Origin of the sequence: Streptomyces sp. NPDC005402 (assembly GCF_040606575.1) — a bacterium.
In the GTDB taxonomy this organism is placed as follows: domain Bacteria; phylum Actinomycetota; class Actinomycetes; order Streptomycetales; family Streptomycetaceae; genus Streptomyces.
Genome location: NZ_JBEXFB010000015.1, coordinates 153421 through 207717, shown reverse-complemented (window position 1 = coordinate 207717; position 54297 = coordinate 153421). Strand labels below are relative to the sequence as shown.

Annotated in this window: 55 protein-coding genes and 1 tRNA gene (1 of these 56 only partly in view); 22 read left to right on the top strand and 34 right to left on the bottom strand. The window is 68.8% G+C overall.

The features are described 5' to 3' along the window. The 5 genes from ABZT02_RS28060 to ABZT02_RS28040 form a co-directional block, all read right to left on the bottom strand. Positions 1-257, bottom strand: partial view of an AMP-binding protein gene (locus tag ABZT02_RS28060; RefSeq protein WP_356022001.1) — the start only. The gene continues 1390 nt to the left of window position 1, outside the view; 257 of the gene's 1647 nt are visible here — the first part of the coding sequence; its start codon is at positions 255-257; the stop codon falls past the left edge of the window. 40 nt (positions 258-297) lie between these two features. Beyond that, positions 298-732: a hypothetical protein gene (locus ABZT02_RS28055; RefSeq protein WP_356021999.1), complete on the bottom strand. Its 435-nt coding sequence runs from the start codon at positions 730-732 to the stop codon at positions 298-300. Positions 733-818: 86 nt separating this feature from the next. Then, positions 819-1424, bottom strand: coding sequence for a lytic polysaccharide monooxygenase (locus ABZT02_RS28050; protein WP_356021997.1), 606 nt, complete (start codon positions 1422-1424; stop codon positions 819-821). 95 nt (positions 1425-1519) lie between these two features. After that, positions 1520-2629 (bottom strand): SPFH domain-containing protein, encoded by a 1110-nt coding sequence (locus ABZT02_RS28045; RefSeq protein WP_356021995.1) that lies wholly within the window; start codon positions 2627-2629, stop codon positions 1520-1522. Between the two features lie 37 nt (positions 2630-2666). Further along, positions 2667-3989, bottom strand: coding sequence for a peptidoglycan-binding protein (locus ABZT02_RS28040; RefSeq protein WP_356021993.1), 1323 nt, complete (start codon positions 3987-3989; stop codon positions 2667-2669). Between the two features lie 153 nt (positions 3990-4142). Between ABZT02_RS28040 and ABZT02_RS28035 the strand changes: the two genes are divergently transcribed. The 3 genes from ABZT02_RS28035 (at position 4143) to ABZT02_RS28025 (ending at position 8637) form a co-directional block, all read left to right on the top strand. After that, positions 4143-4216 (top strand) — tRNA-Lys (locus ABZT02_RS28035). A gap of 504 nt (positions 4217-4720) precedes the next feature. Continuing rightward, positions 4721-6703, top strand: coding sequence for a glycosyltransferase family 2 protein (locus ABZT02_RS28030; RefSeq protein ID WP_356021991.1), 1983 nt, complete (start codon positions 4721-4723; stop codon positions 6701-6703). After that, positions 6700-8637: a kelch motif-containing protein gene (locus tag ABZT02_RS28025; RefSeq protein WP_356021989.1), complete on the top strand. Its 1938-nt coding sequence runs from the start codon at positions 6700-6702 to the stop codon at positions 8635-8637. Before ABZT02_RS28030 ends, ABZT02_RS28025 begins: the two co-directional genes overlap by 4 nt. 62 nt (positions 8638-8699) lie before the next feature. Here ABZT02_RS28025 and ABZT02_RS28020 read toward each other — a convergent pair whose 3' ends face one another. Then, positions 8700-9740, bottom strand: coding sequence for a glycoside hydrolase family 6 protein (locus tag ABZT02_RS28020; protein ID WP_356021987.1), 1041 nt, complete (start codon positions 9738-9740; stop codon positions 8700-8702). Between the two features lie 163 nt (positions 9741-9903). Between ABZT02_RS28020 and ABZT02_RS28015 the strand changes: the two genes are divergently transcribed. Beyond that, the gene (locus tag ABZT02_RS28015) at positions 9904-10683 is read left to right on the top strand and encodes a GAF and ANTAR domain-containing protein (protein ID WP_356021985.1); all 780 of its coding nucleotides are present in this window, start codon (positions 9904-9906) and stop codon (positions 10681-10683) included. Between the two features lie 284 nt (positions 10684-10967). Here the strand turns inward: ABZT02_RS28015 and ABZT02_RS28010 are convergent, their stop codons facing one another. The 6 genes from ABZT02_RS28010 to ABZT02_RS27985 form a co-directional block, all read right to left on the bottom strand. Further along, complete coding sequence (locus tag ABZT02_RS28010; RefSeq protein ID WP_356021983.1) at positions 10968-12527, bottom strand: LPXTG cell wall anchor domain-containing protein; 1560 nt, start codon at positions 12525-12527, stop codon at positions 10968-10970. Between the two features lie 81 nt (positions 12528-12608). Further along, positions 12609-13298 carry a class F sortase gene (locus ABZT02_RS28005; protein ID WP_356021981.1) on the bottom strand — a complete coding sequence of 230 codons (690 nt, stop codon included), beginning with the start codon at positions 13296-13298 and terminating at the stop codon, positions 12609-12611. 6 nt (positions 13299-13304) lie between these two features. Continuing rightward, a complete protein-coding gene (locus ABZT02_RS28000) occupies positions 13305-13832 on the bottom strand; it encodes a hypothetical protein (RefSeq protein WP_356021979.1) in 528 nt (175 codons plus the stop codon). A gap of 98 nt (positions 13833-13930) precedes the next feature. Continuing rightward, complete coding sequence (locus ABZT02_RS27995; protein ID WP_007382293.1) at positions 13931-14710, bottom strand: HAD-IIA family hydrolase; 780 nt, start codon at positions 14708-14710, stop codon at positions 13931-13933. Positions 14711-14822: 112 nt separating this feature from the next. Beyond that, positions 14823-15623, bottom strand: coding sequence for a hypothetical protein (locus ABZT02_RS27990; protein WP_356021977.1), 801 nt, complete (start codon positions 15621-15623; stop codon positions 14823-14825). 83 nt (positions 15624-15706) lie between these two features. Beyond that, complete coding sequence (locus ABZT02_RS27985) at positions 15707-17011, bottom strand: ROK family transcriptional regulator (protein ID WP_356021976.1); 1305 nt, start codon at positions 17009-17011, stop codon at positions 15707-15709. 48 nt (positions 17012-17059) lie between these two features. Between ABZT02_RS27985 and ABZT02_RS27980 the strand changes: the two genes are divergently transcribed. Genes ABZT02_RS27980 through ABZT02_RS27970 form a run of 3 tightly spaced genes read left to right on the top strand, consistent with a single transcriptional unit; the run spans position 17060 to position 19541 of the window. Further along, entirely contained in the window at positions 17060-18133 is a 1074-nt protein-coding gene (locus ABZT02_RS27980; protein ID WP_356021975.1) for a Gfo/Idh/MocA family oxidoreductase, read from the top strand. After that, positions 18130-18639 (top strand): heme-degrading domain-containing protein, encoded by a 510-nt coding sequence (locus ABZT02_RS27975; RefSeq protein ID WP_356021974.1) that lies wholly within the window; start codon positions 18130-18132, stop codon positions 18637-18639. The genes ABZT02_RS27980 and ABZT02_RS27975 overlap by 4 nt, the downstream gene beginning before the upstream one ends. 44 nt (positions 18640-18683) lie before the next feature. After that, a complete protein-coding gene (locus ABZT02_RS27970; RefSeq protein ID WP_356021973.1) occupies positions 18684-19541 on the top strand; it encodes an LLM class F420-dependent oxidoreductase in 858 nt (285 codons plus the stop codon). A gap of 124 nt (positions 19542-19665) precedes the next feature. Here ABZT02_RS27970 and ABZT02_RS27965 read toward each other — a convergent pair whose 3' ends face one another. The 4 genes from ABZT02_RS27965 to ABZT02_RS27950 form a co-directional block, all read right to left on the bottom strand. Continuing rightward, on the bottom strand, positions 19666-20523 hold the full coding sequence (locus tag ABZT02_RS27965) for a fumarylacetoacetate hydrolase family protein (protein WP_356021971.1): 858 nt from the start codon (positions 20521-20523) through the stop codon (positions 19666-19668). A gap of 116 nt (positions 20524-20639) precedes the next feature. Next, the gene (locus ABZT02_RS27960) at positions 20640-21353 is read right to left on the bottom strand and encodes a YidC/Oxa1 family membrane protein insertase (RefSeq protein ID WP_356021969.1); all 714 of its coding nucleotides are present in this window, start codon (positions 21351-21353) and stop codon (positions 20640-20642) included. Between the two features lie 129 nt (positions 21354-21482). Next, positions 21483-21794: a DUF6412 domain-containing protein gene (locus ABZT02_RS27955; protein WP_356021967.1), complete on the bottom strand. Its 312-nt coding sequence runs from the start codon at positions 21792-21794 to the stop codon at positions 21483-21485. A gap of 35 nt (positions 21795-21829) precedes the next feature. Continuing rightward, complete coding sequence (locus ABZT02_RS27950) at positions 21830-22357, bottom strand: helix-turn-helix domain-containing protein (protein WP_356021965.1); 528 nt, start codon at positions 22355-22357, stop codon at positions 21830-21832. 68 nt (positions 22358-22425) lie between these two features. Here ABZT02_RS27950 and ABZT02_RS27945 point away from each other — a divergent pair, with 68 nt between their 5' ends. Then, positions 22426-23817 (top strand): MFS transporter, encoded by a 1392-nt coding sequence (locus ABZT02_RS27945; protein WP_356021963.1) that lies wholly within the window; start codon positions 22426-22428, stop codon positions 23815-23817. A gap of 5 nt (positions 23818-23822) precedes the next feature. Here ABZT02_RS27945 and ABZT02_RS27940 read toward each other — a convergent pair whose 3' ends face one another. Then, entirely contained in the window at positions 23823-24611 is a 789-nt protein-coding gene (locus tag ABZT02_RS27940) for a class E sortase (protein WP_356021961.1), read from the bottom strand. Positions 24612-24897: 286 nt separating this feature from the next. Between ABZT02_RS27940 and ABZT02_RS27935 the strand changes: the two genes are divergently transcribed. Together ABZT02_RS27935 and ABZT02_RS27930 are read left to right on the top strand one after the other, a co-directional pair. Next, positions 24898-26370, top strand: a complete 1473-nt coding sequence (locus ABZT02_RS27935; RefSeq protein ID WP_356021959.1) for a beta-1,6-galactanase — start codon at positions 24898-24900, stop codon at positions 26368-26370. An 85-nt stretch (positions 26371-26455) separates the two neighbouring features. Then, the gene (locus tag ABZT02_RS27930) at positions 26456-27466 is read left to right on the top strand and encodes an SEC-C domain-containing protein (protein ID WP_356021957.1); all 1011 of its coding nucleotides are present in this window, start codon (positions 26456-26458) and stop codon (positions 27464-27466) included. A 62-nt stretch (positions 27467-27528) separates the two neighbouring features. Here the strand turns inward: ABZT02_RS27930 and ABZT02_RS27925 are convergent, their stop codons facing one another. Both ABZT02_RS27925 and ABZT02_RS27920 read right to left on the bottom strand, forming a co-directional pair. Beyond that, entirely contained in the window at positions 27529-27885 is a 357-nt protein-coding gene (locus ABZT02_RS27925; RefSeq protein WP_356021955.1) for a hypothetical protein, read from the bottom strand. Positions 27886-28237: 352 nt separating this feature from the next. Continuing rightward, positions 28238-28717, bottom strand: coding sequence for a hypothetical protein (locus tag ABZT02_RS27920; protein WP_356021953.1), 480 nt, complete (start codon positions 28715-28717; stop codon positions 28238-28240). A gap of 225 nt (positions 28718-28942) precedes the next feature. Here ABZT02_RS27920 and ABZT02_RS27915 point away from each other — a divergent pair, with 225 nt between their 5' ends. Both ABZT02_RS27915 and ABZT02_RS27910 read left to right on the top strand, forming a co-directional pair. Continuing rightward, complete coding sequence (locus tag ABZT02_RS27915; RefSeq protein ID WP_356021951.1) at positions 28943-29410, top strand: very short patch repair endonuclease; 468 nt, start codon at positions 28943-28945, stop codon at positions 29408-29410. A gap of 222 nt (positions 29411-29632) precedes the next feature. Beyond that, positions 29633-31639 (top strand): DUF262 domain-containing protein, encoded by a 2007-nt coding sequence (locus tag ABZT02_RS27910; RefSeq protein ID WP_356021949.1) that lies wholly within the window; start codon positions 29633-29635, stop codon positions 31637-31639. Here the strand turns inward: ABZT02_RS27910 and ABZT02_RS27905 are convergent. From ABZT02_RS27905 to ABZT02_RS27895, 3 genes are all read right to left on the bottom strand, one after another. Further along, positions 31613-32305, bottom strand: a complete 693-nt coding sequence (locus ABZT02_RS27905; RefSeq protein WP_356022105.1) for a DUF3883 domain-containing protein — start codon at positions 32303-32305, stop codon at positions 31613-31615. The genes ABZT02_RS27910 and ABZT02_RS27905 overlap by 27 nt on opposite strands. Before the next feature lie 208 nt (positions 32306-32513). Next, complete coding sequence (locus tag ABZT02_RS27900; RefSeq protein ID WP_356021947.1) at positions 32514-34358, bottom strand: DEAD/DEAH box helicase; 1845 nt, start codon at positions 34356-34358, stop codon at positions 32514-32516. Further along, the gene (locus tag ABZT02_RS27895; protein ID WP_356021945.1) at positions 34358-35767 is read right to left on the bottom strand and encodes a transcriptional regulator; all 1410 of its coding nucleotides are present in this window, start codon (positions 35765-35767) and stop codon (positions 34358-34360) included. The genes ABZT02_RS27900 and ABZT02_RS27895 overlap by 1 nt, the downstream gene beginning before the upstream one ends. A 119-nt stretch (positions 35768-35886) precedes the next feature. Between ABZT02_RS27895 and ABZT02_RS27890 the strand changes: the two genes are divergently transcribed. Further along, positions 35887-36576, top strand: coding sequence for a hypothetical protein (locus tag ABZT02_RS27890; protein WP_356021943.1), 690 nt, complete (start codon positions 35887-35889; stop codon positions 36574-36576). A gap of 237 nt (positions 36577-36813) precedes the next feature. After that, a complete protein-coding gene (gene dcm / locus ABZT02_RS27885; protein ID WP_356021941.1) occupies positions 36814-38181 on the top strand; it encodes a DNA (cytosine-5-)-methyltransferase in 1368 nt (455 codons plus the stop codon). Positions 38182-38229: 48 nt separating this feature from the next. Here the strand turns inward: dcm and ABZT02_RS27880 are convergent, their stop codons facing one another. The 3 genes from ABZT02_RS27880 to ABZT02_RS27870 all read right to left on the bottom strand — a co-directional run bounded on the left by ABZT02_RS27880 (position 38230) and on the right by ABZT02_RS27870 (position 41120). Next, on the bottom strand, positions 38230-38826 hold the full coding sequence (locus ABZT02_RS27880; RefSeq protein ID WP_356021939.1) for a hypothetical protein: 597 nt from the start codon (positions 38824-38826) through the stop codon (positions 38230-38232). Between the two features lie 100 nt (positions 38827-38926). After that, entirely contained in the window at positions 38927-40345 is a 1419-nt protein-coding gene (locus tag ABZT02_RS27875) for a PIN-like domain-containing protein (RefSeq protein ID WP_356021937.1), read from the bottom strand. Between the two features lie 142 nt (positions 40346-40487). Further along, positions 40488-41120 carry an ATP-binding protein gene (locus ABZT02_RS27870; protein WP_356021935.1) on the bottom strand — a complete coding sequence of 211 codons (633 nt, stop codon included), beginning with the start codon at positions 41118-41120 and terminating at the stop codon, positions 40488-40490. Positions 41121-41339: 219 nt separating this feature from the next. On the opposite strand from ABZT02_RS27870, the gene ABZT02_RS27865 reads away from it, so the two are divergent. Both ABZT02_RS27865 and ABZT02_RS27860 read left to right on the top strand, forming a co-directional pair. After that, positions 41340-42185 (top strand): helix-turn-helix transcriptional regulator, encoded by an 846-nt coding sequence (locus tag ABZT02_RS27865; protein WP_356021933.1) that lies wholly within the window; start codon positions 41340-41342, stop codon positions 42183-42185. Continuing rightward, complete coding sequence (locus tag ABZT02_RS27860) at positions 42186-42416, top strand: DUF397 domain-containing protein (protein ID WP_356021931.1); 231 nt, start codon at positions 42186-42188, stop codon at positions 42414-42416. Here ABZT02_RS27860 and ABZT02_RS27855 read toward each other — a convergent pair. Beyond that, a complete protein-coding gene (locus ABZT02_RS27855) occupies positions 42388-43041 on the bottom strand; it encodes a class I SAM-dependent methyltransferase (RefSeq protein WP_356021929.1) in 654 nt (217 codons plus the stop codon). The genes ABZT02_RS27860 and ABZT02_RS27855 overlap by 29 nt on opposite strands. Positions 43042-43130: 89 nt before the next feature. Between ABZT02_RS27855 and ABZT02_RS27850 the strand changes: the two genes are divergently transcribed. Beyond that, positions 43131-44120 carry a BtrH N-terminal domain-containing protein gene (locus ABZT02_RS27850; protein WP_356021927.1) on the top strand — a complete coding sequence of 330 codons (990 nt, stop codon included), beginning with the start codon at positions 43131-43133 and terminating at the stop codon, positions 44118-44120. Between the two features lie 22 nt (positions 44121-44142). On the opposite strand, the gene ABZT02_RS27845 is transcribed toward ABZT02_RS27850, so the two are convergent. Next, positions 44143-44751 (bottom strand): dihydrofolate reductase family protein, encoded by a 609-nt coding sequence (locus tag ABZT02_RS27845; protein ID WP_356021925.1) that lies wholly within the window; start codon positions 44749-44751, stop codon positions 44143-44145. 178 nt (positions 44752-44929) lie between these two features. On the opposite strand from ABZT02_RS27845, the gene ABZT02_RS27840 reads away from it, so the two are divergent. Further along, entirely contained in the window at positions 44930-45229 is a 300-nt protein-coding gene (locus ABZT02_RS27840) for a zinc-ribbon domain-containing protein (protein WP_356021923.1), read from the top strand. Between the two features lie 4 nt (positions 45230-45233). On the opposite strand, the gene ABZT02_RS27835 is transcribed toward ABZT02_RS27840, so the two are convergent. Further along, a complete protein-coding gene (locus tag ABZT02_RS27835) occupies positions 45234-47153 on the bottom strand; it encodes a sigma-70 family RNA polymerase sigma factor (protein ID WP_356021921.1) in 1920 nt (639 codons plus the stop codon). A gap of 195 nt (positions 47154-47348) precedes the next feature. Between ABZT02_RS27835 and ABZT02_RS27830 the strand changes: the two genes are divergently transcribed. After that, entirely contained in the window at positions 47349-47765 is a 417-nt protein-coding gene (locus ABZT02_RS27830) for an SsgA family sporulation/cell division regulator (protein ID WP_356021919.1), read from the top strand. A 173-nt stretch (positions 47766-47938) separates the two neighbouring features. On the opposite strand, the gene ABZT02_RS27825 is transcribed toward ABZT02_RS27830, so the two are convergent. The 3 genes from ABZT02_RS27825 to ABZT02_RS27815 are packed head-to-tail and all read right to left on the bottom strand — an operon-like array spanning position 47939 to position 49931. Next, on the bottom strand, positions 47939-48481 hold the full coding sequence (locus ABZT02_RS27825) for an HAD domain-containing protein (protein WP_356021917.1): 543 nt from the start codon (positions 48479-48481) through the stop codon (positions 47939-47941). After that, positions 48478-49053: a GNAT family N-acetyltransferase gene (locus ABZT02_RS27820; RefSeq protein WP_356021915.1), complete on the bottom strand. Its 576-nt coding sequence runs from the start codon at positions 49051-49053 to the stop codon at positions 48478-48480. The genes ABZT02_RS27825 and ABZT02_RS27820 overlap by 4 nt, the downstream gene beginning before the upstream one ends. A 44-nt stretch (positions 49054-49097) precedes the next feature. Further along, on the bottom strand, positions 49098-49931 hold the full coding sequence (locus ABZT02_RS27815; protein ID WP_356021913.1) for an alpha/beta hydrolase: 834 nt from the start codon (positions 49929-49931) through the stop codon (positions 49098-49100). 223 nt (positions 49932-50154) lie between these two features. Between ABZT02_RS27815 and ABZT02_RS27810 the strand changes: the two genes are divergently transcribed. Further along, positions 50155-50487 carry a hypothetical protein gene (locus ABZT02_RS27810; RefSeq protein ID WP_356021911.1) on the top strand — a complete coding sequence of 111 codons (333 nt, stop codon included), beginning with the start codon at positions 50155-50157 and terminating at the stop codon, positions 50485-50487. 78 nt (positions 50488-50565) lie between these two features. On the opposite strand, the gene ABZT02_RS27805 is transcribed toward ABZT02_RS27810, so the two are convergent. Further along, positions 50566-51000: a DUF2267 domain-containing protein gene (locus ABZT02_RS27805; RefSeq protein ID WP_356021909.1), complete on the bottom strand. Its 435-nt coding sequence runs from the start codon at positions 50998-51000 to the stop codon at positions 50566-50568. Positions 51001-51120: 120 nt separating this feature from the next. After that, positions 51121-51546 carry an Hsp20/alpha crystallin family protein gene (locus tag ABZT02_RS27800; RefSeq protein WP_356021908.1) on the bottom strand — a complete coding sequence of 142 codons (426 nt, stop codon included), beginning with the start codon at positions 51544-51546 and terminating at the stop codon, positions 51121-51123. A gap of 183 nt (positions 51547-51729) precedes the next feature. Between ABZT02_RS27800 and ABZT02_RS27795 the strand changes: the two genes are divergently transcribed. Then, entirely contained in the window at positions 51730-52032 is a 303-nt protein-coding gene (locus tag ABZT02_RS27795; protein WP_356021906.1) for a hypothetical protein, read from the top strand. 4 nt (positions 52033-52036) lie between these two features. Here the strand turns inward: ABZT02_RS27795 and ABZT02_RS27790 are convergent, their stop codons facing one another. Next, positions 52037-52414, bottom strand: coding sequence for a VOC family protein (locus ABZT02_RS27790; protein ID WP_356021904.1), 378 nt, complete (start codon positions 52412-52414; stop codon positions 52037-52039). A 143-nt stretch (positions 52415-52557) separates the two neighbouring features. Between ABZT02_RS27790 and ABZT02_RS27785 the strand changes: the two genes are divergently transcribed. Then, entirely contained in the window at positions 52558-53985 is a 1428-nt protein-coding gene (locus tag ABZT02_RS27785; protein ID WP_356022102.1) for an alginate lyase family protein, read from the top strand. The last annotated feature ends 312 nt before the right edge of the window (positions 53986-54297 follow it).

Below are 54297 nucleotides of genomic sequence, written 5' to 3'. Positions count from 1 at the left end.
GGGTTGACCCCGGCGACCGCCGCGCGGGCGAGGGCGGCGGCGCCCAGCCACAGCGGGTACTCGGGGGTGTTGTCGAGCAGCACACCGATGTGGGCCCCGGCACCCGGCAGCAGGTCGGTGAGCAGTGCCGCGCGTGCGGCGGCGCCCGCGGCGACCTCGTGGTGGGTGAGCGCCCGCCCCTCGAACCACAGCCCGGGCCGGTGGTCACCCCACCGCCCGGCGACGAGCTCCGCGACCGTACGCCTCTTGGAGTCCATGGAGGCGCACGGTAGTTGACGGGCCGTCAGATGTGGAGGCCTAGGACGTCGCGGTCAGGGCGATCATGACGACCGCGCAGACGAGCACGACCACGCCGGCCATGGCGAGCACCGCGCAGGCGGCACACCCGTGCCCGCCACGGCCGGGGCGGGCCGTCGCCACGACGTCCGGGCCGTCGGCGTAGTGGACGGTGACGATGTCGCCCTCGAGTATCGTCCCCGGACCGCCCTCCTCCTCGAAACGGACGACCCGGCCGTCACGGGCCCTGAACTCGTACACATGACGCAGCGCGGTGCGCACCCGTGTGTCGCCGCCCCCGTGGGCCATCGCATACACCCGCAGGCACCGCCCCTCGGCGGTCAGACCACTCCGCCAGGCGCTGCGCATCCGCAGCCAGCGCCGCACCACCACGTACGCGGCCAGAAGGACCACGGCCATGATCTGGACGGGAATGACGTAGAAGAAGGCGTCCATGGCAGATCCCCCGAGGTCAGGCACCGATCGCGTGATCGTGTGGGGGAACCTACCCCGGGGGACGCCTGGACTGCCTCAAGCGATGCTCAGAACGTGACGTCCGAGCAGGCGTAGAACGCGTTCGCCGTGTCGGCGATCGTCCACACCGCGACGATCACGTGCCGTCCGCTGAGCCCGGACGGCAGGGTGCCGCTGTGCGAGAGGGTGGAGGGGGGTCGCTGACCGTTGTAGGGGACGGTCAGGAACGGGGTGAGGTTGAGGTCGGAGCGGGTCAGGTTGTGGTTCTGGTTCCAGCCCGCCTTGGTGACGTAGTACTTGAAGTCGGTCGTGGCGTGCATGGCGGTGAACTGCCAGCGGAAGGTGTAGCTCTGGCCTCCCGTCACCCTGGTCGCCGGCCAGGCGGTGCCCGACGGAGTCCGCGGCGCGCTGAGCTGGCTGAAGCGGCTCACGCCGCCGTTGCATATCTGGCCGTCGGCGGGTCCGCCGGCCGGGAAGCCCTTGGGGCCCTCGACGCTCTGCGGCTCCCACTGGATGTCGCCGCAGTTCGTCACGGTGCCGTTCTGGCAGAGCTTCTGCCTGCTGATGGGGAGGTCGGTGTAGCCGTGACCGCTGGCGCCCCCGGTGGAGAGGACGAGGGTGCCGGCGGTGGTGAGTCCGAGTGCGGTGGCGTACCACTTGGCCTTTCTGCGCATGCTGCTGCTCCTGGGAACGTGGGGGAAGTTCAGTGAGCTTGCAGGTCTAGACCAAGTACCAGGCTATTACCGCTACTTGAACATGTCCATCCCCATCACGAGCCCGCTTCCTGCCGTCCCGCGCAGAACGCCACCGTCAAGTCCTTCACCAGCGCCTTGCGTTCGTAGTCGTCCAGTTCCACCAGGCCCCGCATGGTCAGCCGGGTCACCGTGTCCTCCACCGAGTCCACGACCGAGGTCAGCACGGTGGCCCGGTGCTGGGCGTCCAGCGCGGCGATCCGGCGGCGGTGCATCGCGGCGGCCACCTCGGGGGCGTACTCGACGCGCAGCGGCTGGACCGAGAACACCTCGACGCCGACGGGCGCGGTCTCCGCGGCCACCAGCCGGGTCAGCGCCTCCCCCGCCGCGTCGACCGCCCCGCGGCCGGAGCCCGGCGCCTCCACCGGGACCCGGGCGAGCGCGGCCTCCACGCACTCGCGCAGGTACGTCTCGTGGTCGTCGACGCCGAGCGTGGCCCGCGCGGTGTCCCGCACCCGCCACACCACCAGGACGACGACCCGGAGCGCCACCCCGCTCGCGTCGGCGGCCGGCATCGGCTCGCCGCGCCAGTGCCGCAGCCGTACGTCGACCCGGCGGCGCAGCAGCAGCGGGTTGACCCACATCAGCCCGGTGCGCCGGACGGTCCCCCGGTAGCGGCCGAACAGCCCGAGCACCCAGGCGCCGCCGGTGCGGCCGCGGGCCAGTCCGCCGAAGCCGAACAGGCCGAGGGCACCGGCTCCGGCGTACGCCGCCCACTGCGCCGGACCGAGGCCCGCGCCCGCGAAGGCCGGGATCCTGAGGGCCGCCAGGGCGAGCGGCGGCAGCAGCCCTGCCCACCACGAGGTGGCCGCGCACCCGGCCAGTCCGCAGGTGCCGGCGAGGACGCCCGCCGAGCCCGGCAGCACCCGCGCGGGGCGCTCGGCCAGCTCGGGGTCGACGTCGGGGGCGGGACGCGGGGTGACCTGGGCGGGCCTGCGCAGGCGGGGTTGTTCCCCGGTGCCCTGCCGACGTGCCACCACCGCGGGCTTCAGCGGTACCGAGACCGGGTCCGGGTCGTCACGGAAGAGCAGATGGATCGGGATCTCGGTGGTCGCCTCGTTCTGGATGAGCCGGGCGGACCGGGACGGCCCCTCGGACTCGGGGGTGTGTGAAGTGGTCGTGCTCATGTGTGTCTCCAGCCTCCGCGCCAGATGTCACAGGTGGTCATGAGAAGAGTCGCCGCCAGGTCTCCGGTCCCGGATAGCCGTCCGCCGCGCCGCCCCGCCAGCCCTGGGCGCGCTGGAAGGCCTCGACGCCCCGCCGGTCCGGCTCGCCCCAGCGCGGCCCCGGCCCAGTCGTGTAGTACTTGCCGAACCCTTTCTTCACCAGCTGCCTGCCGAGCCGGGTGACGTACTCGTTGGTCGCGCCGGGCCGGAACATCGCGCGCCCCGGGTAGCCGGGGACGCCGTGCGAGGAGGGCGCCGGCGGGCCCGCTGCCCTCGTCCGACCGCCTGCCTCCTCGATGTCCCTGCCCTTGCCGGTCACCAGCAGCGTCCAGGTCTGCGCCCCGGGCAGCCCTTTCGCGTCCTCGCCGTGCCGGCCCTGCGCCTGCTGGAACGCCCGGGTGGCCCTGCGGTCCGCGTCCGTCCAGCGGGGGCCGGGACCGGAGGGGTAGTAGCGCCCGGCACCGCGCTTCACGAGCATGCGGCCGAGCTGGGTGACGTACTTGTTGTTGGCCCCGGGACCGAAGTAGGCGGCCCCCGGGTAGGACGTCGCCTCGGGCGCCTCCGGCTTGCCGTTGTCCGGCTCGGCGGTGTCCGGCTCCGCGCCCGCCGCGGGGCCCGCGAGCCCCTTGTACCGGTAGGCGACGTACCGGTCCGAGTTGCTCCAGTAGGCGTACGGGGTGACCTGCTCGCGGGCGTACGGGCGGGTCTCCTCGTAGGCGAGGTAGTAGGTGTGCGTGTAGTCCGTCCAGCCACCGAAGATGACGACGTGGGAGCCCTGCTCGGGGTTGTCCGGGTTGTGGAAGAGCAGGATGTCACCGGGCTGGAGGTCGTCCTTGGCGATTTTGATCCCGTACTGGCCCAGGCTGCCGGTCCACTCGTTGCCCGGCAGGCTCCAGGCCATGGACACGAAGCCCGAGCAGTCCTGCCGGTAGCCGTCGCCCCAGTACGCGGACATGCTGTACGGCACCCTCGCGGTGACCCACTGCTTGGCCCGCCGGATGATCTCGGCGCGGGTGGTGGTCGGCGCCTTGGCGACCGCCGGTCTGCCGCCGGGGCCGTGCAGCGGGGCCCTGTGGCCCTGTGGGGTGCCGGGTTCGTCACCCACGGGGGCACCCGGACGGGCCGGGGCGTGGGAGGCGGCGAAGGCGGGGGCCGCGTGGAAGGCGCCGAAGGCGGTGGAGGCCGCGGCGGCGAGGATCACGGCCCGGGTGGCGGCGGGGTGGCCGCCGGTCGATCGGGGGAGGACGCGCCGCCAGTGGACGCAACCGGGGCAGTCGCAGTCGCTGGCGGGATCGACTTCCTCGAATACCGGAGTCTCCATGCGATGCCCCTCACACTCCAGGTGAAAATGTCCGCAACTGTACACATTCGTCAGTTTCTCAACTGTCGCCCGGACGCGCATGCTGACGGTCCGAATGATGTACGGCGGTCCGGAGCACCCTCCCGGTTCGGGTAAAGTTGCCCAGGTCAGCACGCGCCGCTAGCTCAGTTGGTTAGAGCAGCTGACTCTTAATCAGCGGGTCCGGGGTTCGAGTCCCTGGCGGCGCACAGACGATGACGGGCCCCTCGCTCAGGCGGGGGGCCCGCCCTGTTTTGCGGCGCACTCCGACACGAAAGGCCACCTCTCTCAGGCGGGGGCCTCCCTGCGTGAGAGGGGTGTGAACCGGACCGGCCCGGTGGCCGTATGGATGTCCGCAACGACTCCACCAGGCCCCCACAGGAACCACAATGAACGCGTATGACCGGTAAACACCGCGTTTCGCATCTTGCGATCATGATGAGCACCGTAGAACCCTGGTTTTCAAGATGCTGCGTATACGCGGCACTTGGGGGGCAAGGAGCCGGTTGCCGGTGTTGCGGGGAAAGGGGGCCCCGCTTCGGAGGACGCCGAGGGGGGCGTCTGCAACCGGAAGGTCGCTGTTACCTGTCTAGTGTTATGAAGATTGTGGTGACTGCGGCCCACCACTGATACGTCTGTGAAGGTCGAGGGGGACCGGAGCAGCCGTAAGGAAACGACGACACGCGGCTCGTCCGCGTGTGGGGGGATGACTCATGACGTCGACGCCGACGGGCGCCCGGCAGAATTTCGACCCGTCCGACACCACACAGCTCAGGCTGCCTTCGCATCGGACCGGCACACTGGGCCGGATAAAGAAGACCCTTCCGAAGTACGACTACGAGCACTACAGCAGACTGGCCGGTCCCCTCACACAACCCGACCCGGGCCGGCCCTACAAGGTGCAGTACCGCTCGCTGATCTCGCAGGAGCCGCACCGCATCCGGGTCGCCCTGATGCTCGCCGCCGCGCCCCTGCTCTCGCTGGTGCTGCTGGCCTGGCTGCTCCAGCCCGAGCACTGGACCGAGCGGGACTACCCGGCCTTCTCGTGGCTGCCGGCCCTGGACATCGTCATGCTCGTCTCGATCGGTCTGATCGAGTTCTTCCGCTGCATGAACGTCCTGTCCAACGCGCACGCCACCCTGGTCGCCCGGGACCCGGTCCCGGTGGTGCCCGAGACCGGCACCAGAGTGGCCTTCCTCACCTCCTTCGTGCCCGGCAAGGAGCCGCTGGAGATGGTGACGAAGACCCTGGAAGCCGCGGTGCGGATCCGCCACCGCGGCCTCATGCATGTCTGGCTCCTGGACGAGGGCGACGACCCGGCCGTCAAGGAGGTCTGCGCCCGGCTCGGTGTGCACCACTTCTCCCGCAAGGGCATCGAGAAGTGGAACCAGCCCAAGGGCCCGCACCGCGCGAAGACCAAGCACGGCAACTACAACGCCTGGCTGGACGCGCACGGCGACCAGTACGACTTCTTCGCCTCCGTGGACACCGACCATGTGCCGCTGCCCAACTACCTGGAGCGGATGCTCGGCTTCTTCCGCGACCCGGACGTCGGCTTCGTGATCGGCCCGCAGGTCTACGGCAACTACGACAACTTCGTCACCAAGGCCGCCGAGTCCCAGCAGTTCCTCTTCCACGCGCTGATCCAGCGCGCCGGCAACAAGTACGGCGCCCCGATGTTCGTGGGCACCTCCAACGCCGTACGGATCAAGGCGCTGAAGCAGGTCGGCGGCCTGTACGACTCGATCACCGAGGACATGGCCACCGGCTTCGAGATCCACCGCCACAAGAACCCGGCGACGGGCCGCAAGTGGCGCTCGGTCTACACCCCGGACGTGCTCGCGGTCGGCGAGGGCCCGAGCGCCTGGACGGACTTCTTCACCCAGCAGATGCGCTGGTCGCGCGGGACGTACGAGACGATCCTCAAGCAGTACTGGAAGGGCTGGTACTCGCTGCCGCCGAGCAAGCTCTTCAACTACACGATGATGATCATCTTCTACCCGATGTCCGCCCTCAACTGGATTCTCGCGGCCATGAGTTGCGCCCTGTTCCTGGGCCTGGGCGCCTCGGGTGTCAACATCGACCCGACCGTGTGGCTGATGCTCTACGGCAACGCCTCCGCGCTCCAGATCGGCCTGTACATCTGGAACCGCCGGCACAACGTCTCCCCGCACGAGCCGGAGGGGTCCGGCGGGGTCGCGGGCATGGTGATGTCGGCGCTGTCCGCCCCGCTGTACGCGAAGGCGCTGGTCGACTCGCTGCTGCGGCGCAAGAGCAAGTTCGTGGTCACGCCCAAGGGTGACTCCGCGAGCCCCGACCGGTGGTTCGCCACCTTCCGCTACCACTGGTACTTCATCGCGATCTTCGGTGGCTCGATCGGTGCCGGTATCGCCCTCGGGCACTCGCACCCCGCGATGATCACCTGGGCGACCTTCGCCATGCTGATCACCGCGACACCGATCCTCACCTGGCGGCACATGCTGCGACAGGCGAGGAAGAAGCCCGCCGCGGCCGCCGAAGCGCCCCACGGGCCGGCGATCCCGGCTCAGGCCCCGGCGCGGTACCAGCCGCAGCCGCTGCCCGCCCAGCACGCCCCGGCCCACAAGCCGACCTGGGCCGACTCGAACACGCATGACGAGGGCAACGACCAGACCATGCAGATCGCCCTCGGTGGACTTGGGGGACGTAAGGAATGAACGACCGTGCAGGCCGCCGCCGCGCCCGTCGACTCGCGATCGGCACGGCGGTGGTGCTCGCGCTGGCCGGGATGAACGGCCCGTGGCTGTACCGCTTCGGGACGGAGAAATACCACCAGTACCAGATCGACAAGCCCGAGTACAAAGCCGAGAACGGCAAGTGGGAGATCGTCCAGTTCCCCGAGAAGTACCGGCAGAACACCATCCACGCGGCGCTGCTGCGCACCGGGAAGGTACTGCTGGTGGCGGGTTCGGGCAACAACCAGGACAACTTCGACGCGAAGAGGTTCGACACCCGGATCTGGGACCCGGTCAAGGGCACGATCAAGAAGGTGCCGACACCCAAGGACCTGTTCTGCACGGGCCACACGCAGTTGGCGAACGGCAATCTGCTGATCGCCGGTGGCACCAAGCGGTACGAGAAGCTCAAGGGTGACGTCACCAAGGCCGGTGGCCTGATGATCGTCCACAACGAGAACCCGGACCGGCCGATCACCCTGCCCGCGGGCACCAAGTTCACCGGCAAGGAGAACGGCAGGACCTTCGTGTCCAGGGACCCGGTCGTCGTCGAGCGGGCCAGGAAGGTCTTCGACAAGGCGACGGGGAAGTTCCTGCGGAACGACCCCGGGCTCGGGCGCATCTACGTCGAGGCGCAGAAGAGCGGCCGGACGTACGAGACCGGCACCCAGGACAACTACCGGATCCAGGGGCTCACCGGGACGGACGCGCGCAACACGTACGGCATCGCGCAGAAGCTCGCGCTCGACAAGAAGGACTTCCAGGGGATCCGGGACGCCTTCGAGTTCGATCCGGTCGCCGAGAAGTACATCAAGGTCGACCCGATGAAGGAGGCCCGCTGGTATCCGACGCTCACGACCCTGAGCGACGGAAAGATCCTCAGTGTCTCCGGGCTCGACGACATCGGTCAGCTGGTGCCGGGCAAGAACGAGGTCTTCGACCCGAAGACCAAGAAGTGGACGTACCTCTCGAAGGTCCGTCAGTTCCCGACCTACCCCGCGCTGTTCCTGATGCAGAACGGCAAGATCTTCTACTCGGGGTCCAACGCGGGCTACGGGCCGGACAACGTGGGCCGGGTGCCGGGCATCTGGGACGTGGACAGCAACAAGTTCACGAAGATCCCGGGGCTCAGCGACGCGAACGAGATGGAGACCTCCGGGACGGTGCTGCTGCCTCCGGCACAGGACGAGAAGTTCATGGTGATCGGGGGTGGCGGGGTCGGCGAGTCGGCGCGGTCCAGCAACCGGACGCGGATCGTGGACATGAAGGCGTCCGACCCGAAGTTCGTGGACGGGCCGACACTGGAGAAGGGCACGCGGTATCCGCAGGCGTCGATCCTTCCCGACGACTCGGTGCTGGTGTCCGGGGGGTCGGAGGACTATCGCGGGCGCGGTGACTCCAACATCCTTCAGGCCCGGCTGTATCACCCGGACACGAACACGTTCGAGTCGGTGGCCGATCCGTTGGTGGGGCGCAACTACCACTCCGGGTCGCTGCTGCTGCCGGACGGGCGGGTGATGTTCTTCGGTTCGGACTCGCTGTACGGCGACAAGGCGAACACGAAGCCGGGGGTCTTCGAGCAGCGGATCGAGATCTACACGCCGCCCTATCTGTACCGGGACTCTCGGCCTTCGCTGTCCGGGGGGCCACAGACGATCGCCCGCGGGGCTTCGGGGACGTTCACTTCTCCGCAGGCCTCTGTGATCAAGAAGGTGCGGCTGATCCGGCCCAGCGCGTCCACTCATGTGACCGATGTGGATCAGCGGTCCATCGAGCTGAAGTTCACGGTCTCCGGGGACAAGGTGAAGGTGACGGTGCCGGAGAACAAGAACCTGGTGCAGTCGGGGTGGTACATGCTGTTCGTCGATGACGATCAGGGGACGCCGAGCAAGGCTCAGTGGGTTCGGGTGCCGTAGCGCTCCCGCAGGCCGTCCTTCGGGTGCGGGAGCGCTGTGGCTGGTCGCGCAGCCCCGCGCCCCTAGGGCGTTGAAGCCTCTGCCAGCTTCAATGCGTAGGTCGGCCACCACTCGCCCGCCTTCGGCCCTCCCTTGCACTCGCCGTCCGACTCACCCGGGCGCTTGACCCACAGGTAGGCGTCCACCAGCGGGTCCGCCGTCTTTATGGTCGGCGTCTCACCCAGGGCCCTGCTTGGTGGGTTGCACCAGCGCTCGTTCTCGTCGCCGTCCTTGTACGGGCCGTTGCCGTTGCGGCTGGTGTCGATGACGAAGTGTTTGTCGCCGACCTTCGAGGAGAGCTGCTTGCCGTAGGTGATGGAGTCCTTGGTGGAGTAGAAGTTGGAGACGTTCACCGAGAAGCCGTCGGCCTTGGCGATGCCGGCCCACTGGAGGGGTTCGAAGATCTGGTCCGGGTGGCCCCAGCCCGCGTTGCCCGCGTCCAGGTAGACCTTCGTGTTCTTCAGTGACGTGAGCTTCTCGATGGCGCCGGTGAGCAGGTCGTAGCGCTCCTCGTGGAACTCGTCCTTGGTGCAGCCGTCGACCAGGTGCAGGACGGCGTCCGGTTCGAGGATCACCGTCGCCGAGCGGTCGCCGATGCCCGCGGCCACGCCGTCGATCCAGGTCCGGTAGGCGTTGCCGTCGGCGGCGCCGCCCTGGGAGTACTGGCCGCAGTCGCGGTGCGGGATGTTGTAGAGGACGAGAAGGGCCGTACGGCCGGCCTTGTCCGCGGCCTCGGTGAAGCCGCGCGCCTCCTGCTCCGGGTTCTCCGGGCCGATCCACTCGCCGGTCGGCTGCTGGGCGATCTTGCGGATCTGGTCGGCCTCGTCGTCCTTGCCGCTCTTCAGGTACGAGGCGACCTGCTTGGCCGCGTTGCCGTCCGGGTTGACCCAGAACGGGTCTGCCTCCTTGGGCTGCTGGGTGATCCCGGCGTCGGCCTTGTCGCCTTCGCTCTTCTTGTCCCCGTCTCCCGAGGACGAGCACGCGGCGAGCAGCAGTGCCGCCCCCAGCACCGCCGCGGACGCCCGTGCGCGGGCCGCCCTCCTGGCCCCCCTGCTGACGTACATCCAATTCCCCCCTGGGTGCACTGTGGCAAGTCTCAATCGTGACACACCGGGCGCGCCGCCCACGAGGTCACCGGAGCCTTGTCCAAGAGCTGTTACAGCCCCGAAGGTCGGGGTAGGTGCGCGCCGTACGGGGGCGCTCGTCCATGAAGGGGAGTGCTCAGCGATGCGGTACGCCACCAGGGAGATCCGGCTGGCCTCGGCACTGGTGGAGGCGGCGGACACCCTCGTCGAGGGCTTCGAGGCCACCCGGTACTTACAACGGGTGTCCGACCACTGTGTGGAGCTGCTCGACGCCCGGGCGGCCGGGGTGATGCTCATCGACGGCGGCCGGTCGGTGTCGCTGGCCGCGAGCAGCCGGCACGAGCAGGTGGCGCTGGACCTGCTGGAGGCGCAGCACGGCGGCGGGCCCTGTCTGGACAGTTACGGCTCGGGAAAGGCCGTACCGCCCATCTCGATACGGGTCGCCCACGCGGCCGCCCGCTGGCCCGACTTCACCGAACGGGCCCTGCGGCACGACATCGTGACGACGTTCGCGGTGCCGCTGCGCCGCCGCGAGAACCTGCTGGGCGCCCTCAACGTGTTCGCGCCCACGCTGCCCGACACCGGCCCCGCCGACGGCGTCACCTCCGAGCTCCATGTCGCCCAGGCCCTCGCCGACGCCGCCGCGCTCGGTCTGCAGAACCGTCACACCTACGCCCAGTACCGCACCCTGTCCGGTCAGTTGCAGGAAGCCCTGTCCAGCAGGGTCCGCATCGAGCAGGCCAAGGGGATGCTCGCCGAGCGCTGGAGCGTCCCCGCCGACCGGGCGTTCATGGCGCTGCGGCAGTACGCGCGACGGCACCGGCTGCCCCTGGATCAGGTGGCGAGCGCGGTCATCGAGGGCGTCGCGGACGACGCCGGACTGCGCCGGGAGATCGACGCAGGCGCTGACGGACCCGCGTAGAACCCTGGCTCACCAGGGCGTATGACGGAGTGCCACGAGCACGGGCTTGGTGTCCATCAGCCTCTAGGCCGGGGCGCACATCCGTTCTAGAGTCTTCTCCTAGGGATACGGCCCCAGCCCCTGGCCGCAGTCATCACCACCGAGCCTCCAGGCCCTCCAGGCCTCCCGCGCCGTCGCCGGGTTACTCCCGCAGCCCGCGCGCGTGCGGTCGAGGACCAGCCCGGTCGGCGACTTCGGGGGGAGCGGGTCGCCGACCGGGCCAGGTGCCCCGAGTCCTCCTCGCGTCAGGCCTTCCTGCGCCGTACGAAGAACACCAGCGCGCCACCGATCAGCAGCGCGCCCGCGCCCACCGCGCCGGCGACGGGCAGCGCACTGCTGCTGCCCGTGCTGGCGAGCGTGCCGGTCACGGTCGCGTCGGTGACCGTCTGGGTCTTGACGTCGTTGCCGTCGTCCCCCGTGGCGGCGGGGGACGGGGTGGGCGAGGGGGTGGCGCCGTCGGCGTCCTCGACCTCGACGGTGACGGGCGCGGTGTTGTTGGCCTGGTTGTCGTCGAACTCCAGGGTGCTGTCGTACGCCGTGGTCGCCTTGGCCGCACCGGTGGTGGTCCCGGCACCCTCACGGATCTCCAGGCCGAAGCGGAAGGTACGGGTGTCCCCGACCTCGAACCCGGTCTCCTGAGGGTGACAGACGTACTGCGGCTCGCCGGGGGTCTGCTCGCCGCTGCCGGCCTTCACATCGGGGAGCCACACGCTGCACCGCTTGGGGATCTCCACGGCCCTGGTGCCGGTGGGGACGGTGAACAGCAGCGCCGGCTGGTCGTCGCTGACGTTGTTGTCCATGCGGGCCGGGCCCTCGTTGCTCAACGAGACGTCCACGTGCACCAGGTCGCCCGGCGCGCCCTCGGCGGTGTCGCCGCCCGCGGCCATGTCGGCGGAGTTGTCGGCCAGCACGTACTGCCTGCCGACCTCCGTGCCGGAGGTGTCCGCGGCTCCGGCGGCGACCAGGGAGAGCTTCGGACCGCTCCCCGACGGCGCCTTCGCGCCCGACAGGGGCAGGGCCTCGCGGCGGACGAACTCGTAGAGGGCCTGCTGGGTCACCTTCAGGTCCAGCGGCTGGTCCAGCCGGTAGCTCTTGCCGGGCTCGACGACTGTGTCGAAGGTGCACAGCGCCTGCTCGGAGGGGCCGCCGTACGGGTCCGCGGGGACCGTGGAGTAGGCGCAGTTGGAGAACCGGTCGGCATACGCGAGACCGCGGGTGGTGAGCACCTTCAGCTGGACCCCGTCGGCGGCCACGGAACCGGTGTTGCTGATGGTGACCGGCGTCTCGATCGTGGTCCCCGGCTTGTCGCCCTTGCGGTTCGCCAGCTTGTTCACCGTCAACTCGGCGGAGCCCACGGTCAGTTCGACGGGCGTGGAGACCACGGTCCCGTTGGACGACGTGCCCTTCATGATCACCGTGCCGGTGGTGCCGAGCGGGGTGTCGGGCTTGGGGTTGATGTCCACGATGCCGCCGGCGTAGTCGCCTTCGGGAACCTCCGCGATGGGGGACCCGGTGTAGACGTCGTCGGCCGGCTTGCCGTTGACGGTGAGCCAGCTCTTGACGTCGCTCAGGTCAATGCTGATGGTGACGTCCTTCGCGACACCGGGACCGTCGTTGTGGAACAGCCAGCTCAGCTGCGGCGGGTCGAGACTCGGTGGCATGGGCAGAGCGATCTTGTCCTGCTGCATCTCGATGTGCACGACCGGCCCGTCCGCGGCCTGCGCGGATGTCGCGGGCAGCCATGCGGCGACGACGGCCGCGACGGCGGTCAGCACGGCCCCCGCCCTGCGTCGGCGGTTGATCATCCTGGGTCCCTCCCCGCGGAGCGTGTCTCGCCCCGCCGGTCACTCAGACATCCGGCGGCCACCGAGGGTTGCCCCCGAGTTCTACCGGCCGCCCGTCAGATACGCCGAGACGATCACGTTCGCCGAGTAGCTGCGGCTCGCCCGGTCGAAGGTGCCGCCGCAGGTGATCAGGCGCAGTTCGGCGCGGCCCGGAGCGTGTGGGCCGTAGGCCTGGTGGGCGTCGAAGTGCTCGCGGGTGAGGGTCCGCACGTCGTCGACGGTGAACTCGGCGACCCGGCCGTCGTCGCGGATCACCCGGACCGTCTCGCCCGGCCTGAGGGCGCTGATCCGGTGGAAGACGGCGGGCCGCGTCTCGGTGTCGACGTGTCCCACCATCAGCGCGGTCCCGGCGGCCCCGGGTTGCGCGCCGGCCGCGTACCAGCCGACGACGCCGGGCTGGTCGAAGGGCGGTGGGGCGAGGGCGCCCCGGGCGTCCAGGCCGCGGGCCACCACGGGCGCCTGCACCCCGAGGTCCGGGATGTCGAGGCGCTGCGGCCGCGCTCCGGGCAACGGCCGGGCGGCGGCCGGCAGTTCGGCGACCGCCGGCGGGTGCCCGACCGCGGCCACCTCACCGGTGGTCGGCGCGGACAGGCCGTACCGTACGTCGGTGACCTCGCGCCCCCACAGCCACAGCCCGAGCAGCAGCGTCGCCCAGGCCACGCCGGCCAGTAGCCGTCCGGTACCGGAGACGCGGGCGCGGCCGCCCTCCGGGTCGGAGAAACGGTCGGACATCGCCGCTCACTCCGCCCCGCGGCTCCGGCGGCTGCGGCGCAGCACCACGGCCACCGCCGCGACCCCGGCGAGCACCAGACCCGTCACCGCGTGCCCGGCGCCGGGTTCGATGACGTGGGGTTCCATGGCGGAGAGGTGGGTGGCGGTCCAGCCGCCGCCGGCGTCGACGGGGGCGACGGGGGACGCCGGGGCCGCGCCGCCCGTTGTCGCCGCGACGGTGATCCTGCCCTGCACCTCGATGTCGGCGCAGGTGATCTTCACGTCGTAGGGTCCTGGCTCGATCGAGGAGCGGACACGGGTCTCGCCGGCGAGGCTGCCGCCGGCCCCCGTCAGCCGGGCGTCCGCGACGAACGCGGCCGAGGCGGCGGTGGCCGTCTGCCCGGTGCAGCCGGTCACCCGCAGCGTGAGGTCGGCGCCGGCGGCGGTGGTCGACGGGGTCACCGAGACGCCGCGCCCGTCCGCCGCCTGCGCGGCGGGAGCGAAGGCGGCGACGGCCAGGACCGCGGTACAGAGAGTGAGACGTAGCGAACCCATCGTGAACCTCCAGATGTCTGGAGAGTCTCCCGGGGGCCCCGGGCCCGCATCCCGAGGGGGTGCCGCGTTGCTCCGTTCGGGTCAGTCCCGGACGGGTCTCAGATCCGGTCGACGAGGTCCGCGATCGAGTCCACGACCTTCGAGGGCCGGTACGGGAAGTCCTCGACCTGCTCGGGCCGGGTCAGGCCGGTGAGCACCAGGAAGGTCTGCATACCGGCCTCCATGCCGGCCAGGACGTCGGTGTCCATGCGGTCGCCGATCATCGCGCTGGTCTCGGAGTGCGCGCCGATGGTGTTGAGCCCGGTGCGCATCATGAGCGGGTTGGGCTTGCCCGCGAAGTACGGCTGCTTGCCGGTCGCCTTGGTGATCAGGGCGGCGACGGCGCCGGTGGCGGGCAGCGCGCCCTCTGCGGAGGGGCCGGTCTCGTCGGGGTTGGTGCAGATGAAACGGGCACCGTCGTTGATGAGCCGGACCGCCTTGGTCATGGCCTCGAAGGAGTAGGTGCGGGTCTCGCCGAGGACGACGTAGTCCGGCTCGTGGTCGGTGAGGATGTAGCCGATGTCGTGCAGGGCGGTGGTCAGACCCGCCTCGCCGATGACGTACGCCGTCCCCTCGGGCCGCTGGTCGTCCAGGAACTGCGCGGTGGCCAGGGCGGAGGTCCAGATGTTCTCGATCGGGACGTCCAGGCCCATGCGGCGCAGGCGGGCGTGCAGGTCGCGCGGGGTGTAGATGGAGTTGTTGGTCAGCACCAGGAAGGGCTTGCCGGACTCGCGGAGCTTCTTGAGGAAGGCGTCGGCGCCGGGGATCGGTACGCCCTCGTGGATGAGTACACCGTCCATGTCGGTGAGCCACGAATCGATGGGCTTGCGGTCTGCCATGTGCGGGATCTCCTGCCGTACGCGTGTACGCCGTGCTGCGTCGGCCCCAGCCTAGACAGTGGCCCGATCTTGGGGAATGGCCGACCGGGGCCAGGTACCGGAGGCTCTGGGGTCAGCGGCGACCGCGGGCCCGGACGATGGCGCCGGCCGTGACCAGGAGGAGGGCGGCGGTCCCTAGGACGGCGGCGGCCGCGGCGGGGCCGGTGCTGGCGAGTTCCTCGGCCGCATCCGTGAAGGGCAGGCCTTCCGGGGAGGGGGAGGGGGTGGGCGTGGAGGTGGGCGTGGAGGTGGAGGTGGGCGTGGAGGTGGAGGTGGAGGTGGGGGTGGCTTCGGACGGGGTGCCCGGAGCGGAGCCGATGCCGAAGCGGTAGTCGTTGGACTGCCCCACCCAGTCGCCGTCGTCGCCGTGCCGTTGGACGACGGCCGCGTTCACGGTCACCTCGTTCGGTACGGCGTCCGCGGCGACCGCGAGCCGCACCTTCACGGTGAGGGTCTTTCCGGAGCCGACGGTGAGCCCCGCGCCACCGAACGCCCCGACGAGTTCGTCCTGGTCGGTGCTCTCGAACCGGACGGCGCGGGTGCGGGGGCCGTCGTAGAACTCCAGGCGGGGCTGCGAGGGTTTCAGGGCGTGCCGCTGGTCGACGAGGACGACGACGGGGTGGATGCCGTCGCAGGTCTGCCGGGTCGTGTTGATCAGATCCAGGTACCAGGTCCTGAAGCCGCCACCGGCCTCGTACGTGGCGGGGCCGCCGTGGATGCGGGTGGTGAGGGGGAAGGTGCTGCCGGTGGGGGCGCAGGAGTGGCCGGCGGGGGCGGGAGCCGGGCGGGCTGCCGCGGGGGGCGCCGGAATCAGGGCGGCCGCCGCCGCGAGGCCGAGGAGGGCGGGCGTGGAACCGTATACATACCGTCGCATGAACACATGACCATGCCGGGCGGGCGCGGCCGACGGGGGATGCCGCTCCGTACGGCCCGGGAAGTCCCCTCGATCAGCGGACGTCAGGCGTCGGCCCGGCCGAAGAGCGGGGCCAGGACGAGTTGCGCCGCGCCCTCGGCGACCTCGTCGGCCGCGGGGCGGACCGGGACCGTCTCCTCGCCGGTGCGCCGGGCGCGTTCACCGAGGACGGCTTCGACCCCGCGCAGGAACGCGTCGGGGGCGGTGGCGACGGTACGGCCGCCCAGCAGGACCAGGTCGATGTCGAGCAGGGCGACGAGGTTGCCGGCCGCGATGCCGAGGACCCGTGCCGCTTCGGCGAGGTCGCTGCGGGCCACCGCCGCCAGGCACAGCGCCTCGACGCAGCCCCTGTCGCCACAGTCGCAGGGCGGCCCGTCGAGTTGGACGACCTGGTGTCCGAACTCGCCGGCCCCGGTCCGCGCACCCCGGTGCACGGTCCCGCCGATGACGAGTCCGGCGCCGAGGCCCGTACCGAGATGCAGGTACGCGAACGACCCGCGCTCCCCCGCGACCGCGAGCCCCAGCGCGGCCGCGTTGGTGTCCTTGTCGACCACGACGGGCACCCCGAGCCGCCGCGCGAGCGCGTCCCGCAGGGGGAAGCCGTCCCACTCGGGGAAGCCGGTGACGCGGTGCAGCACGCCCCGGGTGTGGTCGAGGGGCCCGGGGAGGGCGACGCCGAGACCGAGGAGGGAGGGGAGGGCGCCGAGGGCGGAAGGCGTATCACCAGGGGGCTGCAGAGCGCGGGCCGGTGGCGCAGCGGCACCCCTGGCGACGGGCCCGGGGGCCACCGCCCCGCGGCTGCCGACAGGGGAACCGGCCCCCGTCCCGCCTCTCTGCCGCGCGGCGCGCGGGAGCCCGTCGCCGCCGGCACCTGAACCGGCGTCCGATCCGGCACCCTGCGCCCCGCCCTCGCCCCGCGCCCCCCTCGCCAGCGCCTCGATCTCCCCCGCGACCGCCGACACGACAGCCTCCGCTCCCGCGCCCAGGTCCAGCGCGGCGTACCGCTCGCCCACCACCGTCCCGGCGAGATCCACCAGTACCGCCCGCAGCGCGTCCCGGTCCAGGTGGACGCCCACCGCGTGCCCCGCCCCGGGCACCAGCCGTAGGACGGTCCGCGGCTTGCCGCCTGTCGAGGCCCGGTGTCCCGCCTCCGCCGCGAGGCCCTCCTCCCGCAGCCGTCCGGTGATCTTGCTGACGGCCTGCGGGGTCAGCCCGGTCCGCTCGGCGAGTTCCAGTCGGCTGATGCCCCCGGCACCCGCACCCCGCAGCAGGTCGAGCACGAGCGCGGTGTTGCGGCTGCGCGGGGCCCGGAGGGCGGCGCCGGTGTTCGTCCTGTTCACGCCTGCCATTGTCCGCCACGCTTGCACTTTGGCAACACCGTTGCGAAAGTGGGAGGCATGACTGCTGCTGACCTCCGCGTGGGCCTCGTCGGCTACGGCCTCGCGGGCTCCGTCTTCCACGCCCCGCTGATCGCCGCCACCGAGGGCCTCACCCTCGACACGGTGGTGACCTCGAACCCCGAGCGGCAGGAACAGGCCCGCGCCGAGTTCCCGGACGTCCGTACGGTCGCGGGCGCCGACGAGCTGTTCGCCCGAGCCGCCGAACTGGACCTGATCGTCATCGCGTCCCCGAACAAGACGCACGTCCCGCTCGCCACCACCGCCCTGGAGGCGGGCCTGCCGGTCGTCGTCGACAAGCCGATCGCCGGCACGGCGGCCGAGGCGCGTGAGCTGGCCGCCCGCGCCGAGGACCGCGGCCTGCTCCTCTCCGTCTTCCAGAACCGCCGCTGGGACAACGACTTCCTGACCCTCCGACGCCTCCTCGACGAGGGCGAACTGGGCGATGTATGGCGCTTCGAGTCCCGTTTCGAGCGGTGGCGGCCGCAGCCCAAGGGCGGCTGGCGCGAGTCCGGCGACCCCGCAGAGATCGGAGGTCTCCTGTACGACCTCGGCAGCCATGTCGTCGACCAGGCCCTGACCCTCTTCGGGCCCGCCGCCTCCGTGTACGCCGAGGCGGACGTGCGCCGCGCGGGCGCCGAGATCGACGACGACACGTTCCTCGCGATCACGCACGCGAGCGGCGTCCGCTCCCACCTCTACGTCTCCGCCACCACCGCCCAACTCGGTCCTCGTTTCCGGGTGCTGGGCTCCAAGGCGGGCTATGTGAAGTACGGCCTGGACCCGCAGGAGGCGGCGCTGCGGGAGGGCGAGCGCCCCGGTACGGCGGCCGGCTGGGGCGAGGAGCCCGAGTCGCTGTGGGGCCGGCTCGGCTCGGGCGAGTCCCCCGTGACGGGTGGCGGCAGCCCCGTCCCCACCCTCCCCGGCGACTACCCGGCTTACTATGCGGCCGTGGCCAGGGCCCTTACCGGCGGCGGCACCAACCCGGTGACCGCGCTGGAGGCGGCCGCCGCCCTCGACGTACTGGAGGCGGCGCGCCGTTCGGCCCACGACGGAGTGGCGGTGCAGCTGTGACGCACAACACCGGGCTGACCCCGAAGTTCCAGCCGGAACTCACCCCGCCCCTGGAGGAGCTGGAGGCGCAGGAACGCCGCCTGGTCTTCCGGCAGTTCACGTACGAGGACGCGTGGGCGCTGGGCTCCCTGCTGGTGGACATGGCCAGGGAGCGGCAGGCGCCGGTGGCGGTCGACATCCGCCGCGGCGGCCAGCAGCTCTTCCACGCGGCCCTGCCGGGCTCCACCCCGGACAACGACGCCTGGATCGACCGCAAGCGCCGGGTCGTGGAGCGCTACGGCTCCGCCTCCTACCTGGTCGGCGCCCGCTTCCGCGCCAAGGGCAGCACCTTCGAGGAGTCCTCGCGTCTGGACCCGGACGAGTACGCGGCCCACGGCGGCTCCTTCCCGATCACGGTGGAGGGCGTGGGCGTAGTCGGCACGGTGACGGTCTCGGGGCTGCCCCAGCTCCAGGACCACCGCTTCGTCGTAGAGGCGCTGGAGGAGTTCCTGAGCAAGGCGCGGTAAAGGGGGCCGGAATGACACCGGGCTCCAGCTCGTTGGCACCTGCCATGAAGCAGAGCATCGGAAAGTACGGCATCTGGAACGGCGGCGGCCTGCGTGCGGAGGACCCGTCCCTGCGGGGCGAACGCGCCGAGGCCGCCGCCGAGTTGGAGGAACTCGGGTTCGGCGCGATCTGGCTGGGTGGCAGCAGCTCCGCAGCCAACGCGGCCCCGCTCCTCGATGCCACCTCGCGGATCGTCGTCGGCACCAGCATCCAGAGCATCTGGGACCACGAACCCGGGGCCGCCGCCGCGAGCTTCACCGACCTGAACGCCGCCCATGCCGGGCGCTTCACCCTGGGCCTGGGTGTCAGCCACGCCAAGCTCGCGGACCAGTACAAGCGGCCGTACTCGGCCCTGGTGGCCTACCTGGACGCCCTGGACGAGGCCGGAGTCCCGGCCGAGGGCCGCGTCCTGGCCGCGCTGGGCCCCAGGACCATCGGCCTGGCCCGGGGCCGCGCGGCCGGCTCGATCCCGTACCTGATCACCGCCGACCAGACGGCACAGTCCCGCGAGCTGCTGGGCGAGGAGCCCCTGTTGGCCCCGGAACTGAAGGTCGTCCTCGCATCCGACCCCGCGAAGGCCCGCTCCCTGGCCCGTGGATCCCTGGCCGTCTACCTGGGCCTGCCCAACTACACCAACAACTTCCTCCGCAACGGCTTCACGGAGGACGACCTGAAGGACGGCGGCAGCGACCGCCTGGTCGACGCGGTCTTCGCCTGGGGCACGGAAGAGAAGATCCGCGCCCGCATCGACGAGTTCATCGAGGCGGGCGCGGACCACGTGGCCCTGCAAGTCGTGGACGGAGGCCCGCGCTACGACCTCCCGAGGGAGGCCTGGCGCAGGCTCGCATCGCTACTTGGGTGAGGTGCGGCTTTCAAGGGGCGCGGGGCGGTGTCTGTCCGCGGCTACGGCCGGGCGGGCGCGACAAGCCGCAGGCTGCCCGCAGGCGCCGGACCACGCGCGGTCCCCGGTTCTCCCAGTGGAGCGTCTACGCATCCTTGAATTCCTGCCGCTGACGCCCGAGCCCCGAGATCTCCAGCTCCACCACATCCCCGGACCGCAGATACGGCTTGGGCTCGGGCTCCCCCATCGCGACCCCGGCCGGAGTACCCGTGTTGATCACGTCACCCGGGTACAGCGTCATGAACTGGCTGACGTACCGCACCACTTCACCGACGGAGAAGATCTGCTCGGCGGTGGTGCCGTCCTGCTTCAACTCGCCGTTGACCCACAGCTTCAGCGACAGGCTCTGCGGATCGGGAACCTCGTCAGCCGTCACCAGCCACGGCCCCAGGGGATTGAACGTCTCGCAGTTCTTCCCCTTGTCCCACGTCCCCCCGCGCTCGATCTGGAACTCCCGCTCGGACACGTCGTGCGCCACCGCGTACCCGGCGACATGGGCGAGCGCCTCCTCGGTGGACGACAGATACCGGGCCGTACGCCCCATCACGACCGCCAGCTCGACCTCCCAGTCGGTCTTCACCGACTTCCGGGGCACCAGGACCGTGTCGTAGGGCCCGACCACGGTGTCCGCGGCCTTGAAGAAGATCACCGGCTCGGCGGGCGGCTCGGCCCCCGTCTCGCGCGCGTGGTCGTGGTAGTTCAGGCCGATGCAGACGATCTTCCCGATCCGCGCGACCGGCGGTCCGACGCGGAGCCCCGTGGCGTCCAGCGCCGGCAGCTCCCCGGCCTCCGCGACCGCGCGGATGCGGCCGAGTGCGGCGTCGTCGGCGAGCAGCGTCCCGTCGATGTCGTCCACGACACCGGACAGGTCCCGCAGGACCCCGTCGGCGTCGAGCAGCGCGGGCGTCTCCGTTCCCGCCGTACCGACTCGCAGCAGCTTCATGATCACAATCTCCCTAGATCGCGGGGCGTCCGCCGACGGGTGCAGCCATCGGATGACTGGTCGATCCTCCAAGCTGGGCGTCCCGTCCGCAATACCCGGTTCACGGACTGGACCGGTCAGCGGTAGAGGGCGGCCCTCTCCAGCGCGGCCCACGTCGAACTGGTCACCACATACAGCGCGGCCGCCAAGGGCACCACCGCCACGGTGAAGAGCGTGAAGAAGGACATGAAGGGCATGGCCTTGCTCATCACGCCCGCGCCGGGCACCGGCTGCCCGTCGGTCACCGGCATGACCGGGTTCGCGGCCATCATCCGCTTCGTGCGGCGGTAGTTGAAGGTCGCCACCACGACCACGAACGCGAACAGGGAGACGTACACGAGCCCCGCTCCCCCGAACACCCCGCCGTCCCCGAGGGCGTCCGCCCAGCGTCCGCCGAGCGGCGCGGCGAACAGCTCGTGGCTGAGCAGTTCGTTCGCCTTCCCGCCGATCGTGGTGTTGGAGAAGAGGTGGTACAGCAGGAAGAACGCGGGCAGCTGGAACAGCCCGGGCAGACAGCCGGACAGCGGTGAGACCTTCTCCTCCGCGTGCAGCGCCATCACGGCCTTCTGGAGCTTCTCGGGGTCGTCCTTGTGCTTCTTCCGCAGCTCGGCGATCTTCGGCTGGAGCTTGGTGCGGGCCTTCTGGCCGCGGGCGGCGGCGCGGGACAGGGGGTGCACGAGCAGTCGTACGAACGCGGTGAACAGGACGATCGCGGCGGCGGCCGCGGTGGCGCCGAAGAGGGGGTGGAGCAGGTCGGCGAGTTGCTGGACCAGATCAGCGAAGACGGACATGGGTTGAGCCCTCCGGGGGTCTCGTCGTGCCGGGAGTGGTGCGAGGCGGCATGACGACCCGCGCGGGGTGTCCTCACAGATCCCTGCAGGTCCTCACAGGTCCTTGCAGGTCCTTACGGAGTGAAACCCCTACGCGGCGGTCGCCGGGAGGGCGTGACCGGGGGCGCGGGGGCGGGGGCGGCCCTTGGCGTCGGGGTCGCGTTGCGGGAGGAAGGCCGTGCGGCGCGCGCGGTCGCGGATGGCCGTACGGACCCGGGTGGGCGGTACGGCGGGCGCGCAGCGCGAGGCGATCAGCGAGCAGGCGGCGAACGCGGAGCCGGCCGCGGCGGTCGCGGCGAGCGCGACGGCGGCGGAGAGGCTGCTGGTGTCCAGCAGGACGACGTCGAGGACGAGGAGCACGAAAACGGCGGCGGGGCGCACGGTCGTCCAGTTGCGGATCACGGCGCTCCCCCTCCTCGTAGTCGTTCCTCCCCCGGTTATACCTGATCGACCGCGACGGGCTGCAAGAGCCTCTTCGGCCTGAGCAGGGCGCGGCTGACCGGATCCGCCGGGTCCGGGTCGAGTCCGGGGCCCGGCAGCATCAGCACCTCGTCGACCGGTACGACGGTCGCGCAGGCGGGGCATTCGCCGTAGGAGCCGAGTTCGGTGCCGCACTCGGCGTGCTGGAAGAGGCGCAGCGCGCTCTCGCCGCGATGCTCGCGGCCCCAGCGGCCGAGGGCGCGCAGGATGGGCCACAGCGCGAGGGCGCGGTCGGTGGTGACGTACTCCTCGCGCGGCGGGGACTCCTGGTACCGGCGCTTCTCGAGAATCCCCTCCTCGGTGAGCATCTGGAGGCGGGCGGCGAGGACCGCGCGCGGGATGCCGAGGTGAACGAGGAAGTCGTTGTAGCGCCGGACGCCGTAGAGGGCGTCGCGGACGACGAGCAGGGTCCAGCGCTCGCCGACGATCTCCAGCGCGCGGGCGATCGAACATTCCTGTGTCGCGTAGTCCTTGCCCAGTGCCATGCCGCCCACTGTAACCATTTTCCTGCCATGGGTTCAATGACCGAACTCACTCTGCTACGGTTTTCGCCATGGCTAGGTTCAATGAACGAACTCTCACTGAGGTGAAGGTCTCCGAGACCCTCGAGGCGTCTCCCGCGCACCCCACCGCCACGCTCACCCTGACCAGCGCCGCCACCGCCGTTGCCCTCATGACGTACACCGCGCCGATGGTCACGCTCCCCGACGTCGCCACCGACCTGCACACCCCGCTGTCCGCCCAGGCCTGGCTCCTGAACGGCACCCCGCTCGGCCTCGCCGCCCTCCTCCTGGTCGCCGGCAGCCTCGCCGACGACTACGGCCGCCGCCGGATCTTCGTCGCGGGCACCCTGGCCCTCGGCCTCACCACGGCCCTCGGCGCGCTGACCTCCTCCACCTGGCTGTTCACGCTGGCCAGGATCGCCCAGGGCGCGGCCAGCGCTGCGCTCCTCGCGAGCAGCCTGGGTCTGATCGTCCACGCGTTCCCCTCACCCAGGGGCCGCCTGCACGCGACCGGCGTGTGGGGCGCGTTCGTGAGCGGCGGCATCGCGGTCGGCCCCCTGCTGAGCGGCGCGATGCCGAACTGGAGAGTGTCGTACGGCGTTCTCGGCGCCGCCGCCGTGCTCGTGGCCGTCCTGTCCGCACGGCTCCTGTCGGAGTCCCGGGCCCCGCGCGGCGGCCGCCCCGACCTCGCCGGGGCCGTGACCTTCGGGCTCGCCCTGGTCGCTCTGGTGGCGGCGCTGACCCTGGGCCGGGACGGCTGGCTGCGGGCCCCTGTCGCGCTGCTGCTACTGGCGTTCGTGGTCCTGCTCGCCCTGTTCACGGCAGTGGAGCGCCGCTCGGCCACCCCGATGATCGACCTGGAGCTGCTGCGTCACCGCCGTTTCCTCGCGTCCTCCTCCAGCGGCCTGTTCACGGGTCTCGCGGTGATCGGCCTGTTCAGCTTCCTGCCGGCCCTGCTCCAGCAGACGGTCGACCTGTCCGCGATGGCCACGGCCTGGCTCTTCCTCCTCTGGTCCGGCCTGTCCTTCGCGGTGGCCCTCCAGGTCCGGCGCCTGGCGGGCCGGGTGCCGCCGCGCTGGCAGCTCGCGATCGGCTTCCTGCTGCACGCGGCGGGCGTGCTGACCATGCTGGGCTCGCTGGAAGCGGGTTCCTGGGTACGGCTGTTGCCGGGCCTGGTGATCGCCGGCGTCGGCAGCGGCCTGCTGAACGCGGCGCTCCCGCTGCTCGCCGTGGAGTCCGTGCCGGCCGCCCGCGCGGCGATGGGCTCGGGTGCCCAGCAGACCTTCCGTTACATCGGTTCCTGCGCCGGAGTCGCCCTGACGATCGCGATCGCCACCTCCTCCGGCGGCGGCCTCGCCCACGGCGCGGACATCGCGATGCTGGTGTCGGCGGGACTGGCGCTGGTGGCGGCCGCGAGCGTGCTGGGACTGCGGGAGCAGTGACGCCGTCAACGCGGCCGCATGGACACGAGCTTGCCCCACACCACCAGCCGGTACCGGGACGTGTACTCCGGGGTGCACGTGGTGAGGGTCAGGTAGTAACCGGGCGCGGTGTAGCCGTGGGCGGGGTGGACGGTGGAGCGCGGGATCGGGCGGATCACCCCCGAGTCGCGGGCCGAGGTCTGGCGCAGCGTCCTGTCCACGGCGTACGTGTAGACCGCGCTGCTCGTCTCCACCCGGACGGTGTCCCCGGCCACCAGCCGGTTGACGTACCGGAAGGGCTCGCCGTGGGTGTTGCGGTGCCCGGCGACCGCGAAGTTCCCGGCGCGGCCCGGCTGCCCGGTGCCGGGGTAGTGGCCGACGTACCCCTTGTTGAGGACGCTCCGCTTGCCGACGCCCTCGGCGACGGGGACGCGGAGGTGGAGCCGGGGGATGCTGAGGACGGCGTACGCCTGGGACGGGTCCGGCGTCGGGACGGTGTCCCGGGCGGTGGCGGGGGCGTCCCGCTCGGCCGGAGACTCCGGGGACTCCGGAGGTCTCGGCGCGGCGGACGGGGACCCGGAGTCGGCGGCCGTACCGGAGTCGGCTCCCCCGCCCTGTCCCCACTCGCGCTCCAGCGCCTCGACCCTGCGCTGAGCACCCTGCCTGGCCTCCCGGTTGGTCCACCACAGCTGGTGCACGACGAGCAGCAGCAGGACGACGCCCACGGTGACCAGCAGTTCGCCGCCGGTCCACACCGCGCGGCGGCGACGCTCGCGCCGACGCCGGACTCCGTGGTGCATGATCCGCTGCCGCATGTCTCGCGCCTCCTCGGACGGGGCCGCCCGCACGATAAGGGGCAGGCGCACAAGTCACCAGGCCGAGGACCTCGCAGAGCCGGAGCGACCGTGGACGCGTCCGATATACCGAACTTCCTCCACCGGTTTTAAGAAGGGCTGTCAGAACTCTCGACAACCCCACTGGCCACACCCGATGCTTCGTCGTGGCATGAACGGGGCAGGCCACGACGCGGGGCAGAAGACCACGTCGATCCATCGAAGTGTCGACCCATCGGAGTGTCGACCATCGGAGTTCGGAGTAGCCATGATCCGACGCAGAACGCTGCTGACAGCCGCAGGAGGCACCCTCCTCGGCAGCGCGCTGGCCACCGGTACCGCCCGTGCGGACGCCACGATCGCCGTCAGCCCGGGCACCTCGTACGGCACCTGGGAGGGCTGGGGCACCTCCCTGGCCTGGTGGGCGAACGTGTTCGGCGCCCGGGACGACTTCGCCGACATCTTCTTCACCACCAAGTCGACCTCCTACAACGGCACTTCGCTCCCCGGCCTCGGCCTCAACATCGCCCGCTACAACCTGGGCGCGTGCAGCTGGAACACCGTGAGCGGCTCGTCGATGGTCGCCTCGCCGAACATCCCCGCCTTCAAGCAGATCGAGGGCTACTGGCAGGACTGGAACAACGAGGACCCGACGTCCTCGGCATGGGACTGGACGGCGGACGCGAACCAGCGGGCCATGCTGGTGAAGGCGACGGCGCGGGGCGCGACCTCGGAGCTCTTCGCGAACTCCCCGATGTGGTGGATGTGCAGCAACCACAACCCCTCCGGCGCCTCGGGCGGCGGCAACAACCTCCAGACCTGGAACTACCGCCAGCACGCCTCCCACCTCGCCGCGACCGCCCTGTACGCCAAGAACAACTGGGGCGTGAACTTCGCGACGGTCGACGCCTTCAACGAGCCCTCCTCGTCCTGGTGGACGGCGACCGGCACGCAGGAGGGCTGCCACATGGACGCGACGGTACAGTCGGCCGTATTGCCGTACCTGCGCAGCGAGTTGAACAACCGCGGCCTGACCGGCGTGAAGATCTCGGCCTCCGACGAGACGAGCTACGACCTCGCCCGCACCACCTGGAACTCCTTCAGCTCCACGACGAAGGGGTACGTGAACCGGGTCAACGTCCACGGCTACCAGGGCTCGAACGGCCGCCGGGACCTCCTCTACACGGACGTGGTGACCACGGCCGGCAAGGCCCTGTGGAACTCCGAGACCGGCGACGGCGACGGCACCGGCTACACCACGGCCTTCAACCTCCTCTACGACTTCCGCTGGCTGCACCCCACGGCCTGGGTCTACTGGCAGGTCATGGACCCGACGGCGGGCTGGGGAGTGATCAAGTACGACGAGAGCACCCTTCAGGCCGGCGCGATCGAGACGAAGTACTACGTGCTGGCCCAGTTCAGCCGTCACATCCGCCCCGGCATGAAGATCATCGACACGGGTGTGAGCAACGCGGTCGCGGCCTACGACTCCTCGGCCAAGCGCCTTGTCATCGTGGCCCTGAACACCTCGACCTCGGCCCAGACCCTGACCTTCGACCTGTCCCGCTTCACGACGGTCACGGGCGGCTCCGGCGGCCTGGTCCCACGCTGGAACACGGTGACGACGGGCGGCGACAAGTACGCGTCGTACTCCAACACCTTCCTGAGCGGGAAGTCGGTGGCCGTGCCGTTCGCGGCGAAGGCGGTGCAGACGCTGCAGATCGACGGCGTGACGATCTGAGGCGTGGGTGCGGGCCGGGGCCCTGTGCGGCCCCTGGCCTGCACCTCTCTCTTCTTTGCCACTGATCGGCAGTACGGTGTCACCCATGCGCCCCGACACGCCTGCCGAGAACGTCGACCACAACGCCGAAGCGGCGCGCCTGGAGCGGACCGCCGACCGGTATCCCGAGGACGCCGAAGCCCTGCTCCTGCAGGCCGCGGCCCATCTGGAACTGGCCGGCGACCGCCCCGCCGCGTCCTCCCTCTACGACCGGTTGCTGTCCTCGTCCCAGGGTTTGGAGAACCCCCATCTGGTACGGGCCCTCAAGGCCGCGAACCTCTGGGAGTACGGCCATGAGGCCGAGGCCCGCGCGATCATCGAGGGCGTCCGCATGGCATCCCCCCGGGACCCGGCCCCGTGGGTGATCGTCGCGGAGGCCCTGGAGTCCCACGACGAGCTGGAGCAGGCGCAGGAGACGTTCACGCAGGGAGCGAAGGTGCTCCTGACGGACGTACCAGAGCCCCCGTACTCCACCCACCCTCTGTTGTTCGGCCGCCACCGCGTCCGCCGCATGCTGGGGCTGGCCCACGACGACTGGGACGTCCTGGCGGACTTCGTCAACTCCTCCCCGGTCTCCCTGGACGAGCTGCACGACCCGAAGCGCGTCTGGTCCCTCGGCTCGGAGAACCCGGCGGAACTGGAGGCGGAGATTTCCCGCCTGCGCGCCGAACTCGGCACGTTCCGGGAGGCGTTGTCCCGCCCCTTCCCGGTGGCGGTCCTGCACTGGCCCGCTTCCGAACTGACGGAACTGGTGAGCGCGTACCCTTCGTTGTCCTCGGAATACCCCTCCCACGAGGAGCACCTGGCGACGATAGAGGCCTCCCTGCGCGAACTGTCCGCCTCCGGCACGGCGAACCTCGGCATCGTGACGGGCACGGTCCCGTCGTACGAGGCCTTCGCGGCGTCGGAGGGCATGTCCCCGGCGGAGACCGCGCTGCTCCCCCAGTACGCGACGACCCTGGCGGCCCGAGGCCGCGCGGTGGAGTGGCCGCCACAGCGGGGGACGGCTTGCTGGTGCGGGTCGGGACGGGTTTATGGGGAGTGCCACGGGGAGTGAGCGAACGCCCGGCGGGGCGGGTCCGAGGCACTGCTGGTCGGCGCCGGGGGCCTGCCCCTCTCCTATAGATCTGCGACCGGGCTGCCCGGCAGGTACGGCGACTCCCCCGTCACCAGCCAGTACTGAAGATCCAGCAACCTCGCGACAGCCGCCTTGTAGTAAGTCGGCGGTTCAGGCCTGGGAAACTGCGGATGATCCGTCTGGCTCGGGAGCCAGTCGGCACACATCCAGAACCCTTCCACCAGCCACCGCGGCAAGTCCTGCTGCCCACGCTCCTCGAACGCCTCACACACACCCCGCATCGCCCGCTCCAGCCGGGAAAAGGCCCCCTTGTCCCACCGGTGATCCCTAATCAAGATCACCATGAACGCGTCCTCGTCCCCCGAGAACTCCTGCCGCAACACAGCGAGATCATCCACTGGGCCATCATGCCGAGGCCCACTGACAATCCACCCGTGGGCGGAAAGCCGCAGAACCAACCCGGCGTGCATGCGAGACGCGATTGCGTACTCCCCGACCCCGGCCCACCTGGCAGCCGACCCCGCTCCCAACCCACCTGGGCCACCCGTTTCCCCGGGCCGCCCGCTCGCTTCTCCGCCGTGCCGGAGCGGACTGGGTCAAGGGTCGGCCGCAGGCCGATCGTCGCATGCGACACGACCTCAGGGAGCGCCCTTGAGGCGGTCCGCGGAGGCACGACACTGACCAAGAAGCGGGCGGCCCGACGGCACCTACGAAGTGAGCGGTGCCGCTGTACGGTTCGACGCCGCTGGATCAGCCGCACCGGATGTCCGGGGTGCTGAGGGTGTACTTCACCCCGCCCCGGACCAGCGAGCCGCTCAGGTGGATGCACTCATTGGTCGCGTCGAACCAGGTGTAGAGCGGCCCGGCGTAGTAGTGGTAGTTCGCCGGGTGCTCCTGCGGCGGGTCGGCGGTGTAGTCACCGCTCTCGTCGTGGAGGTACAGCGTGATGTTGGACGCCAGACCGTCGTAGGGGCTGGAGAAGAACTTCGCACAGTTCCGCTTGGTCGAGGAGTTCCAGTAGGTGCGCGCGTAGCCTCCCCCGCTGCTCCCTGAAGGGCTCTTCGCCCAGTAGTTCTTGCCGTCCCAGCTCCCGCTGCACTCAACGGCCGTGGGAGCCGCGGCAGTTGCCGACCCGGCCGGTGCCGCCTGCGCGGTCGGGGCGGCCACCAGACCGAGCATCAGCCCCATGACGCCGAGGCCCAGCAGCTGTGTTCTCCGTAAACGCTTCATCTGCAACTCCTATGGTGAGATGTCGCTGATCCGGCACATGACAGGTCGCACACGAAATGCTCTGCTTGTCACAGAGTCGACACCCGGCTTTTCACGAAATCTCCGCCTGCCTACGTCGGCGGACCGGCTCGACCAGGCGGGGCCCCATCTCATCCCTAGCAGTGGCTTGAGCCTCCATGCAGGGCCCATCTCCCGCCGCTTCCCACCAGTACTACGCTCAGCGATGTGCCCGAAGATCTCGAATGGAAAGCGCCAGAGGGCTCCTGGGCTTCCTCCGCGGCCCGGCGCCGCAACATGCAGGCGATCCGCAGCCGTGACACAAAGCCCGAAAAGCTGATCCGGCGACTAGTGCACGCACAGGGGCTGCGATACCGCGTCGCCGCGCGTCCCCTGCCAGACCTACGCCGAACTGCCGACATGGTGTTCCGGCCTGTCAAGGTAGCGGTCTTCATTGACGGCTGCTACTGGCATGGCTGCCCCCAGCACTACGTTCCGCCGAAGACAAATCCCGGCTACTGGTCAGAGAAGGTGCTGCGCAACATGGAGCGCGACCGCGACACCGATGAGCGGCTCAGGGAGGCAGGATGGCTAGTCCTTCGCTTTTGGGAACACGAGCCCGCAGAGGTTTGCTCACTCACGGTCTGCCAAGCCGTTTCCGCCAGAAGAGCGGAGCGAGGTGAACACTCACATTGAGCAGCCGTTCCATCCGGACCAGCAGCCGAGGGTAACTGGCGTTTCCCACGGCAGCGGAAGAGTCCAGGCCACAGGCCCTTCCCGCTCCCTCTACGCTGTTCTCCAGCGAGTACAGGCGTACGTGGCTTCTGCGGCGGGGAGGCTGTCCAACTGAACTCGCATCGAGGCAGAGGGCGGGTGCTGGCTGTTCAGCCGCCACCGCATAGAACGCTGGGGGGCACAGTGGCGGTCGAGCGCACAAACCGCGACGTCCGGACACTCATCACGCAGATCGCGGCTGGGGAGATCATGCTCCCGGAGATCCAGCGTGGATACGTGTGGAAGGCATCGCAGGTCGCCAGGCTCATAGAGTCGCTGTATCGCGGATACCCAGCCGGCTCCCTCCTCTTCTGGAAAACCGGCCAGCTAGCAGAGACCCGGCAGGCAGCGATCGGCGCGCCTCAAGCCGTACCAAACACCATGCCTCTGTATCTACTGGACGGCCAGCAGCGACTCACCTCTCTGTTTCGGGTCCTGACCGACCACCCGGACGCCCAGGTCGTGTTCAACATCGAAACAGAGGCCTTCCAAAACCAGAGTGCCGCTACACGGCGCAACCGGAAGTGGATCAAGGTCTACGACGTCGTCGGCCCTGACGCCGACATGTTCGCGATCCATGGCGAGCTGAAAGGTGCTGGACTTGCTATCCCCGAGTCTGAGATCGGACGCCGCCTGAGCGCACTGCAGAAAATCACCCAGCGGGACTTCCACATGGAAGTGCTGCACGAGTTCGGATATGAGGAAGTAGCGGACATCTTCGTCCGCGTGAACAGCGGCGGACGAGCGCTCAAGACCACTGACCTCGCACTCGCGACACTCTCGGCACGCACACCAGGCTTCCTGGGCCAGTTGGAAGCGGAATCTGCTCACTGGGCTGAGCACGGGTACGGGGCTCTCGACGTCAACTTCCTGATCAAGGCTCTGACGTTGAGCCTGTCGACGACGGGCACGCGACTCGCTTCCGTAGCGAAGCTGACTGCCGCTAGCAGAGAAATGGTCGAATCAGGGTGGGACAAGGTCCAGCGAGGGCTTGCCCATGTCGTCCCTCTCCTCGCGGAGAGGCTCCTCATCCCGACAACAGCCCTGGTTCCGTCTCTTGCTGCGCTCCATCCACTGATCCTCTACTACGGCCGACAGCCCCGAGACTCCAAGGTCACCAAGGAGGTCGAGAGTGGACTTCTGTACTGGTTCTTGGCTGCCACAGCTCGCAACCGGTACGGCGGCTCTACGGACACCACACTGACACAGGACATCAGGATGCTCGACGCGGAAGATCCTGTAGCAGCGTTGCTCGCCAACCTGGGAATCCGCGATCGTCGCCTCTCGGTAACTGCTGGCGATCTGTCCGGCCGCAACCATCAGAGCCCATATCTGATGTTCTGTTACCTGGCCGCCGCCCATGCAGGGGCGACGGATTGGTGGGACGGCGGACCCATCTCGGAGGGTGTCGAAAAATCTGGCAAGCCGCAGTACAGCCTCATACATCCGGCGACGAAACTGCGTACCCATGGCAATAAGTACTCATCCGCGGAAATCAACGAACTCGCGAACATCGTGTTCGTCTCTGAGCAGACGTCGAAGAACATCATCGGCAGCCGTTCTCCAGCTGCCTACATGCAGAGTGTGGGGCCCAGCGACCGCGCCGCGCACGCGATCCCGAACGACCCTGCTGTTCTGGAATCCGAGGGATACCGTGACTTCCTGGCCGCTCGCCGGATGCTGCTAGCAGAGCGGATCACGACACTACTCGACCAGTTCCGTCCGAGTTTCCTGACCGAAGATGGCACAGCAGCCGAGAGCGCTGCATCGCAGTCGCTCGTGCTCGCCGGGTACACCGGAGCCGGCCGAAGCGTACTGGCGGCAGAGGCGGAACTTAACGGACAGAGTTGGGTCGGGTGGATTAACCCAGCGGAGTTCGAAGCAGCTCTCGACGCTGCCGCCACTGGTCTCGCCAGTGATGTCCTCGTCGGCGAAGAACCAGCCCCGTTGCGCATTGACGATGAGGGCAGCATGACTCTCGGCCTCGGACCATTCATCATCCGGGGCTCGCTCGATCAATGGCGTACCGCTGTTAAGGATGCATTTGAGGATGCACGGCCCCTGGCGCACTGCCCCGAGCCCAACGACGATCAATGGCCCGCCGAACCTGAGGAGTTCCTCCTCTCAGACGCAGGAGTCCAGACCGCCTGAGATCCTCGCATTAGCAGATCCGCCTGGCTGCTCTTCCCCGTAAGCCCCAGACTCACCCCTGAGCAGCTGAGAGGCGGTGTCGGCGAGTATCGGCGCGAGACTCGGAATACCCGGCACGGGTACCTCCGGGGGTATATCGAGCCGACATGACTCCCAACGACCCCGTACCGTACGGTCGGAGGGGACGTGACCCGCAATCCACTCCTTTGGAACTGCGGCTACCGCCGTGAGCTTTAGTTCAGGGGTGAGGCGGACTGTCACGAGTTCCCAAGCCGGATCACGCAGCATGGTTTCGTATTCATTGCGTGAAATATAAATGGTGAGTCGGCCCCTACGAACCGTGGTCTTCACCTCCAAATGAGCAGAATGCAGGTGGGCATCGACAAAAATATCGTAGCCATAACCATCCGACCACGCCGCGACGTGCTCGACGCGGCCCTCAGCTGATTCGGAGAGCAGCTCAAGGAGCGCAAGTTCACCAGCTGAGCCGATCCGGGAACGCTCTTCGGTGTTGACTTTTCCCCATAGGGCATTTACCTGTGCATAAGCTTCGTCATCGGTAAGGCCTAGGGTCTCTGCTGCGCGGAGGGCATCCTCAGGAAGTTCGTCCGGCCTGCGAACGAGAAGATCAGCATCCTGAAACCAGGGAACTCCGCTATGAGCCATGGCAGTGTCAAAGACCCTGTAGTGCACGGGTACCCCGCTGTGGGGCCCCTCAAGGAGCCCTGTCTCCCTGATCCATGTATATGCCGCGTCATACTGAGTCGGGGTAATGTCACTGAAGTCGCTATGCGTAGTGAACAGGGCCCGGACACGCGCAACACCGCTGGCTGGAAGCTTCTCCAGCCAGCGGACAGCCGCACGCAAGACAGGCTCAGGCGGCACGGGCACGGAGATGACCCATCAGAGCCTGGAGATCTCGGTGGTCTAGGCCACCGCCCTGGGGTGACTCTTCCTCAAGATCGGCCAGCTGCCGCACAGCCGGGTCATCAAGGATACTCCCCATAAAATGCAGCTTGTCGCTGAGCCGTTGATCAACGATTTCATCGATCGTGCCTTCTGAGGCAAGCACCGTAATTCGTGTCTCTGTCTCAGGTGCGAGGCCAAGCCGGTGAATGCGGTCCAGACTCTGCAGGAAGCGGCCAGCCGCGAAGTCGCGGTCTACGTAAACCGCGTCGTGGCAGTGATGGTGAAGGCTGATTCCCTCGCCCAGAGTCCCCGGGTTGGACAACAGAACCATGCAGTCCCGGTCGTACCGGAAGCGCTTGATCGCCTCCTCGCGATCAGCGTCGCCCAACCCGCCATAAACCAGAGCCGGGGAAAACTCGCTGAGCATGTGCTCCAGTGTATTGAGACTCCGCACGAAGGTAGACCAGACAAGTGTCTTCCGTCCGCGGGCCGCGTTCTTGCTCACAATGTCGAGAACCTCACGGTACTTGGGTGACATCTCGTAACTCGGAAGATCTCGCATCAAATCGAAGAGCGGCGTTCCCTCAGGCACGGAGAGAGGCGGTACTCGATACGACAGCGGCTCATACCGCGTGGTTCCGACAGCGAGCAGCGCAGGACTGGTCGCCGCCATCAGCATGTAAACAATGATCTTGCCAAGAGCGAGAAAATCATTCTCGGACCCTGCAGCACGAGCAGTGAACCGGCCAACAAGGGCCTCGTATACCTCTTGGTGAAGAGGTGGCATAGGAACGGTCCGCAAATTCGTGGACACCGGCGGCAGCCCGAGCTCGCCTTTGGTAGTACGAGTGAACAACGGGCGCAGAACCTGGCTCGCCTTGGCGAGGTCTCCCCCGGCAACAGCTTGAATAACCTTCTGACGACCATGGCCTGGCCACACGAACCCGAAGAGGTTCTCCAGATCCTTGACGCCGTTGGGAGCTGGCGTACCAGTAAGGATCAGCCGGTGCCTGCTGCGTGGCCCGAGCGCGAGGCACGCGGCACCATCCGTCCCGTCCGCTCCGCGCTTCATCCGGTGGGCTTCATCAAGCAGGAGCATGGACGGCCGCGCTGCCAACCATCGGCCGAGTTCGTTTACGACCCCGTCTTGGCGCAACCGCTCGTAGTTGACGATCAGTGCGTCAGCGGCCGGATCAGCGTCCTTGGAGAACACATCCATGCGCAAGGGATCGTTCAGGCACTGACGGTTCTCATATTTCCAGGACTCGTAGCAGGACTTCGGCCCGACCACCAGAAGCCGTTCGATGCCCTTGGTGCGTCGAAGCGCATGGAAAACAGCCATGCCTACGCGAGTCTTCCCAGCCCCAGGTACGGAGAAGTTCGCTCCGTGGCGCAGGGAAAGCAGTTTGGCGATGTCCCGACGCTGGAACCCGGTGAGATCCGCTACCCAGTCGGGACCGAGCAGGCCACGGACCTCATCGGCACCGACCTCACCGTCCGGACCGGCTGTCGGGTCAAGCCGTTTAGCGACGGTCTGCGCGTCTACTGCGGAGTCTGTGGCCAAAGCGGCCAACTGAGGATCCCAGGAGACGCTGCTGGGCTCAGGCCAAGTGGCAAGCGCCACCAGGTTCGTCAGAAGGTCGTCGATCTCGACCTCCAAAGTCCCGGGGGAGCGCTGCACACTACTCTGAAACCGAAGGGCAAGCCGCCGAAGCTCGCCCTCGTAGCCAGTGCCGGCCCGGAGTCGCGCCCGGGTCACACCTTCACCGAAGCCGATCTCCAGACTGGGCGCAGGAGACTGCTCCGCCATCAGTTCTCCCGCGTTGAGTCGAGAAGCCATTCCACGCCGTTGCCGGGGGAGCTGAAGGTACGCCCAGCCTGTTTCGCAAGCCGGGCGAGACTGGCCTTCAGAGTAAGGAGGGCGTCGTCAAAAGCGTCCTCGTCCAGCGCGCGCTTGGCCTTGGCTTCAGCGAACTCAGCGGCACACTGATTCACGTAGTCAGCCGCGTCCGTCAGGCGGTCGGGAACAGCCACCTGCCGCTTCTGCAGTTCTGCGTTCGCCCCGGCCAATTTCACAGCTGCGTCGAAGGTCTTGCGCGCCGACTTGATGAGTCCATCTGCCTTCGTCACGGTCGCTGCATCCAGCATGTCGCCGGCCTGGGCAGCCGCCTTCGCCTGGAGCAACGAGTCCGTAAGAGCACGGGTGGTCTTCACAGTTGCGGTGGCATCTGGAATCGCCACCCCAGTCAGGCCTGGAATCGACACGGCTGCGGATTCCTGGGCTGCGGGCCTCAGTTCATCAGGCAGTCGCTTGTCCAGGTAGCGGCTGTGGAAGTCAGCCTCTGCGAGACGCACCGTCGTCTTGGCGTAGTTCAGAACGACCATCGCCAGACGTGATTCCTTCAGCTGTTCGGCAGCGTCGCGGTCAGTCTTAGCAAGCTTGGTGTAGTCGCGGTGTAGTTCGCGGAGCTTTTCCTGATGGTCCTCGAAGTCAACGAGCCTGAGAACGGCGCCGTTCGTCGTCCGACTACGGTCGATGGCGTCATTGATCAACTGGTAGACCCAGCGGTCCTGTTGGAGAGTCGTCTTCTTGATGTTGAAGTCTCGGGCCACATCTTCTTCACGACGGCCGTCAGCAAGCTCGTCTTCAATCGCGATGAGACGGTTGATATACGAGTACTCACGCCGCTTATCACGTCGCAGTTGCAGAGCGAGCTCAACGCTGTTGATATCGCGACGTGACGTGTCCGCGGGGAGCACCCCCACCCGGATGTCCCTGATGCCGAGGTCCTTCAGCGCGGCACAGCGGGTGTTTCCGTCAACGAGAATGCCGTCCGGACTGATGATTCCGGGCTCCCGCTGCCCTACGTCGTCGAGCTCATCCTGAAGAGCCAAGTAGTCCGGGTCAGTCTGGTTCGGATTTGAGGGCCGACAACGCAGCAGGTCATGCAGATACGTTTGCCCAGCTTCACTCCACGGCTCTTCCTCCAGGACCCGGTTACGTTCCGGCTGCAGCGTGCGCTGTGCGCGGATGCGGTGTGTGTCGGGGTTGAAGTAGAGCACGTCGACTGGCATGGAGATCACATGCAGATGCTTCTGCTCGCCGCGCCACTCCACGGTGATCTTCGCACCGTCCTCGGCCATAGCCTGCTTCAGCCGCTCGTCCACCAGCGAGCGAATCTTCTCACCCTCGGGTGGCACGCCGAACTTCACAGCCATAACCAGAGCCTCCAAGGACCAGACGCAGTGTGTCCCAGCATCATGGCAGCACCAGCTGACAGCAGGCGTGCCCGTGACCCACAATCGATGTCTCGATCACGTGGAGAACGGAGCACAAGGTGACGCTGCCCGCCTGGAACGACCCTGACCTCAAGGCAGGGACCATGGTTCGCGGAGCGCTCTGGCTCGTCCAAGTGATCGGCGAAGGGAACACCTTCACCAAGGAGCAACTCCGCGAGGCCTTCCCGGGGATCTCACAAGTTGACCGGCGCATACGCGATCTCCGCGACTACGGCTGGGTCCTCTTCACGAACTCCGACGACGCAAGGCTGATGGCTGAGGACCAGCGCTTCGTCAAGGCAGGAGTCCCTGTCTGGGATCCCGCGGCCCGCCGCGCGGCTGCACCGCAGAAGGCCATCTCCAACAGGGAAAAGCAAGCAGTCATGGCCCGCGATCACTACATGTGCAGCATCTGCGGCATCTCGGGCGGCGAAGCCTACCTGGACGACTCGAACCAGACGGCCGTCCTTTCCGTCACCCGGCGCGAGACCGTGCTACCAGATGGCAGGGAACAGATCCTGCTCATCACGGAATGCAAGCGCTGCCGAGCAGGCAGTGACGACAGCCCCGCCCGAGCCGATGAAACGATGGCTGATATTCGCGCTCTCGACCCAGGCGAACAGAAGCGGCTGCTGCGTTGGATGGAGCGCGGGCGGCGGGGTTCCACGCCACTGGACCGGGCATGGAATGCCTATCGGCGACTCCCAGCTGATGCCCGCGACGAGGTACGGGCAGCGTTCGGAGGCTGATCACCCCGCAGCCGGGAAACGTACGGGGGCATGGGGTTCGAAGGGCACCAGCGAGCCACCGTAGACTTCACAGGCCCGTCCCTGGCACGCCGTCCCAATCAGGTGACGTCTCCGGAGACCGGCGACTAGGGTGCTGCTGCTGGATCTGTGTTCAAGCGGGAGCCTGTTGTGATAGTGAGCCGAGCGCAAGAACTCGGCACCGCGCTGGCTTAGTCGGCGCGCCTGAAAGGAGATCGAATGGCGGCGTCGGAGCTCGACAGGCAGCTCGAGGTCGTCGAGATCTGCGCAGGTGCAGGAGGACAGACCCTCGGCTTGGAGCGGGCGGGATTTCGCCACCGCGTCGCAGTAGAGCTCGACGAGAACGCCGCGATCACGCTGCGCCGCAATCTGCACGAAGTCCTCGGCTACAGCAAGGAGGAGGCAGCTGACGCCGTAGCTGTTGGAGACGTTGCCGACCCCAGCACATGGAAGCCCACGGAGCACAAGGAAATCGATCTGCTCGCTGGCGGTGTGCCGTGCCCGCCGTTCAGTATCGCGGGTAAGCAGCTGGGCGCCAACGATGAGCGCGATCTGTTTGCATGGGCGGTTGAACTCTGCGGCGAAATCCAGCCGAAGGCGCTCCTACTGGAAAATGTGCGGGGCCTCAGCGCCAATCGCTTTACTGCCTACCGGCAGCATGTCTTGGACCGGCTGCACGAGTACGGTTATATCGGCGACTGGAAGCTTCTCCACGCTAACGAATTTGGTGTCTCGCAGCTCCGGCCTCGTTTTGTATTGGTTGCACTGAAGCGGGAGTTCGCGGAGTACTTTGAGTGGCCGACACCCCACGAGGAAGGGCCGCCCAGCGTAGGGGAGCTTCTCGAAGACCTTATGGCGAGCAACGGTTGGGAGAAAGATCAAGTAGCCGAGTGGGTCAAGAAGGCCAACGACATCGCGCCGACAATCGTCGGTGGCTCCAAAAAGCACGGTGGTGCTGACCTGGGTCCCACGCGGGCCAAGCGGGCGTGGGCGGCCCTCGGCGTAGATGCCATGGGTGTCGCCAACTTCCCTCCCGAGAAGGGGTGGCGCGCTCCGGACGGTGTCCCAGGGCCCAAGCTCACCACCGCCATGGTTGCTCGAATCCAGGGCTGGCACGACATCGAACCGGCGACAGGAATTGGCTCAGCCTCACATGGCGAGTTCCGCTGGCGGTTCCACGGACGTAAGACCTCCGTGTACCGACAGATCGGCAACGCCTTCCCCCCGCCAGTTGCCAAGGCACTCGGGGTGGCCATCCGAAAGGCCATCCTCCAAGAGGGCGAGCGTAAAACCCTCGTAGAGAACACTGACCGAGTCTTGGACCCCGTGTACAAGCTGCTCCGCGGCCTTGATCGCCCGCTCACTGTCGACCAGATCATTGAGAAGCTCGCCAAGAAGGGCACCCTCCTGGAGCAACCGGATGTCGAGCGACGCCTGAACCATCTCTCTCACGACTTCGCGGTGGCGATGACGCCTCGTTCCAGCGGAGCCATCGCATACAGCCTGGGCGAGTTCAAGGCGTTCATCGGCCAGGACGATCACCAGCGGCATGATCTGTTCACCCTTCACCGGGCTAAAATCAGCTAGCCGCAGGGCGGTGTCACTAAACGAGGAAGCCGTCCCGCAGTTGAAGGGTTACTCGAAAAGCTTGGCCGTCAGCTTGTCCTTTTCAGCCTGCCCAAGAGCCTGCGATTTGTGGATGACTTTCGCTATGAGCTCCGGCACTTTCGTGTAGTCGATCTCCAGGTCTGCCAGGGTGTAGAACTGAGTGCCATCCTCCACAGACGTTGTGACGTTGAAGCCCAGCTCGCGGAGTTCCCTCGCACGGCGCTCTGAGTGAGTCTTGTCCCCTGTCACAATGCGGAGCCTGTCACTGTCCACTGGCTTCCCGAGAGCCTGCAGAAGGAGCATGAATAGGAGTTCATGCACACTGCTGCCGTAAGGGACCTTGAGAAAACGCTCTGGGATTCTGTCGGCGTAACGGTTCTTCATCTCCGCCTCGATGCGAGTCCGCAGCTCCGCGAACTCAGGGCACTCTGCGGGCAGTTGCGAGAGCAGCAACGCCTGCATGGACTGCGCAAGTTGACGCTTCGCGAAGAGGTAGGCATCAATGAGGTCGTCCGGCGTGGAGTCCTCACTCTCGAAGGCAGACCTCAGCTCTCGCACCGCATAGGCCGAACTCGGCTTGAGGCTCTTCCAAACCTGGTGCTGTTCATCGTTCGCTGCAGGCATGGCAATCCCTTCCTTGTCATGGGGGCGGGGGCGGCGACAAGCCCCCACGCCGATCCAGTCCGCCCGCAAACAGTCGCGGGACTCCATCCCGCAAGATCGGTCAGGTGGTGGGGCGTTGATTCTCAGCAGCTTGCTCGGAGGCCAGCGCGCTCAAAATGCCGCGATCGGCTGACGGCGAAGACCCCAGAAGATCGAGAAACCACGGCGCGATCCATGACGACTCCCGATGGATCCATTCCCCGGATGGCAACACCGTGCCAGGCTTCCAGTCTGGTGCTGGCATCTCGCCGCCACGTACGGCGGCAGCGATGTCTACCAGAGGCTCCCCCTCGGTTACTTCCCGTCGCTGCAACTGTGCCGTTACGCCAATGAGCCACCACTGGGCTAGGCGATCCTCTGGCGCCAGCGACTCCATCGTGCTGCGTAGAATCGGAGAGGTTAGCCCAGCAGACCGATAAGCAGTGATCGGCAAGCCGCCAGGTGGCGCAAGCTTCGCAGCCGTCCTTGCTAAGACCACGGTGCCGTCGTCTAGTGCAGGTGGGGTGAACGTCTCGGATACTCGCCGAATCTCTGCGTAAGTGTCTTCGGCAAGCTCGGCGTGCAGGTACTCACCGACGCCCGCGTAGAAGTCTGGCGGAGTCTCAAGTCGCAGCTCGGCGCCGGCCCGGCGCTGAATCTCGTCCAACAGTGCAGGCCAAGGGCGCTGCTTACCATTACTAGTGTCGTACCAGTCCTCCTTGACGTCGTTGGACACGAAGAGAACTCGGCGGTTTCCATCCGGGAGAAGCGCAGCTTGCTCGATCACTTCCTCCCATATCAGGAAGTCACCAGCTGCGTTCAGCGGAGTTGCCTTCCCGAAGTCTTTGAAGCCCGGTGGGATCTGGTTGGGAAACCGGAACGCCACAGCCTCATCCAGTCGTTGCTGGAGTAGCTGATCATCAGGCTGATGACCGACGCGATCACCGTAGAGGTCCGCCACCCTAGGCAGGATCGGATCAGCTGTATCGACGTTGACTGGGGTGAGGTCGTGCCCGTTCTTCAGCATGTCCAAATGGGCCTTGAACGCATCGTGGTACACGGCGAGATGGTCCCTGACAGCCGCCTCGCTCACCAACTGTTCCAGGGCCTCTATCTCACCCGGAACTCTCGCGTATTTCTCCAGCTGAGCCCGTACGGTGTTCTTGGCCGCGATGACCGCCTGGCACGCGGCCGTTAGCTTGGCGTTGACCGACTTCGAAGCGTCGCCGAGGACCCGCTTACGCGACTCCAGTACACTGCGCCGACCACGCACAAATTCAAGGCCCACTTGGTACGGCATCCACAGGCGCCCCGAGACCTGGCTCAAGGCTGCGAGAACTTCCTCTCGTGACTCTGCCGTGTACTCGTAGAGGCTGAGCAACACATTGGTGTCCAGAACGATCAGAGCGTCCTGGAAGAAGACGAGACGAGCGGTGTCCTGCGGAGATGGCACGGGCTGCAGCCAAGCGTGGAACCGCCTAAGCAGTGCCGGATCCTCCATGTTCGCTCCCCCTGAACTCGCTTGATCACAGTCTGAGATCATCCTGGCACAGGTGCGAAGCGAGAAGCAGATGAGATCGCGTAGAGAGGGATGCTCCCCAAGAGGAGCATTCCCTACGGCCCCGGGGAGCGGTGTGCGACGGCTAGGCTGCGGCCGCTTCGGCTTCGTAGTGCATCTGCGCTCGGTCGAGAACGTCGTCAGGATCATGGCCTCTAGCAGCGGTCCAGTGAAGCAGGTCAGCAATCAGCTCTACCGCTGACTCGTCCAGGCCCGCACTCGATCCTCTGCCAAAAGCAGCTCCCTGGCCTCGGGTCGCCTGATACGTCTCAAGCGCCTCCACAGCTCGCTCGATACGCCGACAGGCACGTCCCGGACTGATCGGAATCTCGCACCAAACAGCCTTGCCTGCTGCGGTAAGCACCGTTCCCCAGTCGAGTGCCAGCGCCGAGAGCAGATGCAGGCCGCGTCCACACTCCTCGTCACACTCCACCGACCTGACGGAGGGTGCCGCCTGACTCTTGTCATGGACTTCGAGTCGCAGCCGCTCCCCTCTCCACTCCAGAATCAGCGTTGCCGTTGCACCTTCACCGACATGTTTGACGACATTCGTCGCCAGCTCTGTGACAAGCAGCTCTGTCTCGTCTGTCGCTGCGGACACGCCCCAACGGCTCAGCTGCTTGGCGGCGGCTTGCCGAAGAAGGCGCACTTCCGACGGCACTGCCTCGAACGGCAGGACACAGCGGAGATGGGGCTCGGACCTCTCATAGCCAGGCATGGCCATTCCTCCCTCCCAAGCCACACAGATCCTGCACCTGTCGTGTTCGTACGACTGCACTGTGTAGCGGCCTGAAAGGGAGCATGGCACAGAGAAGTCTCACCATGTAACTTCTCACGAGAATCCATCGGGTGAATCTCATGGTGGGTCCGGCTCCTCCCTGCCTAGCCTGATGAGAATCTCCGGGCCTGACGACCCGGTACTTGGCGGAGGAGCCGCATGCCCGAACGCACCACAACCCGGCGTCGTCAACTGGGCGCGACAATGCGCAAGTTGCGTGCCCGCAAGGGCCTGACGCTTGAGGAGGCCGGAAAGCTCGTCGGCGTGTCGAAAGCGACCGTGAGCAGGTACGAAACCCAGGCCGGACCCGTCAAGTGGATCGTCATCGACGCGCTTTGCCGTGAGTACGGAGCAACTGAGGCCGAGCGTACGGCGGTTGTGAGACTAGCCAAGGATGCGAAGCAGCAAGGCTGGTGGAGCTCCTTCGCCGACTCCATCCCGGAGAGCATGAACCTGCTGCTCACCCTGGAAGACGAGGCGGTGCACGAGAGCCACTTCGCGTGCGTTTACGTCCCTGGTCTCCTCCAGACCCGCGCCTACAGCACCGCACTGCAGAAGGCCAACGAAGTACCGCTGGAACCAGCGGAGATCGAGCGGCTCGTCGACATCCGAATGCAGCGGCAGCAGATCCTCTCCCGGCCGAAGCCTCCCCGCCTATGGGCCATCCTCGACGAGTCCGTGATCCGCCGTCTTGTCGGGTCGCCGGCGACCATGAGGGAGCAGCTCGACCGGTTGCTCGAAGCCAACGAGTCGCCTCACATCACGCTCCAGGTTCTGCCCTTCTCCAAAGGAGCACACGCTGCTGCTCTGGGAAGCTTCGTCATCATCGGCGGCGCCGAGCCAGGCCTCGACGTCGTGTACGTCGACTTCCACAGCGGGTCCCTCTTCTTGGAGAAGGACGAAGAACTGGACCGATACAGACTTGCGTTCGAGTACCTTCGCGCACAAGCGTTGGACATGGAGGCCTCCTCCGCCATGATCCATCGCGCCCGCAGGGAGCTGTGAATGTCCGTCCGCCCTCAATCCGCCTCCGGGCTTGCCTGGTTCAAGTCGTCGTACAGCGGCGGAAACGCCACCGAGTGCGTCGAGACCGCCTTCATACCCGTCGGCGTTCTGGTACGCGATTCCAAGCAGCCCGAAGGCCCACTGGTCACGGTCTCGGCCGAGTCATGGCTCAAGTTTCTGGCTGCTTCGACGCAAGGGGTAATCATGCCGCCAACGGCTTGCGCGCCTTGATCTGGATCCCTGTCGCAGGATGCCCGTTCATGGTCGGCACCGTGATGTCCCGGCTGTCGGTGATCTCGAAGTCGGCGAGCAGGGTCGAGAGCCATTCGCGGGAGTGGTGGCGGCAGATCGCCCCGTCGCTCGTCTTGAACACTCCGTAGACGCCGTACACGTCGGCATCCCGCTCGTAGCGGAGACGGTTGCGTTCGTCGGGCTGGAGCAGGAGGTCGCTGAGGTAAAGGGTGCCGCCCGGTTTCAGGACGCGGTGCAGCTCGGCGATCAGGCGGTGTTGGGCTGTGGCATCGGGGATGCAGGTCAGAACGGCGAAGAGCAAGGCCGCGTCGAAGGATGCGTCGGGGTGGGGTGTTGCCGGTGGAGTGGAGAGGGTCGCGAAGGCCATGGTGGGGTGTTGGCGCCGGGCTCGGATGATCATCGCCGGGGACGTGTCCACGCCTGTGAGATTGCCGAAGCCGTACTGTGCGAGGTCAGCCATGACGCGGCCGTATCCGCACCCGTAGTCCAGGATCGCTGCGTGCCTGTCGAGGTCGGTGAGCCAGGGCAGGTGGAGTGGGTGGGTGAACGTCTTCGTCCCTGCGGCGGCGTTCCAGTAGGGGAGCTGGCTGTCCGGGTGGGGCACGGAGGGCCTCCCTGGGCGTAGTAGTCATGTCCCAGCACGCACAGAGGAATCATGGCCCGGCCGACCACCTCCGACCAGGAAGGCATGGCGTGACCACCGTAAGCGGCATCGACGCCCGCGGGATGCAGCACTGCGAGACCACGACCCTCGGCGTACTCCTGCGCCACCAAGGACTCGATCTCTCCGAACCCATGCTCTTCGGCCTGGGCCGGGGCCTGTCCTTCGTTTACTGGGACAGCAAGAGCATGGGGTTTCCCTTCCTCGGGGGGCGGGTCAAGCCGTTCGAGCTCACCAGGAATTTGGCCGACACGCTGGGGCTGGAGCTCGACGTGCGGGAGACCGCCTCGCCCCGCAAGGGCTGGGCGAACGTGGTGGAGGTCATTGATGCCGGGCGGCCCGTGGGGCTGCAGCTCGACAGTTATCACCTGGACTACTTCGGGTCGAAGGTGCACTTCGGTGGTCATGTCGTCGCGATGTACGGGTACGACGACCGGCTCGCCCACCTCGTCGACACCGAGCAGCAGGGTGGGGCGGTGACCACCGGTCTGGGCAGCCTTGCCGAGGCTCGGGCCGCGCGTGGGCCCATGACCGCCAGGCATCGGTCCTTCACCCTCACCGCTCCCCAGGACCTGCGCGCCGTTCACGACAGGATCGTTCCCGCCATCACCGGGTGCGCGGACGTCTTTCTCAATCCGCCCATCGCCAACCTGGGTCACCGTGGCATCGAGAAGAGCGGCAAGTTGGTGCCCACCTGGTTGCGGCGGAGCGACGATCCGCGGCGGGACCTGCCGCAGGCCGCCCTGCTGATGGAGAAGGCCGGTACGGGCGGCGCCCTGTTCCGCAACCTCTACCGGGACTTCCTCGCGGAGTGCGGCGAGTTCGTCGACAGTGATCACCTGCGCTCCGGACACCGGCTGTACGCCGAGGCGGCCGCCCTGTGGACGGAGGTCGCGGCGCTGATCACCGAGGCCGGTGAGTCGGGGGACGAGCAGTTCCTCGTACGGGCGGGCGCCGTCCTCGGTGAGTTGTCACGTATCGAACGTGAGGCCATGGAGTCGCTGCGCCGCCTGGAGTCCTGAATCGAGCCCTGGTCCGGGCAGGTCACTTCCCGAGGCGGTACTTCAGGTGGGTGGCCAGCGGTGTGTCCACGACTCTGATCTGCGCGAGGCGCCGCGCGCCCGCACCCTCGAACAGCCGCAGCCCGCCGCCCAGCAACGCCGGCACCACATGCAGCTGCAGCTCGTCGATGAGGCCCTCCCGCAGGTACTGCCGTACCGTCCTCGCCCCGCCCGCGATGTCCACGTTCCCGTCGCCTGCCGCCTCCCGGGCCTGGGCGAGTGCGCTGTGGATGCCCTCGGTGACGAAGGTGAAGGTCGTCCCGCCCTGCTTGACCAGGGTGGGGCGAGGTCGGTGGGTCAGGACGAAGACGGGGGTGCGGAAGGGTGGGTTCTCGCCCCAGAAGGACTCGCCCGTGTCGTACATCGTGCGGCCCATCACCACCGCCCCGGTCGCGTCGAACCACTCCCGCATCAGCTCGGAGTCGCGGTTCTCCTCGCCGCCGGTCATGCCCTGGCGTTCGCGCCAGCTCGCCAGGTTGTGGATCCACTCGAAGAGGGGTTCGGCGCCGTTGCCGCCGGGATTGTCGAGGGTGACGTCGGTGCCGGCGATGCAGCCGTCGAGGGAGATGGCCAGATCCGCGGTTACGGTCATGACGGGGTGCTCCTGGGGGCCTGGGTGTGCTTCCTTCACTCTCGCGTCGATCGGGAGCCCGCTCATTCGACACCGACCGCGCAGCGGAGCGCGGACGGCTGGGCACACATCACCGCTGGGTGCGGGCGCCCGGTGCGGGGATACTGCCTCTCAAGCACCGATCCCGGAAGGCGGCACCATGTTCATCCTCTTCGGCACCAAGGGGTACCTGTACCAGCTCGCGATACTCACCCTGGTGTGCGGGGCCTGCGGGAACCCGGCCGCGCACACCCTGCGCAAGCGCGTCACGAAGTTCACGCTGTTCTTCGTGCCGCTGTTCCCGATCTCCACCAAGTACGCGACGCAGTGCACCTTCTGCGGTGCGGAGAACAAGGTGAGCGCGGAGGACGCGGAGCGGTTGCAGGCGCAGGCCGCCGCCGGTGGGCAGGGCGGACAGGTGTACGGCGGCCAGGCCCCGCAGCAGCCGTACCAGCACTGAGCTCTCAGCTGATCCCGCGGGCCGCCCCGGCGTAGGAGCCGGTCTCCTCGGAGCGGGGCCGCGGGGGTGTGTCCGGGCGCCGGGACGGGACCTGGGCCGTGCCCGGGTCGAGCGGTTCGGAGCCGTGGTGTCCGCAGTCGTCGCCCGTGGTGGGAGGCGGTGGCGTGACAGGGGGTTCCGGGGTCTCAGGGGGTGCGGCCGGGGGGTCGGGTGCCGCCGGGGGGTCGGGTGCCGCCGGGGGCTCCGAGTACGTCGGCGGGGCCGGTGTCTCCTCAACAGGTGCGGGATCGGCGGGCGGGGGATCGGCGGGGGTGGGGGTCCCGGGCTCCGGTACGGGCGTGTCCTTCCCCGGTGCGCCGGGCTTCGGCTTCTCGGGCTTGGGCTCGGGCTGATGCTCCTTCGGCGGAGTCGGCGGCTTCGGCGCGGGCTCCGGCTCGGAGGGCGGTTCCGCGGGCGGTTCCGGCTCCTCGCCCCCCGGCGCAGGCTCCACAGGGCTCGGGCCCGGCTCCGGCACCTCCGGCGCAGGCTCCACCGGGCTCGGGCCCGGCTCCGGCACCTCCGGCGCAGGCTCCACAGGGCTCGGGCCCGGCTCCGGCACCTCCGGCGCAGGCTCCACAGGGCTCGGGCCCGGCTCCGGCACCTCCGGCGCAGGCTGCTCCCGTGGCTCCGGTGTCTCCGGGGTGCCCACGACATCCCCGCCGCCCGAGCCGTCCCCGCTGTCCGAGCCGTCCGACCCGCTCGAACCCCCCGGACTGGTGCCGGAAACAGTGGAGTCGGCAGAACCTCCAGACCCCCCGGCGTCCTGAACACGCAGCGCCGGCTGTCCACCCCCCGCACCAGCGCCCGCCCCGCCGCGAGCCCGACCCCGCTCAGCCTCGACGTCAACCGGCCGGGAACCTCCCGGCACGTCCCCCACCGCCCCCGCGGACGGCGCCGCCACCGGCCCCCGCGCCACCGGCGCCCTCCCCGGTGAAGTCACCGTCGCGGGAGACTGGTTCACGCCGAGCACCAGCACGACCGCGACCGCCGCCGCAACCGCCGTACCCGAGGCGACGGCGGCCTTGGTCTTCGGGCCCGCCGCACGGGCCGTACGGAGAAGACCCGGCGCGGTCACCGGAACGGATCCCGCGGACCCCGCGGACCCCGCCACGAGCGACGCCAAGAACTTCCCCGTGCCGCCGCCCCCCACCGCGAACACCAGCAGCGCGGGCCCCGCGAGCGCGGGCAGTCGGTTGTTGGCGCGGACCAGGACGGCGAGGCGCCCGCGGCACTCGTCGCAGGCGTCGACGTGGGCGAGGAGGCGTTCGGACTGGCGGGGGGTCGCGTTGCCGCGGACGTAGGCCGGCATGCGGACCCAGTGGACCTCGCACGCGGGATCGTCGGGGGCCGCGGTCTGCGAGCGCAGGAACGCCTGGCGCATGCCTTCGCGCGCGCGGTGCAGCAGTACGGCCGTCGCGCCCTGCTTGGCGCCGATCTGCCGGCCGACCGTCTCCAGCGGCTGGCCCTCGGCGTCGGCGAGCCACAGGGCCCGCACCCAGCGTTCGGGGAGTTCGCCGAGGACCCGCACCAACAGGTCGGTGGCGGAGACCTGTTCGGCCGGGTCGGCCACCTGCCCGGCGGACGCCTGCTCCGGGACCTGCGGATCCCGCGGGGTCTCGTGCGTGGCGCTCGCGACGGAGGACGCGAGGTGCCGGACGGTCGTCATCAGGTACGCCGGGACGTTGTCGATCTCGTGCCCCGCGGACAACCGCCGCCACACGCGGAAGTGCGCCTCGGCGACGAGGTCCTCGGCCGCCCAGGTGTTGCGGGTGAGCGAGCGGGCGTACGCGACGAGGCGCGGCTGCTCCTCCTCGTAGATCCGCACGTACGCGGCGGTCGTGGAAGGGGACGCCTGAGCGGGCACTCTGGCCGGTCGGTCTGTCATGCAGGAACGCTCCAGTTCCCGGCGGGCGGGGCGCGGAAGGGTTTGTCAGCGTAGATGACAAAACTTTCAATCATTCAGTTCCGGCCGTGATTCAGATCACAGGCGCGAACTCCGCCCCGGCGTAATCAGTGGGCACTTCCGCGGCTCGACAGGGCAAGCGACCCATATAGACACCAGAGACGGAGACCCCCGCTCATGCACCCCACCACCCTGAGACAGACCGTCCGCGCCCGCCTGATCACCGCCGACCACCCGGAACTCCTGGTGCGGCCCACGCTGCGCTACAGCTCCGCCGAGCCGTTCGCCGTGCACATCGACTTCCCCGCGCATGTCTCGGCCGACGGCGAGGGCGTGACGTGGATGTTCGGACGGGCACTGCTGGAGGAGGGGCTCGGGGCGCCCGCCGGGGAGGGGGACGTACGGATCCGGCCGTACGGATGGGCCCGGACCGTCATCGAGTTCCGCTCCCCGCTGGGCCTCGCCGTGATCCGCTTCGGCACGGCCACCCTCCGCCGCTTCCTGCTGCGCTCGTACGACGTCGTCGAGCCGGGCGCCGAGGACCTGGGCCCGGACCTCGACCACGGCCTCGCGTCACTGCTCGACGAGGTGTGAGGGGGCGCTCCGGCAGGGGCTCGCTTCCGCCCTGTGGAGGGCAGCGGTCGTTGTCGAATTGAGTGGCCCGTCGACGAATCCATGGAGCCGACCATGTGAAGACCTGTTACGAGTGGTCGGGATCGACTCCGGCCAAGGTCTCCTGCACCATCAGCTACGTCATGAACTCGCCGTCACAGGTCGCTGGCGAACTCCGCGACCGCGTCGAAATCGGGGGCGCGCAGGCCGACTCGGGGATCGACCCGACGCAGGAGAGCCCGGCCGTCATGGTGGTCGGCGACGAATTGCCGGTCCCTGTCGTCGAGTTCGTCGTCCAGCCAGACGAAGGGGCGCCCGGCGGCGTGGGTGACGAGGTGGCGGGTCTTCCAGAAGGTGCCGTTCGGGCCGGGGGTGAGGGTCGCGGGCCAGTCGACGACGGGGAGGACCGGGAGGCCCAGGACGGGGGCGATGCAGGTGTTCGCCTCGTGGCGCCACGTGGTCGCCCAGACGAGGTCGAAGCGGTCCGCCAGGGCCAGCAGTGCGCGCCCGTGATCGGGGTTGAGCCAGACCCGCAGGGGCCTGACGGCGGACCGGGGCAGGCCGGGGTGCTGGGCGATCCACCCCTCGGGCTTCATACGGTGGGTGGTGTAACCCTCGGGGCGGCGATGCGGCTTGGCGGCGTACGGGTTGAGCGGGCCGTCGACGTCGAGGTAGAGGAGCGGGCGGCCGGTGCTCATGGCTGCTCGCGTCGGCGTCGTTCCCAGTCCGCCCGGGTGAGTTCGTACTCCACCTCTCCCTGCTCGGAGCCCTCGACCGGCTCCGGCCAGTCACCGTGGAAGGTGCGGAGGAAGGTCAGGCCGGACTTCTCCATCACGCGGCGCGAGCGCTGGTTGACGGTCATGGTGGTGGCGGTGACGCGTTCGACGCCGAGGTCGGTGAAGCCCTTGTCGACGAGGGCGCGGGAGCCCTCCGTGGCGTAACCCCGGCCCCAGGCGGCCCGGTTCAGGCGGTAGCCCAGTTCGACGACGGCCGGGCCGTCGTCGTCGAGGGGGCGGAACTCGAACCAGCCGAGGAAGGTGCCGGTGGGCCTCTCCTCGGCCGCCCAGTAGCCGCGGGTGCCGAGGCCCGGGTGGTCGTGGAGGAGGCGGGGCAGGGTGCGGGTGCGGATGGTCTCGGGGGGTGTCGGCACCCCGCCGGTGAGGAAGCGCATGACCTCGGGGTCGCCGTCCAGGGCCACGAGATGCCCGGCGTCGGCCTCGGTGAACGCCCGCAACCCCAGCCGTCCGGTCTCCAGGAAGACGTATGTCACCGGCCCCTCCTCATCACGCTCGTCGGCTCATCGCGCTCGTCGGGTCATCGGCTCGTCGGCTCATCACGCGTCGGCTCGTCGGCCAGGAACTGCTCGATCTCCGTGTGGAGCAGCTCCGGCCGGTCCAGGTGTACGTCGTGCCCGGCGCCCGGGACGACGGCCGTACGGGTGTCCGGGCGCCTGGCCGACATCTCGGCCGCCTCGTCGGCGCGCATGGTGCCGGACGCGCCGCGCACGAGGAGGGTGGGGCAGCGTACCCGCGACCAGTGAGACCAGTAGCCGTCCGCGGCGGCCAGTTCCGTCATCGTCCTGACCAGGGTGTCACGGTCGAAGCGTGGACGAAGGCCGTCCGGCCGCTTCTCCAGCCCCCGCGCCCATGCCTCGTGTCCGAGGAAGGCCCGTGCCTCCTCCAGGGACGCGAAGGGGACCGGCCAGCTGTCCAGCCAGCCCGCGATCTCGCGGGGCAGCTCCGGGTTCGGGCGGGCCGGGCCCGCCTCGACCAGGACGAGCGATCGCACCAGTTCGGGGTGGTCCGCCGCGAGCAGCAGGGCCGTATGGCCGCCCAGGGACTGGCCGACGAGGATCGCGGGGGCGAGATCGAGTTCCCGCAGCAGGGTCACGGCGTCCTCGACATGGGCGGCACGGGTCACCGACGCCGGGCGACGGGTGCTCTCACCGTGACCGCGGGCGTCGAACGCCACCACGCGGTGTCCGGCCGACTGCAACCGCCCCGCCAGGTCGTCCCATTCGCCCAGGTGGCCCGCGAGGCCGTGCAGGAGCAGCACGGACGGGCGAGGTTCCGGGCCGGTGGCGGAGACGGAGCCGGGACGGTCGCGGTAGGCGACGCGGGTGCCGTCGCCGGTGGTGAGGCGCTTCACCTTCCCTGCCCCCTCGCTTCGGTTGCGTACGTGAGGGAAGACTCGCCCGCCCGCGCCGTCGGCGCCAGCCGTTTTCCGCGCCCGGTCCAGGACGGCCTCTGGGGCGGCCTCTGAAGTGGCCTCTGTGACAGCCCTGTTGCCGGAACTGTGGGCTCCGCCACAGCAGTTCGCCTTCCGTACTGCTGAACTCGGCGGACCGGGAACGAGCGGTCAGGGGGCCGGGATGTCGTCGCTGATTCGGCCGCTGCGGGTGTTCGCCACGCTGGCGGGGCTCGTGGCGCTCGCCGTGTACACATGGGGGCTGCTGCATCTCATCGGCGCGGTCCTGGAGGCGGAGGACGGCGGCGCGAACTCCGCGCCGCTGCCCCCATGCCGTGGGAACCAGCAGGTCATCCAGGTCATCGACTACTCGGTGAGTTTCCTCCCGCTCTCCTTCGACTGCGAGATGACGGGCGGCGGCAGCTATCGGCCGGGAGGATCCCCGGGTACGTCAATCCCGTCGCCGTGGGCTCCGCCCTCGCCGCAGTCGGCTGTGCCGTCGCCTCCGCGTATGTGACGGAGCTGCGGCTGCGCGCCGGGGCACGCGAGGGCGAGGCCCCCTAGGTACGGCGGGTACTACGGGTACTGCGGGCGGTCAGCCCGCGGGGACCAGTTCCGCCTTGCCGAACAACAGGGCGTAACCGGACGGCAGTTGGGCCAGAACTCGGTCCACGAGCTCGTCGCCCACCAGCTCCGGCAGCACGCTCAGGACCGAGCTGACGTGCCAGCGGGCCGTCGCCGGGGTCGCGCCCTCGATACGGCCGGCCACCGCGTCCACGAACTCCGGTGCCGTCAGGGGCCTGGTGAGCGGAATCCGGGAGGCGACAAGCCTGGCGGCCTCCTCGGGCAGGGCCCGGGCGAGGTCGACACGTTCGTCGCCCGTGACGTGGCCGCCGAGCGCGGGCAGGACGACGCGGACGACCTGTTCCGCCTCCGCCGTGGTCGCGTACTGTCCGGCATCCCGCACGGCGTCGACGAGGTCGCTCCACCGTGTCGTGCCGGTCGCTCGTTCCGCGCTGAGTGCGCTCATGTACGGGTTCTCCTGGGTCGTTCATTGCGCCCCACGGGCGGACGTGCCGGCTCGCGGGGCGCGACTGAGTTGTACGTTCCTGAGCCTTGTGTGCGTTGTGCGTTCTTGGGACCGGCGGGGTCAGCGGCTGATCTGCCTGCGGCCGCTGTCGCCGCCGGTGATCTGGATGCGGCGCGGCTTGGCCTGCTCGGCCACGGGGATGCGCAGGGTGAGGACACCGGCGTCGTACGAGGCGTCGATGCGTTCCGTGTCGAGGGTGTCGCCGAGGAAGAGCTGACGGGTGAAGGAGCCCGTGGGGCGCTCGGCGACGATCATCTCCGCGCCCTCGGGGGCGGGGACGCGGCGCTCGGCGCGGATGTTCAGGACGTTGCGTTCGACGTCCAGGTCGATCGTCTCGGGGTCGACACCGGGGAGGTCGAAGTGGACGACGAAGTCGTCCCCCGACCGGTACGCGTCCATCGCCATCGCGGCGGGACGAGCGGTGGAACCGAGAACCTGCTGCGCGAGCCGGTCGAACTCACGGAAGGGGTCGGTACGCATGAGCATCACAGTCCATCTCCTTTCCACAGACTCTGCGGTGCGATGCCCTACGCCTTCTTATATAGCTCGAAGCCAGGAAACTTGACAAGCCCCGACTCAGGTTCGGTTGTCGGCACCGGCGCGGAGTTAGCCTCGGACCGTCGGCGGGGTCGATCCCGACCGCGCCGATCATGACGTCAGGAGGCAGACATGGCGAAGGTTCCCAGCGCGCTGGTCGCGGCGGGCGGGCTCGTCGGCGGGTACGGCGTGGCCCGCTGGACGAAGAAGCGGCAGCTGGGCGGGGCGGTGCTGGCCGTCGCCGGGGCCGCGGCGGCCCAGCAGTGGCGGGAGCTGGCCGGTGGGAAGGCCGCCGGGGCACTGTCGGCCGCGTACGTGGCCGCCTTCGCCGGATCCCACCCGCTGGCCAAGAAGGTGGGCGCGTGGCCCGCGGTGTTCGGCGTGGCGGGCGCGGTGGCCCTGGCGTCCTGGGCGGTGGCGGACCGCAACGCCTGAGCGGTCACCGAGCTCCCCCTGCCCCGGCCCGGTGGGTCAGTACGTTCACCACCCGGCCGTTCGGATCCCGTACGAAGAAGCGCCGTACGCCCCACTCCTCGTCCCGCAGCTCCCGTACGACCTCCGCGCCCGACGCCACGACCTGCGCGTACACGGCGTCGACGTCCTCGACCTCCACGCTCAGGTCGGGGACGACGGGCGCGGTGCGCTCCTCGGTGAGGAAGCTGATCTGGGCAGTCGGGTTGGCGGGCGACGCCAGCGTCACGACCCACCCCATGTCCATGACCTCCTCGAAGCCGAGCAGGCCGTAGAAGTCACGGTTGGCGGTCAGGGCCTCCCCCGACTCGACGTGGATGTCGGGCATGATCCTGCGGATGCTCATGGGCAGGGCTCCTCTGCTGTCATCGCTGCTGTCATCGGTGCCTTTTCTGTTATCGCCGCCTCCACCCTCGCGTCTCCTGAGCGTCCCCAGCCACCGGCACGCGAGGAATGACGTTCGTGACTTCTCAGATCAGCCGCCGCAGCATGCTCAAGGCGACGGGAGCCGCGGGTGTCGCGGTGACCGCCGCGACGGCCCTGCCGGCCACCGCCGTCGCCGCCGACTCCGCCTTCGCGCACCCGGGCCTGCTGCACACCGGGGCCGACCTCGCCCGGATGGCCGCCAAGGTGAAGGCGGGCGCCGCGCCCTACACGGCCGGTTTCGCCAAGCTGACCGCCAACCGCCATGCGCAGAGCGGCTGGACGCCCAAACCGCAGGCGACGGTGTACCGGGGTGCGGGCAGTCCGCAGAACTACGCGACCCTCTACAACGACATCCACGCCGCCTACCAGAACGCCCTCCGGTACCACGTCAGCGGTGACAGCGCGCACGCCGACACAGCCGTGGCGATCCTCAACGCCTGGTCGGGGAAGCTGACTTCCGTCGAGGGCACCGCGGACCGTTTCCTCGCCGCGGGACTCTACGGCTACCAGTTCGCCAACGCCGCCGAACTCGTCCGCGACCACCCCGACTTCGACCTCTCCCGCTTCCAGGACATGCTCACCAAGGTCTTCGCCCCGCTCAGCGACGACTTCCTGGTCCGGCACAACGGTGCCGTCGTCACCAACTACTGGACCAACTGGGACCTGTGCGCCATGGCGTGCGTCCTGGCCACCGGCATCTTCTGCGACGACAAGGCCCAAGTCGCCCGCGCGGTCGACTACTTCAAGCACGGCGACGGCCTCGGCGCGATCAGGCACGCCATCCCCGTCGTGTCCGGCGACGGCCTCGCCGAATGGCTGGAGGCCGGCCGTGACCAGGGGCACGCGCTCCTCGGCGTCGGGCTGATGGGCACGTTCTGCGAGATGGCGTGGAACCAGGGGTACGACCTGTACGGCTACGACGACAGCCGGTTCCTCAAGGGGGCCCAGTACGTGGCGAAGTGGAGCATGGGAGGGGAGGTCTCCTACACCGCGAACACCCGCGCGAAGGGTGCGATCGGGGGCTGGTCCGGGAGGGAGACGGCGTCCGCGGCGGCCGGCGTCGACCCCGTGATGACCCGCCCCGTCTGGGCGATGATCGCCAACCACTACACGAAACGCCGGGGGCTCCCGGCGTCGTACGTCACCCGGATCGCGGCCAAGTCCTCGCCGGAGGGGGGCGGTGGGGACTACGGCCCCAACAGCGGGGGCTACGACCAACTGGGCTTCGGCACACTGGCGTTCACGCGGGACCGGGTGGCGGACACGGGGGCCTCTCCTGTCCCGGCGGCGGGTGCGAGCGCTCCCTCGGACTCCGGTGCGCGACCCCGGACCGGGGGTACGGCGTCCCCCGCCACCGGCGCCCAGGACCTCGCGGCCACCGGTTCCGACGACATCATCGGCTGGTCCGCGGCCGCGGGGATCACGGCGGTGGCGGGCGGCCTGCTTCTGCTGCGGCGCCGGGATCGGGGGCGGCGTGGGGGTGCCGAGTAGGGGGTGCCTCGCTGGGGTCGGGCGGGTGCGGACCCGATGTGGCCGGTCGCGCAGTTCCCCGCGCCCCCGGGGAGCTGCAGCCACCTGCGCCAAGCGGACCGCGCGCCACGACAGTCGGACCAGGCCGCATCAGGAGCTGCCGGGGCGGGACACCGGGCGGGTGCGGACCCGATGGGGCTGGCCGCGCAGTTCCCCGCGCCCCTGGGGAGTTCCAGTCACCTGCGCCAAGCGGACCGCGCGCCACGACAGTCGGACCAGGCCGCATCAGGAGCTGCCGGGGCGGGACACCGGGCGGGTGCGGACCCGATGGGG

What these genes read in the sequence shown, in the direction of transcription:
- ABZT02_RS28055 (WP_356021999.1), bottom strand. Translation starts at nt 732, where the DNA reads ATGGACGCCTTCTTCTACGTCATTCCCGTCCAGATCATGGCCGTGGTC.
- ABZT02_RS28050 (WP_356021997.1), bottom strand. Translation starts at nt 1,424, where the DNA reads ATGCGCAGAAAGGCCAAGTGGTACGCCACCGCACTCGGACTCACCACC.
- ABZT02_RS28045 (WP_356021995.1), bottom strand. Translation starts at nt 2,629, where the DNA reads ATGAGCACGACCACTTCACACACCCCCGAGTCCGAGGGGCCGTCCCGG.
- ABZT02_RS28040 (WP_356021993.1), bottom strand. Translation starts at nt 3,989, where the DNA reads ATGGAGACTCCGGTATTCGAGGAAGTCGATCCCGCCAGCGACTGCGAC.
- ABZT02_RS28030 (WP_356021991.1), top strand. Translation starts at nt 4,721, where the DNA reads ATGACGTCGACGCCGACGGGCGCCCGGCAGAATTTCGACCCGTCCGAC.
- ABZT02_RS28025 (WP_356021989.1), top strand. Translation starts at nt 6,700, where the DNA reads ATGAACGACCGTGCAGGCCGCCGCCGCGCCCGTCGACTCGCGATCGGC.
- ABZT02_RS28020 (WP_356021987.1), bottom strand. Translation starts at nt 9,740, where the DNA reads ATGTACGTCAGCAGGGGGGCCAGGAGGGCGGCCCGCGCACGGGCGTCC.
- ABZT02_RS28015 (WP_356021985.1), top strand. Translation starts at nt 9,904, where the DNA reads ATGCGGTACGCCACCAGGGAGATCCGGCTGGCCTCGGCACTGGTGGAG.
- ABZT02_RS28010 (WP_356021983.1), bottom strand. Translation starts at nt 12,527, where the DNA reads ATGATCAACCGCCGACGCAGGGCGGGGGCCGTGCTGACCGCCGTCGCG.
- ABZT02_RS28005 (WP_356021981.1), bottom strand. Translation starts at nt 13,298, where the DNA reads ATGTCCGACCGTTTCTCCGACCCGGAGGGCGGCCGCGCCCGCGTCTCC.
- ABZT02_RS28000 (WP_356021979.1), bottom strand. Translation starts at nt 13,832, where the DNA reads ATGGGTTCGCTACGTCTCACTCTCTGTACCGCGGTCCTGGCCGTCGCC.
- ABZT02_RS27995 (WP_007382293.1), bottom strand. Translation starts at nt 14,710, where the DNA reads ATGGCAGACCGCAAGCCCATCGATTCGTGGCTCACCGACATGGACGGT.
- ABZT02_RS27990 (WP_356021977.1), bottom strand. Translation starts at nt 15,623, where the DNA reads ATGCGACGGTATGTATACGGTTCCACGCCCGCCCTCCTCGGCCTCGCG.
- ABZT02_RS27985 (WP_356021976.1), bottom strand. Translation starts at nt 17,011, where the DNA reads ATGGCAGGCGTGAACAGGACGAACACCGGCGCCGCCCTCCGGGCCCCG.
- ABZT02_RS27980 (WP_356021975.1), top strand. Translation starts at nt 17,060, where the DNA reads ATGACTGCTGCTGACCTCCGCGTGGGCCTCGTCGGCTACGGCCTCGCG.
- ABZT02_RS27970 (WP_356021973.1), top strand. Translation starts at nt 18,684, where the DNA reads ATGAAGCAGAGCATCGGAAAGTACGGCATCTGGAACGGCGGCGGCCTG.
- ABZT02_RS27965 (WP_356021971.1), bottom strand. Translation starts at nt 20,523, where the DNA reads ATGAAGCTGCTGCGAGTCGGTACGGCGGGAACGGAGACGCCCGCGCTG.
- ABZT02_RS27960 (WP_356021969.1), bottom strand. Translation starts at nt 21,353, where the DNA reads ATGTCCGTCTTCGCTGATCTGGTCCAGCAACTCGCCGACCTGCTCCAC.
- ABZT02_RS27950 (WP_356021965.1), bottom strand. Translation starts at nt 22,357, where the DNA reads ATGGCACTGGGCAAGGACTACGCGACACAGGAATGTTCGATCGCCCGC.
- ABZT02_RS27945 (WP_356021963.1), top strand. Translation starts at nt 22,426, where the DNA reads ATGGCTAGGTTCAATGAACGAACTCTCACTGAGGTGAAGGTCTCCGAG.
- ABZT02_RS27940 (WP_356021961.1), bottom strand. Translation starts at nt 24,611, where the DNA reads ATGCGGCAGCGGATCATGCACCACGGAGTCCGGCGTCGGCGCGAGCGT.
- ABZT02_RS27935 (WP_356021959.1), top strand. Translation starts at nt 24,898, where the DNA reads ATGATCCGACGCAGAACGCTGCTGACAGCCGCAGGAGGCACCCTCCTC.
- ABZT02_RS27930 (WP_356021957.1), top strand. Translation starts at nt 26,456, where the DNA reads ATGCGCCCCGACACGCCTGCCGAGAACGTCGACCACAACGCCGAAGCG.
- ABZT02_RS27920 (WP_356021953.1), bottom strand. Translation starts at nt 28,717, where the DNA reads ATGAAGCGTTTACGGAGAACACAGCTGCTGGGCCTCGGCGTCATGGGG.
- ABZT02_RS27905 (WP_356022105.1), bottom strand. Translation starts at nt 32,305, where the DNA reads ATGGCTCATAGCGGAGTTCCCTGGTTTCAGGATGCTGATCTTCTCGTT.
- ABZT02_RS27900 (WP_356021947.1), bottom strand. Translation starts at nt 34,358, where the DNA reads ATGGCGGAGCAGTCTCCTGCGCCCAGTCTGGAGATCGGCTTCGGTGAA.
- ABZT02_RS27895 (WP_356021945.1), bottom strand. Translation starts at nt 35,767, where the DNA reads ATGGCTGTGAAGTTCGGCGTGCCACCCGAGGGTGAGAAGATTCGCTCG.
- dcm (WP_356021941.1), top strand. Translation starts at nt 36,814, where the DNA reads ATGGCGGCGTCGGAGCTCGACAGGCAGCTCGAGGTCGTCGAGATCTGC.
- ABZT02_RS27880 (WP_356021939.1), bottom strand. Translation starts at nt 38,826, where the DNA reads ATGCCTGCAGCGAACGATGAACAGCACCAGGTTTGGAAGAGCCTCAAG.
- ABZT02_RS27875 (WP_356021937.1), bottom strand. Translation starts at nt 40,345, where the DNA reads ATGGAGGATCCGGCACTGCTTAGGCGGTTCCACGCTTGGCTGCAGCCC.
- ABZT02_RS27870 (WP_356021935.1), bottom strand. Translation starts at nt 41,120, where the DNA reads ATGCCTGGCTATGAGAGGTCCGAGCCCCATCTCCGCTGTGTCCTGCCG.
- ABZT02_RS27865 (WP_356021933.1), top strand. Translation starts at nt 41,340, where the DNA reads ATGCCCGAACGCACCACAACCCGGCGTCGTCAACTGGGCGCGACAATG.
- ABZT02_RS27860 (WP_356021931.1), top strand. Translation starts at nt 42,186, where the DNA reads ATGTCCGTCCGCCCTCAATCCGCCTCCGGGCTTGCCTGGTTCAAGTCG.
- ABZT02_RS27845 (WP_356021925.1), bottom strand. Translation starts at nt 44,751, where the DNA reads ATGACCGTAACCGCGGATCTGGCCATCTCCCTCGACGGCTGCATCGCC.
- ABZT02_RS27840 (WP_356021923.1), top strand. Translation starts at nt 44,930, where the DNA reads ATGTTCATCCTCTTCGGCACCAAGGGGTACCTGTACCAGCTCGCGATA.
- ABZT02_RS27835 (WP_356021921.1), bottom strand. Translation starts at nt 47,153, where the DNA reads ATGACAGACCGACCGGCCAGAGTGCCCGCTCAGGCGTCCCCTTCCACG.
- ABZT02_RS27830 (WP_356021919.1), top strand. Translation starts at nt 47,349, where the DNA reads ATGCACCCCACCACCCTGAGACAGACCGTCCGCGCCCGCCTGATCACC.
- ABZT02_RS27825 (WP_356021917.1), bottom strand. Translation starts at nt 48,481, where the DNA reads ATGAGCACCGGCCGCCCGCTCCTCTACCTCGACGTCGACGGCCCGCTC.
- ABZT02_RS27810 (WP_356021911.1), top strand. Translation starts at nt 50,155, where the DNA reads ATGTCGTCGCTGATTCGGCCGCTGCGGGTGTTCGCCACGCTGGCGGGG.
- ABZT02_RS27805 (WP_356021909.1), bottom strand. Translation starts at nt 51,000, where the DNA reads ATGAGCGCACTCAGCGCGGAACGAGCGACCGGCACGACACGGTGGAGC.
- ABZT02_RS27800 (WP_356021908.1), bottom strand. Translation starts at nt 51,546, where the DNA reads ATGCTCATGCGTACCGACCCCTTCCGTGAGTTCGACCGGCTCGCGCAG.
- ABZT02_RS27795 (WP_356021906.1), top strand. Translation starts at nt 51,730, where the DNA reads ATGGCGAAGGTTCCCAGCGCGCTGGTCGCGGCGGGCGGGCTCGTCGGC.
- ABZT02_RS27790 (WP_356021904.1), bottom strand. Translation starts at nt 52,414, where the DNA reads ATGAGCATCCGCAGGATCATGCCCGACATCCACGTCGAGTCGGGGGAG.
- ABZT02_RS27785 (WP_356022102.1), top strand. Translation starts at nt 52,558, where the DNA reads ATGCTCAAGGCGACGGGAGCCGCGGGTGTCGCGGTGACCGCCGCGACG.